Consider the following 51,770-nt stretch of genomic DNA (forward strand, 5'->3'; position numbering starts at 1 on the left):
TTAGCGTCCTTACTTAGGTTAACGCTATCGGTACGCATATAGGTTATAAGTCCTGCTTCGTAAAGCCGTTGCGCAATGGTCATTGTTTTTCCTACCGAAAAATATAATTTTCGCGCGGCTTCCTGTTGTAAGGTTGAAGTGGTAAACGGTGCCGCCGGACTTTTGCTTGCTGGTTTTTTTGTTAAATCTGAAATTTTATAATCGGCGCCCAAATTCTTCCGAAGAAACTCGCGGGCTTCTTCTTCTGTTTCAAAATTCTTTGGAAGTTTAGCCTTAAACTTACTGCCATCTAGCGTAGTAAACTCCGCATCAATCCTATAAGACCCTACCGGTGAAAAAGCCTCAATTTCGCGCTCGCGCTCCACAATTAATCGCACGGCAACAGATTGCACACGACCTGCAGAAAGACCTCCTTTTACCTTTTTCCAAAGTACGGGCGAAAGTTGGTATCCTACCAAACGGTCCAAAACCCGTCGTGCTTGCTGTGCGTTTACCAAATTATAATCTATTTGACGCGGATTTTCGATAGCCCTTAAAATAGCCGACTTTGTAATTTCGTGAAAAACAATCCGTTTTGTTTTGGCATCATCCAACTTTAACTCCTCTGCCAAATGCCACGCAATTGCCTCACCCTCGCGATCCTCATCACTTGCTAGCCAAACCATATCGGCTTTTTTGGAAAGTGCCTTTAATTCTGCGACCAACTTTTTCTTATCGCTGCTCACTATATATTTAGGTGTGAAATCTCCTTCTACATCTACCCCCAATTCCTTGGACGGAAGGTCTGCAATGTGCCCAAAACTCGAAGAAACTTTAAAATCTTTCCCAAGAAATTTTTCAATGGTTTTTGCTTTTGCAGGGGACTCAACTATCACTAAATTCTTTGCCATATCCTTTATTATTGTGAGTGCAAAAGTATATGAATTTTTTAATACCAAAGGTTTCGGGTGTGAAATTTGAAAACTACCGCCCCGATATTCAATTCAAAAACGCCAATTTTTCTATATTTTTAATAGCACATTCGTGTAATTTTTAAAATTAAAATAATTTTTATTAAAAGCAATCTGCCACTTTGTCACCGCTCGCAATTAATTGTATCTTTGCAAATTCAAGAACTAAGATTTCAAATTTTAGAAGGTAGATTGATTTTTATGAAAAAAGTAATAGACGAAAGCACGCAAGGCAACACGCTAACACTTGAGGCGCGCACAGATAATTCTCAAAAATTATATATTGAAAGCTACGGCTGCGCCATGAATTTTAGTGACAGCGAAATAGTGGCTTCCATACTTTCAGACCAAGGTTACAACACAACAAATATACTTGAGGAAGCCGATTTGGTTTTGGTGAATACGTGCTCCATTCGCGATAAAGCTGAACAAACCATTCGCAAACGTTTAGAAAAATACAACGCTGTAAAGAGAAGGACCAATCCAAAAATGAAAGTTGGCGTTCTGGGTTGTATGGCTGAGCGTTTAAAGGAAAAATTTCTTGAGGAAGAAAAAATAGTAGATTTAGTTGTTGGCCCAGATGCTTACAAAGATATCCCTAATTTGCTGAAAGAAGTGGAGGAAGGTCGCGACGCCGTAAACGTAATTCTTTCAAAAGAAGAAACGTATGGCGATATTTCGCCCGTGCGTTTAGGCGGAAACGGAATTACCGCCTTTGTTAGCATTACCCGCGGTTGCGATAATATGTGCACCTTTTGCGTAGTGCCTTTTACAAGAGGCCGCGAACGCAGTAGAGACCCACAGAGCATTCTGGAAGAGGTGAGAGATTTGGATGAAAAAGGCTATAAAGAAATTACGCTGCTAGGCCAAAATGTAGATAGCTACCTTTGGTATGGTGGCGGACTGAAAAAAGATTTCAAAAATGCTTCGGAAATGCAACAAGCAACTGCGACTGATTTTGCACAATTGCTCGATATGGTTGCGACGGCACATCCAAAAATGCGCATTCGGTTTTCAACCAGCAATCCGCAGGATATGCACGAAGAAGTTTTGCACGTTGTTGCAAAACACAAAAATATCTGCAACCATATTCACCTTCCGGTTCAAAGTGGAAGCACCCGAATTCTAAAAGAAATGAACCGTCAGCATACGCGGGAAGAATATATAAAATTGATAGACAGGATTTGGGAAATTATTCCCGGCTGCGCCATTTCGCAGGATATGATTATTGGTTTTCCAACAGAAACTGAGGAAGATCACGAAGACACAAAAAGCCTTATGGAATATGTAAAATACAGTTTTGGTTATATGTATAAATATTCTGAGCGACCTGGAACAGCTGCTGCCCGCAAACTGGAAGACGATGTGCCGGAAGACACAAAGAGCCGAAGATTGACAGAGATTGTAGATCTTCAACAAAGTCATAGCGCTATTCGCACGGCTTCTTTTTTAGGCAAAACAGTAACCGTTTTAATTGAAAAAGAATCGAAGAAAAACAAAGACGAATGGAGCGGAAGAACCGAGCATAATAATGTTGCGGTTTTTCCGAAGAAAAATTATAAAGCGGGAGATTTTGTAAACGTAAAAATAACCGATTGTACTACGGCAACGCTTATTGGCGAAGCAGTTGGATACTCATAAAACCAATATATATGAAACGCATTCTATTTCTTTTTACAGCAAGTTTATTGTTTTTGGCGTGCTCCAATGACGATAATAACGGTTCAGAAAACCCACAAGAACTAAAAATCAAAAAATTTTCAAAGGTCTCGGTGGATCTCAACGGAAATCCAACAGGAAACAGCACTGTATATTTTTTTGATGAAAACGGCAGATTATCACAAAAAAAAGAGGATGAAGCAAATTCAGATTACACCCGAATTATTAATTATAACTACAATCAACTTGGACGATTAACGGAAAGTGTGATGATTTTTGAAGGAGTTAACGGAAATAGATCCCTTGAGTACACCTATGATTCAGAAAATAAATTAGACTTTATATCCGAATCTTTTGATGGGGGAACTCCCGATATATATTTTCAATTGACACATCAGCCCAATAAAATTTCAATAGAACACAGATCCCCTGGTTTTTATACCACATTAAATTATAACAGTAATATACTTACCTCTATACACAACGAAATTGACATGGGCGGATTTTCAACTGAAAGTTTATACTATGATGCGGTAAATAATATAATGAAAAGACCTAGTATAAGTAACACCGGAATTTACGGCGAACCCGATATTTTATCGGAATACACCTACCAATACGATACTAAAATAAATCCGCTCCATACATCCTTTAATGAAAATCATTTGGATTTATTAGGGCAATATTGGTTCAACTTAAATTATTGGAAACCATTTTTATCACCTAATAATTTTACGGGCGAGGTTTACACAAATTCACAATTCCCAGAGGATAATTATACGCTTTTAAAAATATTTCAATATAACACAGATGGCTACCCAACCAGTGCGGTTGTTAAAAAAGACGGAACTCTAATTGAAGAATTAACCTACGAATATTATTAATCTTAATATCAAAAGTTATGAAACGTATTTTATTTTTATTTGCAACAACATTGTTGTTTTTAGCTTGCTCTAATAACGATGACAACACACCTGAAGAAATTCAGGAATTTAAAATCAAGAAGTTTAGTCAAAATTTCTTTTTTGATCAAAGTACAGACAATTACACCTTAGAAAGACTGTTTGATGAATCTGGACAAACTACGCACGAAAGCACGATTCATTCAGATATGACTTTGTATTGGTTATACAACTACAATAATTCTGGACAAATTAGCGAGAAAAGCTTTATTTACGGGGATGATGTTTTAGGCAGACAAGATGTTTTTGCGTATGATCAAGACAACAACATTGACAAAATCACTTTTCTGAGTGGCACCGGCGATGTTGTGGGAATTCGTGATTATTCTATGGAACCAACAAAACTTACATTTCAGCAATCTTCTATGTATGGCGAAATTTATTACAATGCCGAGGGAAAGATTGTAAAAAACTACGTTAGTACAGATACGGGAATAGCTACCCAAATTATTGAATATAGCGGCGATAACATTCAATCTATCAATGAAACTCTAAATAATGGATTTGAAAAAACTTATGTTTTTGAATATGATGAAGGCATAAACCCACTCTACGAATGTGTTGAAAATAATTATTTTAACGCCACCATTGGCGATCATCTTAGTTTGTTCAACAGACATAATTATTTTTCAAAAAACAATTACACACGTGTTACTGTAAATAGCTCAGTGCCAGATTCAAACTATGTAAAGACCAAAACCACAATTTATAATTCTGAGGGTTATCCTACAAGTGCAGAAATTAAGAAGAACGATGTAATTATTAAAGAGTTAACCTACGAGTATTATTAAAACTAAAATTATGAGATCCCCGCGGTTGCGGGGATAACAATATGGAAAGCATACAAGCAACAAAACAACGATTTGGAATAATAGGCAACGATCCAAAATTAAACCGTGCCGTAGAAAAAGCAATTCAGGTTGCGCCAACAGATATTTCGGTATTGGTTACAGGCGAAAGCGGTGTGGGGAAAGAAAGTATTCCAAAAATAATACATTCGCTTTCCCACAGAAAACACGGTAAATATATTGCCGTTAACTGCGGTGCCATTCCAGAAGGAACCATTGACAGCGAACTTTTCGGTCACGAAAAAGGTGCTTTTACCGGCGCAACCGCTACCCGTAGCGGGTATTTTGAAGTAGCCGATGGGGGTACAATTTTTTTAGATGAAGTTGGCGAATTACCATTGCCAACGCAAGTACGACTACTTCGGGTTTTGGAAAATGGCGAGTTTATGAAAGTTGGTTCTTCCGCAGTGCAAAAAACCGATGTTCGCATCGTGGCCGCCACAAATGTAAAAATGGTGGAAGCTATTGAAAAAGGAAAGTTTCGCGAAGATCTTTATTACAGATTGAGTACCGTAGAAATTAATTTGCCACCTTTACGGGAACGGCAAGAAGACATACATTTGCTCTTCCGAAAATTTGCGGCAGATTTTGCACAGAAATATAAAATGCCAACCATTCGCTTAGACGAACGCGCTACGGCATTACTGCTGCAATATAGATGGAGCGGTAACATACGCCAGTTGCGAAATGTGGCCGAACAAATTTCAGTTTTAGAGCAAAATCGCGAAATTAATTACAATACTTTAAAGCATTATTTGCCAGACATGGGCAGTAATTTGCCGGCAGTTATAAATGCGAAAAAGGCTGAAAGCGATTTCAGCAGCGAACGCGAAATACTTTACAAAGTGCTTTTTGATATGAAACGAGATGTAAATGATCTTAAAAAGCTTACTTTAGAATTAATGAAAACTGGCAATACGGCAAAGGTTAAAGAAGAGCAATCGTCGCTCATTAATAAAATTTATGCCGAAGACAATGATGCCGAAGAGGAACTGGCTTCAATAATTGAAGAGGAAAACAACAATTCACAAAACGACGTAGAAGTTTTTAGCATTCCGGAACACGCATCGGAACAACGAAATGACAAGTACGAATACGCCGAAGATATTGAAGAAGAAGAAAATCTATCGCTTCAGCAAAAAGAATTGGAACTCATTAAAAAATCGCTCGAAAAGTACAACGGAAAACGAAAAGATGCCGCAGACGAGTTGGGTATTAGCGAACGAACGTTATACCGAAAGATTAAACAGTACGATCTATAGCGCCCAGCAATAGCAAAAAATAAATTAATATAAATGCCAAAAATATTTTCAGCTTTAGTAGTAATCTTGCTTACTGTTACGTTACAAGCTTGTGGACCGTATTCGTTTACCGGTGCCGATATTAATTACAGCACCACAAAAACCGTTCAGGTTAATTATTTTCAGAATAACGCTCCCATTGTCGAACCCGGAATTGCACGCGATTTTACGCAAAAACTGCAGGACTTGCTTTTAAACCAAACCAGTTTAGATTTGGTAAACAGCAACGGCGATCTGGTTTACGAAGGAGAAATCACCCAATTTTATATAGCGCCAATTACCGCCACTTCTACCAGCACCGCAGCGCAAAACAGATTAACAATTGCCGTAAACGTACGCTTTTACAATACAAAAGAACCATTAAAAGATTTTGAGCAACCCTTTAGCTTTTATTATGATTACGACGGCCAGACACAATTAACTGGCTCAAAACTAGACGCCGCGGTAGATATTATCTTTGAACGTTTAACGCAAGACATTTTTAATAAATCGCTTGCAAATTGGTAACTATTTAACTGTTCAAATAAAAAGTACGTCTTAAAAACATAAAAGACCCTGATATAATTTGAAAATTGAAAATTACACATATCTCCTAGCCAATCCACAGAAAGTTACTTCTGAGGATTTAAATGCTTTGAGTGTACTGATAAAAAAATACCCATATTTTCAAAGTGCACGGGCTTTACAGCTAAAAGGTTTAAAAAATCAAGATAGCTTTCTATACAACGATGCTTTAAAACTTACTGCCGCCCACACAACCGATCGCGATATTTTGTTTGAATATATTACTTCGGAAAAATTTATTCAAAATGAAATTTCGCAAACCATTTTGCAGCACGATCCTTCGGTAGCCGAAATAAAAGTTGAAGCCGAAAATGTTTCAGAACAAATTAGTCTCGAAATAGACAAACAACTAAAGGCCGAAATGCAAAAGGCCGAAGATATTTTAAACCCCGAACTTTTTCAAAGAAAAGTAACTTCTGTTTCAAAATTAGTTGAAAAGAAAGACGAACAAAACAGCGAAAATGCCGAAGAAACTTTGCATACTAATAAACCATTAGCGTTTACAAAAAACGACACACATTCGTTTGCCGAATGGTTAAAACTTACAAAGGCAAAACCCATTAATCGTGCTGAAAATGATTCCGAAAAGGAAAAAACGTTTACTTCTGAAAACATCACCGATCAAGATGAACGCGAAAGAAAATTTGAATTAATAGATAAATTTATTCAAGAAAAACCTAAAATTATTCCTTCAGAAATAGAAAAAAAGGCACCAAAACAGGAAAATGTTACCTTAGAAAACACCCAACCACAACCTTCTGATTCACTGATGACGGAGACTTTGGCGAAAGTTTATTTGCAACAAAAAAATTATAAAAAAGCAATTCAAGCATATAAAATATTAATTTTGAAAAATCCCGAAAAAAGTGGTTTCTTTGCAGACCAAATTCGGGCAATAGAAAAATTGATTAATACAGAACAATCATGAGTACGTTTACAATATTTTTAGTTTTAATAATGATAGTGGCCTTTTTATTGGTCGTAGTTATAATGGTACAAAACCCAAAAGGCGGAGGACTTTCCTCATCATTTGGCGGTGGCGGTGGTGCACAAATTGGTGGTGTACAAAATACTAGTGATTTTCTAGATAAAAGTACTTGGACCCTCGCTGCTATTATGCTTGCACTTATTTTGGGATCTAACGTTTTTATTATGGGCGGCAATAGTTTACAATCAAAAACTTTTGATGAAAATGCAATCCAAAATACAATTCCAGCAGTACCTACAACTACAGATACGCCAACGGAAAATCCAGAAGGGGCTAACTAATAGTTCTTTAAAATATATGTAAAAATGCCAGCTCAATAAAGCTGGCATTTTTTATTTCTTAATAATAGCTATTTTTAGAATTGAATAGTTTAGCTATTCAATAACCACTTCATCAAGACCTCCATAATCATCCCCCGTTCTATATTCACCTCGTATCCAAAATTTATCTAAATTAGATAGCACCGATTTAATCTGCGCTTCCGTAGCTTCACTTTTATCCTTATAATTTCCATAAAACCAATTTGTATCCGTGCCAATTTTCACCCTATATTGTGTCCAAGTAGTATCTGGAGAATCTTCAACCAAATAAAAAATTTGATTTTCCCCGCTGGCAAGGATAATGTCTGGAGAATCAAATTGTTTGTTCTTTTCTGGTTTTTGATATAGACTGTAATTAAGGGTGCGTCCGTAGTAACTTTCTTTATTTCCTAAAAACTTTTTTGGCGCTGAAAAATACCAAACACCACCTGCTGCATCGTCCTTGGCTTGTATATAACCATCTACAGCCCCACCCTGTGATGTGTAAGTGGGTTGAACCATATCGCCTTGGGCATCACCCATAATAGTCCAATCTTCGGCATTTTCTTTAAAATGCGAAGAAACCATTTCATTTTTGCAACCCCATAGTAAAATCATTACAGTTAGTGCCATTATATAAAATTGAATATGTGTTCTCATAAATTTACTTTAATTTGATTTCGCTATCAAAGTTATAAAATTAAATTACATTCAATTTATTGCTGAAGTATGGAAATAACTATTGCATTAAACTAATTGTATTACTCTAAATGTGTTACTATTATATAAAGCTATAAATAGCACTTTACAAAGTAAAATCTCCTTCCTTTTATAATAGAGATGGTAGCAATATTGAAAGATAAACCTATTAATTTTTCGGCTATTTATTCCGGACTTCTGACAAGCTGACATTTTTGTTTTGTAAACTGTCAGTTTATGGGCAGTGGCACAATTTCTGCCAATTAGCAAACAAAACATTTAAACATAAGTTTAACGAGATTCCCGTCTTCACGGGAATTATAAAATTAAAATTTTAATATGGCATTAAAAATTCAACCATTAGCAGATCGCGTATTGGTTCAGCCTCAAGAGGCAGAAACAAAAACAGCTTCGGGATTGTACATTCCAGATTCGGCAAAAGAAAAACCACAACAAGGTAAAGTAGTAGCCGTGGGAAAAGGAAAAGAAAACCACAAAATGACCGTAAAAGTTGGTGATACTGTTCTTTATGGAAAATATTCCGGAAGCGAATTGAAATTTGACGGTACAGACTACCTAATTATGCGCGAGGACGACATTCTGGCAATAATTTAACAATTATTGCAAAATCCAAATCCCAAAGAAATAAATCCCAATACGAAACTTTTTTTAAAATTGATTTCTGAATTTTATTTGGAATTTGGTGCTTGTAATTTGGAATTTCTTTAAAAGCAAAAATTTAAAATTTATAAATATTAATAACGAGATTTCCGCTTTCGCGGAAATAATAAAATTCAAAAGTTTATGGCAAAAGATATAAAATTTGATGTAGAAGCCCGCGACAGTATTAAGCGTGGTGTTGATGCATTGGCAAACGCAGTAAAAGTAACCTTGGGCCCAAAGGGTCGTAACGTAATTATTAGCAAATCTTTCGGTGCGCCACAAGTAACCAAAGATGGTGTAACCGTTGCAAAAGAAATTGAATTGGAAGATGCGCTGGAAAATATGGGCGCACAAATGGTGAAGGAAGTAGCTTCAAAAACCAACGATCTTGCTGGTGACGGAACAACAACTGCAACCGTTCTTGCTCAGGCAATTGTAAAAGAAGGTTTAAAAAATGTTGCTGCTGGCGCAAATCCGATGGATTTGAAACGCGGTATCGATAAAGCCGTTGAAGCCATTGTTGCAAATCTTGAAAAGCAAACTACGAAAGTTGGCAATTCTTCTGAAATGATAAAGCAAGTAGCTTCAATTTCAGCAAACAACGACGATGTAATTGGCGATTTAATTGCTAAAGCATTCGGAAAAGTTGGAAAAGAAGGCGTTATCACTGTTGAAGAAGCAAAAGGAACCGAAACTTACGTTGATGTTGTGGAAGGTATGCAGTTTGATCGCGGCTACCTTTCTCCGTATTTCGTAACCGACACAGAAAAAATGCAAACTGAATTGGAAAATCCAATGATTTTGCTTTACGATAAGAAAATTTCATCAATGAAAGATTTACTCCCTGTTCTTGAGCCAGTGGCGCAACAAGGAAAATCTCTTTTAATAATTGCTGAAGACGTAGATGGCGAAGCCTTGGCTACTTTAGTAGTAAACAAACTTCGCGGTTCGTTAAAAATTGCAGCTGTTAAAGCACCAGGTTTTGGCGATAGAAGAAAAGCAATGCTTGAAGATATCGCAATTTTAACAGGTGGTACAGTTATTTCGGAGGAGCGCGGTTTCACTTTGGAAAACACTACTATCGAAATGTTGGGCTCTGCGGAAACCGTAACAATTGATAAAGACAATACTACAATTGTAAATGGTGCCGGTGACAAAAAAGATATTAAAGGCCGTGTAAATCAAATAAAATCGCAAATAGAATCTACAACGAGCGATTACGACAAAGAAAAATTACAGGAGCGCTTGGCTAAATTGGCTGGCGGTGTAGCGGTTCTTTATGTAGGTGCTGCTTCCGAAGTAGAAATGAAGGAGAAAAAAGATCGTGTGGACGATGCGCTTCACGCAACCCGAGCAGCTGTTGAGGAAGGCATTGTAGCCGGTGGTGGTGTAGCTTTAGTTCGCGCAATTGAAGTGCTTAAAAAGCTTACTACTGAAACCTTGGACGAAGCAACAGGTATAAATATTGTTAGTAAAGCAATTGAATCTCCACTCCGCACAATTGTTGAAAATGCTGGTGGTGAAGGCTCCGTTGTAATAAACAAGGTTTTGGAAGGCAAGAAAAACTTTGGTTACGATGCTAAAAGCGAATCGTATGTAGATATGCTAAAAGCAGGAATTATAGATCCTAAAAAAGTAACCCGTATAGCACTTGAAAATGCTGCCTCGGTTGCAGGGATGATTCTTACTACCGAATGTGCTCTGGTTGATATTAAAGAAGAGAATGCAGGCGGTGGCGGAATGCCTCCAATGGGTGGCGGAATGCCCGGTATGATGTAGGATATCGTTGAGACAAGGCATGCCTTGTCTCAACCCAGAATAAGGCATGCCTTGTCTCAACCCAGAATAAGGCATGCCTTGTCTCAACCCAGAATAAGGCATGCCTTGTCTCAACCCAGAATAAGGCATGCCTTGTCTGTACTCAGTACTTAATTAAACCTAACAGGTCCCCGAGACTGGAGACCTGTTAGGTTTTTTTATTTCTTAAAACGTAACCTCAACCTCTACTAACTCTCCCTTTCTATCAATGGTTACGGTAGCCGTTTGCCCCTTATCGAATTTGGAAAGGCTTTTCATATAGCTCATCATATCGGTTACGTCGTGCTCGCCCATTTTTACTACCACGTCGCCTTTTTGCAGACCGGCTTTTTGGGCAGGCTTGTCTTGGCTTACGCCATCAATTCGCATGCCTTTGCCGCTGAAAAGATAATCGGGTACTACTCCTAAAGTTACTTTAAAATCCGGTACCACTTCGCTTTCATTTTTAGTTTTTCTAAATGCAAGTTTTGGTTGGCTGTCCAAATCTTTAATAATGCTGAAAATGTAATTTGAAACTAATTTCATTCCTTCAAAATTTACCTTTTCGGTATCGTCGCTCGGTTTGTGGTAATCTTCGTGCTGCCCAGTAAAAAAATGAAGCACCGGAATATCGGCCAAATAAAACGAGGTATGATCGCTGGGGCCAACCCCACTTTCATTTTCGGCAATATTTAAATCGCCAGCATTTGCATTCACTATTTGCTTTAGAACAGGAGAAGTGCCAATGCCATAAACTGCCAAAGTTTTTTCAGAATTTAATCTCCCCACCATATCCATATTAATCATATACGTCACCTTTTTTGTATTGATTGTTGGATTTTTCACAAAATAATTTGAGCCCAACAAACCTTCCTCTTCTCCTGAAAAAGCAATAAAAAGATAATTATTTTTTTTTGGAGAATCCCTTTTTTGAAGCGAATCGGCTAAATGCAGCATCATCGCCACACCACTGGCATTATCGTCAGCTCCATTGTGGATCGCCTCGCCCTCGCGGTACAGCGAACCCTCACCGCCCATTCCTAAATGGTCGTAGTGCGCGCCAATAACAACCGTGTTTTCAGCATTGTTGTCTAAATATGCTATTACGTTTTTACCCGTTTGGGTACTATCGTTATTTTCGGTAGTGAATTCCGCTTCTTGATGTGGGTTTTTGCTTGCCTTATACGTAAATTTTTGATAAAACCTTTCAGTTCCTTTCGGTTGTAATCCCAAAGTTTCAAACCTGTTTGCAATATATTTTGCGGCTTTCATTTCGCCTTCAGATCCTGTTTTTCTTCCGTTTAAACTATCGTTGGCTAAAATGGCAACGTCTTCCTGCATGCTAACTTTTTTTACAGATGTGTTTTGTTTGCACGAAAAAACCAGAAGTGCCAGAAATACTATCAATATTGTTCGCATATCGTTATTTTTGCACAAAAATACATTAAATTGAAACATTTGGTGTAACCCGCGCTTTGCGATGGCATATTAATAGTAACGATTCTTATTTCAATTTCTAATAAAATTAAATACAAATGAAATTCATTTATCTACTCTTTCTCTTTTGCCTGTTAACAGCTTGCAAGAATAGCGACAAAAATACTTCAGAAACCCCGAAATCCACGGCCCAATACGAAGCGGTGCTGGATGAAAAAACGGGAGACACCTTAATTTATTCTGAAGAAAAGCATTTTAAAAATATCCGGCAAGTAACTTTTGGTGGCGATAATGCCGAAGCCTACTGGAGTTTTGATGACAGCAAATTAATTTTTCAAAGTAATTTTAAAAATTGGGGCGTAAACTGCGACCAAATGTTTTTAATGAATGCCGATGAAACTTTTAAAGACAAGCAACCACCTATGATAAGCACCGGAAAAGGCCGAACTACCTGCAGCTATTTTCTGCCAGACGGAAAACATATTGTTTACGGAAGCACCCACTTAAAAGATGAAAACTGTCCGGAAGTACCGGTGAAAAAAGACGGTAAATACGTCTGGCCGGTATATGATAGCTTCGACATTTTTGTAGCAGATTTAGAAGGAAATGTTACCGCTCAACTTACCGATGAACCAGGTTACGACGCCGAAGCAACCGTTTCGCCCAAAGGAGATAAAATTGTTTTCACCTCTATGCGAAGTGGCGATTTGGAGCTTTACACCATGGATATTGATGGAAAAAATGTAAAACAAATAACCAATGAGTTGGGATACGATGGAGGGGCATTTTTCTCTCCAGACGGGTCAAAATTAATTTTCCGAGCATCGCGACCAAAAACTGAAAATGAAATTAAAGAGTACACAGATTTGCTTGCGCAAGGTTTGGTACAACCTACCGAAATGGAATTGTTTATCTGTAATGCCGACGGTAGCGAATTGCGTCAATTAACACATTTAGGAAATGCAAACTGGGCGCCATTTTTCCATCCATCGGGCGAAAAGATTTTGTTCTCCAGTAATTTTGAAGCCGAAAGAGGATTTCCATTTAATTTGTATTTAATTGATATTGATGGTAAAAACTTAGAGCGCGTTACGCACGGCAGAACCTTTGATGCTTTTCCCGTTTTTTCCAATGATGGAAAAAAATTGGCTTTCTCGAGCAATAGAAATAATGGCGGCGGCCGTGACACCAATCTATTTATTGCGGAATGGCAGGATTAAGAGATTGACGATTGTTGATTAACGATTGATGATTGATGATTGGTGATTGACGATTTTGGATTTCATGAATTTCTATTTAACGATTAATTATTACGGTTTGTGAGTTTCATTGAACGCTATAAAATTCCTTTACTTTTTTCGATAGCCGCTATCGTATTCTACATCAGTTTTGGATACCATCTAGAGCGCAGTGATTTTCTAAAATTGATTTCGCTATACGTTACCCTATTTTTTATAGCCTATATTTTTATTGAAAGATTAAAACTTAATTTTTGGTTTTTAGCTTGTTTAGGAATAATTTTTCGATTGGTTTTTATGGCCACAATCCCAAATCTTTCGCAGGATTTTTATCGCTTTCTGTGGGATGGCCGCTTGTTGGCGCAAGGCATAAGCCCGTATCTTTTTACACCAGCCTCCTCGATTGCGCTCGGAGTGACAATAGAACAATCAACCGAATTGATTAACGGGATGGGCTCGCTTAATGCAAGTCATTTCAGTAATTACCCACCAATAAACCAATTCTTATATACAGTTGCAGCGTTAATTTCAGGCAAGAGTATTTTGGGCTCTGTTATTGTTTTTCGAGTAATTATGATTCTAGCAGATATTGGTATACTTTACTTCGGAAAAAGATTGTTAGAGAAAATAAATCTTCCGGTAAAGAACATTTTTTGGTATTTTCTCAATCCATTTATAATTATTGAACTAACAGGAAATCTGCATTTTGAAGGGGTAATGCTTTTCTTTTTTATCTGGGCACTTTATTTACTTTTTAAAGGAAAATGGTTTTGGGCCGCAGTTTTAATAGCGGTTTCAGTTTCGGTTAAGTTGATTCCATTGTTGTTCTTACCTTTGTTTTTTAAGTGGTTTTCAAAAAAAGAGGTTTCAACTGCGCTCAACCTAACATCTCTCCTAAGTTTTTATGCTGTAATAGGTTTAACAATTTCAATAACTTTTCTTCCCTTTCTTTCTTGGGAATTCATTCAAAACTTCTCTACAACCATTTCTCTTTGGTTTCAGAATTTTGAGTTTAATGCGAGTGTGTATTACATAATCCGTTGGATTGGTTTCCAAATTGTGGGTTGGAATATTATTGGAACTGCGGGGAAAATTCTTCCAGTTTTGGTTTTACTATATATTTTGGCGGTTGCTCTATTCAGAAAAAATAAAACACCGCAACAATTAATTACCGCAATGCTTTTTGCAATTTCAGTGTACTTTTTACTGTCAACCACCGTTCATCCTTGGTACATTGCCACGCCGCTTTTGCTTTCGGTTTTTACCAAATATAAATTCCCGATTGTATGGAGTTTTTTGATTGTTTTAAGTTACTCTGCTTATGGAAAAAACGGTTTTGATGAAAAGCTTTGGCTGGTGGCTGTTGAATATATTTTGGTATTTGGTTTTGCTATTTTCGAAATAATTAAAAATGATCTTTTCAATTTAAAAAAGCAGTCAAATATTTTGAAACCCAATTTAAAATGATTATTTTTATACTATTATAAGTATAAATTTAAACTATCATGAAAAAACAGTATAATACGCCTACCACCCTTCATTTTGCCGAAGAGGCGCCAACCCATTTTTATGATGGTAATTTAGCAGTTCCATTGGTAGAAATGACTTCCATTCAAAAAATGCGAATTGTGCGTGGCGGTATTACCAAAGCCTATTTAAAAAAACTAAAGGAAGAAACCGCACTAGATTATGAGGCTTTGGCGCAGGCACTTTCCGTTACGCGAGCTACGCTTATTAATAAAAGGGGCGAACAAAAATTTAATGATCATATTAGTGAAGGAATAATTGCGGTAGCAGAAATTTATTCCTTTGGATATGGAGTCTTTGAAGATAAGGAAAAGTTTAACCGTTGGATGTTCGCTCCCAACCAAGCACTTGCTGGGGCCAAGCCTTTTGATCTTATGGACAATCAATTTGGCCGTGAGGAAATAAGAAATTTAATCGGCCGCATTGCTTATGGCGTTTACTCTTAAAGATGAAAGTTTTTCGAATTGGTAAAACCCAATATGCCCAAGATTTAAACGGAATAGGCTCCAAACTTTTTGGCGGCCGCTGGAACCATGTTGATACGCCATGTATATATACTTCAGAGAGCCGGGCTCTCTCTGTGTTGGAATATGCTGTTAATATAGATTTAGATTATATTCCACGAGCTTTAAGCCTTTGCATTTTCGAAATTGACGAAACACAAATTCATACCCTTCAAATAAAAGATTTACCAGGAAATTGGAGCGAAACTCCAGCACCGAAATCTACTAAAGATTTTGGGACAAAATTGTTAGAGGATAAACACCCAATCATAAAAATTCCTTCCATTATTATTCCGCAGGAATTTAACTATCTTATAAATCCATTGGCCGAAATTAGCTGTTTTAAAATACTGGAGATTAAAGATTTTGTTTTTGACCTAAGGATTAAAACAAATTGAACAGAACAATAAGCAGCATATATTTTACGACAGTGATAATTTAAAAATATTACTTTTTTACCCGTTCTAATCTATAAAAATCCTTTCTTCTATCTTTTAAATTTCGAACCGCACCAAAAGTATGCAATTCACGAAGTAAATCTATATCCACATCGGCCACTAAAATCATTTCAGTATTTGGGGTTGCTTCTGCTTTAATTCCGTTGTTTGGAAAGGAGAAATCACATGGAGTGAACACAGCACTTTGAGCATACTGAATATCCATATTATGTACTTTCGGTAGGTTTCCAACGCTTCCTGCAATAGCAACATAACACTCATTTTCAACGGCCCGAGCCTGTGCACAAAGACGCACTCGGGAATAACCATTTTGAGTATCGGTAAGAAAGGGGATAAAAAGTATATCCATTCCTTCATCAGAAAGCAACCGGGAAAGCTCGGGAAATTCAGAATCGTAGCAAATTAATACGCCAATCTTTCCGCAATCTGTATCGAATGTTTTTAGGGAATTTCCGTTTACCATTCCCCAAACGCGCTCTTCATCCGGGGTTACATGTATTTTTTCGTAACGCTCCACGCTTCCATCGCGACGACAAAGATAACCTACGTTATAAAGTTTGCCACGAACCATTTCGGGCATACTACCCGTGATGATATTTATATTATATGAAATAGATAGCTGTGACAATCTTTCGGTTATTTCTTTAGTGTATTTAGCTAATTCGCGAATGGCATCTGGCTCGCTCATGTGGTTGTATTTTGCCATAAGTGGTGCGTTAAAAAATTCAGGGAACATTGCGAAATCGCAACGATATCCTGCAACGCTATCTATAAAATATTCGGCTTGGTGCATTAATTCTTCCATTCCGGAATAGCTCCGCATTTGCCATTGAATAAGTCCAAGCCGCACTATACTTTTAATAGCAGAAGGCTTTGGTTTTTTTTCGGGTTTTGTATAATAAATATTGTCCCATTCCATTAAAACCGCGAACTCGCCAGAGGCTTTGTCGCCTTCCAAATAACCTTTCAACACACGCACCGGGTGAAAATCGTTCGAAATTTGAAAATTCAGTACAGGATCGTCAATTTGTTTGCGCTTTACTTTTTCGATGTATTGTTTAGGTGAAAGCTTATCTGAGTGTAAGTGATAATTCGGCATTCTACCCCCAAAAACAATGCTTTTTAAATTTAAGTTTTCGCAAAGTTCCTTTCTATAATCGTACAATCTTCTACCCAGACGCAAACCACGAAAATCTGGACGAATAAAAACGTCTATTCCATAAAGCACATCGCCTTCGGGGTCGTGAATTTTAAAAGTTGGATCGTCTGTAATATCTTGATATGTGTGCTTTTCACCCAATTCATCAAAATCTACAATAATGGAAAGGGCACAGCCAGCTATTTCGCCATCGGCCATAATAACCACCTGCCCCTCGGGAAAAATATCTATCAGATTACCAATCTCATTGATCTTCCAATAACTATTTGGCATACCGCCATAGGATTGTATTGTTGCATTCTTTAATGCTTCGTAGTCTTTAAGAGTTAAAAACTTTAGTTCTATATTATCAATCTTCTGTGGATCCATTATTTTGTTTTTTAACTAAGCTTATTGTTTTTTAAATGAAGAATTTTGTGAGTAGTTTTTAAGCAAGTTGCCTTTCTTCCCTAACTTTTGAGAATCAAACGAAAAATCCGCAGCCAATCTCCTAATCATTTGGTAGGGAAATATTAACTGCGGATTGCCGTATTTAATTTTGCTAACTGGATTACATATCTAAAATATAGGCAAAAACCAATGGCGCTACGATAGTTGCATCACTTTCAATTATAAACTTTGGAGTATTAATATCCAGTTTGCCCCAAGTAATTTTTTCGTTAGGTACGGCCCCGGAATAGCTACCAAAACTAGTAGTTGAGTCGCTTATTTGGCAAAAATAACTCCAAAATGGCGTTTCTGGGCGTTCCATATCTTGGTATAACATTGGCACCACACAGATCGGGAAATCGCCAGCTATACCACCGCCAATTTGGAAGAAACCAATTCCGTCTTTTGAGTTTTCGGTATACCAATCTGCCAAAAATGTCATGTATTCAATCCCACTTTTCATGGTTGAAGCCTTCAGTTCACCTTTTAAAACGTAGCTCGCAAAAATATTACCCATTGTACTATCTTCCCATCCTGGGCAGATAATCGGAAGATTTTTCTCGGCAGCGGCATACATCCAAGAATCCTTTAAATCTATTTCGTAATATTCCTCCATAACACCACTTAAAAGTAGCTTGTACATATATTCGTGCGGGAGGTATCGTTCGCCTTTTGCTTCAGCATCTTTCCAGAGTTTAACTATGTGTTTTTGAATTCTTCGAAAAGCTTCTTCTTCCGGTATACAAGTATCGGTTACCCGGTTCATTCCTCTTTCCAATAAATCCCATTCGTCTTGTGGCGTTAAATCGCGGTAATGTGGCACACGTTCATAATGACTATGAGCTACAAGATTCATAATATCTTCTTCGAGATTTGCGCCCGTACAAGAGATTATTTGCACCTTATCTTGGCGAATCATTTCGGCAAAAATCTTCCCTAATTCGGCGGTACTCATTGCACCAGCCAAAGAAACGAGCATTTTTGAACCTTTTGCAAGTTGCGCTTCATAACCCTTCGCAGCATCTACAAGGGCCGCGGCATTAAAGTGAAGGTAATATTTTTCAATAAATTGTGAAATGGATCCTTTGTTAGTACTCATCTTCTTCTGTATTAAATTTTGAATTTCCTTTTTTGCCTGTATCGAGTGGCGCGGAAAGGTTAAAGTTACTTTCGTATTCGTCGCCTTCTTCAGTTCCCGAAAATTTATAGGTCAACATTTTATAATAAAGTTTGGCCGCAACAAAATCGGAAGCTTTTTCTTCCGGGTTCGGACAAAGTTCAACAATATCAAAGCCTACCACGTTTCTATCTTCAAATACTTGTTTTAAAAAATCGAGCGTTTCATACCAAAATAGCCCACCCGGTTCGGGTGTTCCGGTTGAAGGAAGAATTGAAGGGTCCAAAGCGTCAAGATCAAAAGTGATAAATACATTTTCACCTAAAGCTTCAATAACTTTATCCATCCAGTATTCATCCTTAGCCATATCATGAGCGAAGAAAACTTTTTCTTCGTCCATTACACGGGTTTCGGCAACATCCATACTTCTAATACCTACCTGCACCAAATTTGTTGTTTGGCTAGCTTCATACACTGCACAGGCGTGATTGCAAGTGCTTCCGTGAAAATCCTTTCGCAAATCTGCATGTGCATCAATGTGCAGGACAGTAAGATTATCGAAACATTCGTTAAATGCGCGAATAGTTCCTATGGAAATGCTGTGCTCACCACCAAAAATAGTTACAAACTTATTTCGTTTAATATAATCTTTCGTGGTTTTATGCACCTCCGAAACTACAGCTTCGGGCGATGAATTTTCTGTAATGGCATCGGCAAGGTAAACCCCTTGTTTATAAACCTCTGTTTGGGTTTCAATATCATAAAGCTCCATATTTTCCGAAGCATCCAAAAATGCTTCTGGACCTTTGTCGGCCCCTTTTTGCCAAGTGCTGGTTCCATCGTACGGAACTGGGATCAATACAATTTTTGATGTTTCTAGGGCCGCATATTTTTGCGGGATTCCTGCATACGTCTTAGTGCTCATAACCTAAAATGTTTAGCAATTGCTCGCTTGTTTGTTGTTCAGAAAAAAGTTCGGTTGTTATAGTGTTGTTTTTATCTCTATCTATTAAAATATGTTTTGGCTGTGGAATTAAACAGTGCTGTAAGCCCCCGAAACCTCCAATGGTTTCCTGGTATGCCCCAGTGTTAAAAAAGCCAATATACAAAGGTTTTTCCTTTTTAAACTTTGGCAGGTAAATAGCCGCCATGTTTTGTTCGCTGTTATAGTAATCATCACTATCGCAAGTTAACCCTCCCAGCAATACTCTTTCATACTCGTCGTTCCAACGGTTTATGGGCAGCATAATAAATTTTTTACTGATTGCCCAAGTGTCTGGCAAAGTTGTAATAAATGAAGAGTTTATCATATTCCACTTTTCTCTGTCGTTTTGTTGTTTTTGATAGAGAATTTCATAAATAGCGCCACCGCTTTCCCCAACGGTAAAACTACCAAATTCAGTAAAAATATGCGGTACAGGTACATCTGCTTCTTCGCAGGTAATATTAATTTGGTTGAGTATTTCATCTACCATATATTGATAATCGTACTCAAAATGCAGCGAGTTTTTTATAGGAAAACCACCACCGATATTCAAACTATCCAACGATGGACAGATTTTTTTAAGTCGAACATACACTTTTAAGCACTTTACCAATTCGTTCCAATAATAAGCCGTGTCGCGAATACCCGTATTGATAAAGAAATGAAGCATTTTTAAATCTACGTGCTCGTTATTTTTAATTTGCTCTTCGTAAAAAGGAATAATGTTTTTATACCCAATCCCTAATCGGGAAGTATAAAATTCAAATTTAGGTTCTTCCTCCGAAGCAATGCGAATACCTACGCTAAAGTGTTTATCAATACTGTCAGTAAGCAATTCAATCTCCTCGTAATTATCAATAATAGGAATACAGTTTTCGTGACCATCATTAATCAGTCGTGCAATATTAGCTATATACTGCTCGCGCTTAAAGCCATTGCAGATAACATAAGTTTTATCTGTAATCTTCCCGGTTTTCTTTAATCGTTCTACAATATCAATATCAAAAGCCGAAGAAGTTTCTATATGAATATCATTTTTTAGGGCTTCGTTTAAAACGTGCTTAAAATGCGAACTTTTTGTACAGTAGCAGTAGTTATAACTGCCTTTGTAATTGTTTTTTTCAATAGCATTTGCAAACCAATTTTTGGCTAAATTTATGTTTTCCGAAATCTTTGGAAGATAGGTAAACTTTAAGGGCGCCCCATAACGCTCTACCAGCGCCATTAAATCTACATCGTGGAATTCAAGGCCATTGTCGCCCAATTTAAACTCTTCCTGTGGAAAATAATACGTTTGGTCTATTAAATCTATATACTTAGTATTCATTATTTAGTTTTGGTTCTATTGTGTAAATTAAAAAAATCTCCTTACGTATGCTCCAAAAAACTGAAGGTATAACATAATATTAACGTGAAGTTTTATATGTGAATAGGCAAAGTGTGTAAAGTATGTTCTTTACCTTTAACAGGATGGCAAGTAGCAATTAAAAGTGCTAAGGTGTTGTTCATTTATAAATTTGTTTCTGAAATTATTCAAAAACCAACTATTTTAAAGATACTATCTGCTAAATATTTACAGTACAAATGTGCCAAAAAAAGTTTAATAATTTACAAAACCTGAAAAATTTTCACTTTAGCTTATAACATGCTAAACATGTTGAGTTCCTTTTCAGTAAGCGTTCTCCATCGGCCGCGCGGTAAATCTTTTTTTGTTAATGGGCCAAGCGTTACACAATCTACACGAACTACATCGTAGCCCAGATGATCAAAGATCGTTCGGATAACACTGTTTCCAGTATGTCTGATTTTTAAACCTATTTCACTTTTTGGCGAATTGTCAACATAACTTATTTGGTCCACAGCTATTTCTTTACCCCCAATGGTAAGACCGTCCTTAATTTTTTGCAGATGTTCGGCTTTCAAATTTTTATCCAATTCAATATGAAAAAGTCTTGGAATTCCTTTTTTCAAGAATTTTTGTACAAACTCATCGTCGTTTGTAAAGAGCAATAATCCAGTGGCATTTCTTCCCAATCTACCAAAAGGTTTAATTTTAGCGGTAGTTGCATTGGCAACCAAATCCATCACTGTCATTCCTTTGGAGTTACTGTCTGTTGTGGCAAAGCCTTTGGGTTTGTTCAATAAAACAAAAGTATTTGGCTCCGGATTCAAGCGGCGACCGTCAAAACGAACGTCGTCTGATAACTGAACCTTATATCCCATTTCATTTATAATTTTTCCGTTTACGGTAACCAAGCCCGTGGCTATAAATGTATCGGCTTCTCGACGCGAGCAAACCCCACTATTGGCTATGTATTTATTTAAACGAATTCCATCTTCAGGATTGCTCTTTTTTATTTCTTTTACCGGTCTTTCTCTTCGGCCTATTTCTTTTCCAGATTTATCGAACCTCAACTTTGGTTTTGCCGAAGGATCTGCTTGTCTAGCCGTTTTTCTAGGTGAAGAATCTGATTTTAATGGAGCATTTCCTCTTGCACTACTTCTATTACGCTGGTTATTTCCACCTCGCCCCGAAGCTTTTCCACTACTTTTATTATCTTGTCTGCTCATAATTAATTTTTTGCAAAGGTAATGAAATAATGTAGGCATTTGCAGTTTATAAAATGTTGTACACTTTCGACAATTGCAACGGCTAACTGTTTCATTTTTATGAAACTATTTCGGATAGAATCTTTAAATAATCTGCTCGGTTTTTTAGAAAATCCATTTCAGAAATATCAATAATTTTTATGTTTTCGGAATGTTGGTTTTTAATGAATTCCAAATACCCTGCATTTAACTTTTGAAGATATTCTGCCGCAATACTTTGCTCGTATTTTCTACCGCGCTTTTTTATGTTTGCAAGCAATCGCTCGGTATTTTGATATAAATAAATATACATATCTGGCTTTGGCACATCTTTGTGCATTACTTGAAAAAGTTTTTTATACAAGGCATATTCTTCTTCAGGCAACGTTATACTCGCAAAAATCAGGCTTTTGTTTACATCGTAATCGGCAATTATCGATTCTTTAAATAAATCGAATTGCGTTATATCATCAACCAGTTGCTGGTAGCGATCGGCGAGAAAGGACATTTCTAAAGGAAAGGCATAACGCGCAGCATCTTCATAAAATTTAGGAAGAAACGGGTTGTCTTTAAACCGCTCCAATATTAATTTCGCATTAAAATCGTTTGCTATTTTACTTGCCAAACTTGTTTTCCCTGCCCCAATATTACCTTCTATGGCAATATAATTGTATTGCGAAATATTAAACTCGCGCATTGGATTGCTCAACCATTTTGACTGTTTTTGAAGCTCGCTCGTATCTGTTGTATCTTCCAGAATTTCAACAATAGTTTTATTCAAAATTGGGTGCTCCAAATGCAAATTTAAATCTGCCAAGGGCTGTAATACAAAGTTCCGTTTTGTCATTTCAGGATGCGGCACGGTAAGCTTATCTGTTGCAATTATTAAATTGTCAATAAAAACAATGTCTATATCTATGGGGCGAGCGGTGTAGCTTTTTGAAGTGTTTCGCTTTCGGCCCAATTTTTTTTCAATTTCAAGAATTGATTTTAAAATCTGGATAGGTTTTAAATCTATTTGCATCCACACCGCACAGTTTAAAAATGGGTCGCCGTCAAAACCCATTGCGGGCGTTTCGTATATTGAAGAAATCTTTACGATACTTCCCAATTCTTCAAACAATAAATTAACCGCGTTTTGAAGATTCTCAAAACGATTGCCCATGTTGCTGCCAAGGGAAAGATAAACGTTTAGCAAAGGTTTAATTGGTTCCAAATTTTAACATTTAAGACGAAATTAAGGAAAAGAAAAAGACTACCAAGTAAATTTGCGTCCAGATATAAATTTTGCGTGACAGCGGCTTTTTAAGAAGTTGTTTTAAAAGCAATTATCAAAAATAAATTTTCAAAATCTTTTATGAAGAAAGCGTTTAAAATCATAGGAATTATACTCGGTATTTTACTGTTATTGTTAGTTGCGGCACCATTTATTTTTAAAGGCAGTCTTGAAAAAATGTTGAAGCGTACTATTAATGAAAACCTCAACGCTACAGTATCGTGGAGTGATTTAGATTTGAGTCTTTTTAGCAGTTTTCCCGATGCTTCGTTGCAAGTAAATAATTTCAGCATTATTAATAACGCACCATTTAAAGGCGATACCTTGGCGAGTGGCAAATCGCTTTCCCTGAATATGGGCATTATGCAACTCTTTAAAAACAGCACTGAAACCATTAAAGTGGACGCCCTATTTCTTGATGAAGCTTTTGTAAACATTAAAATTGATTCACTCGGAAATACCAATTACGATATCGCCATTAAAAAAGATGCACCGGCAACTACGCGCGAAGAAGAAACAAATGGTGGATTTACATTCGATTTAAAAAAATACGAAATAAAAAACTCACGTGTTCATTATGCCGATGTGGGGAACAAAACTTTTTTAACTCTCACCAACGTACAACACACGGGCCGCGGCGATCTTTCGCAGGAAATTAGCAATCTAGATACCCAGACTGAAGCTTTTGCCTCGTTCCGGATGGACAATACCGAATATTTAACTAAAAACCGACTTTCACTCGACGCCATCTTTAAAATAGATTTAAAAAACCTGAAATACACTTTTCTTGAAAACGAAGCCAAAATCAATGAGCTGCCATTAACTTTTAACGGTTTTGTAAAAGTGAACGAGGCTAACAACCAAATAGATCTCACTTTTAAAACGCCGTCTTCCGACTTTAAAAATTTCCTGGCCGTTATTCCAGAAACGTATGTGAAGCAAATAAGCAATGTAAAAACTACAGGGAATTTCACCGTAAATGGTATGTTAAAAGGAATTGTTGATAGCACACACATCCCGACAATGGATATAAAAATAGCGAGCAACAACGCTTCCTTTAAATATCCAGAGCTGCCAAAAACTGTTGAAAACATAACCATAGACGTACAATTAAAAAACGAAACTGGATTACTAAAAGATACTTTTTTAGATATTTCAACCTTCAACTTTATGATAGATGGCGAACCTTTTAGACTGAAGGGAAGTATAAAAAATATGGTCGAAAATCCACTAGTTAATTTAGAAATGCAGGGCACACTTAATTTAGCGAATATTGAAAAGGTCCTGCCTGTTGAAATGGAACAAAAACTCAGCGGCATTTTTAAAGCAGATATTATCGCGAATTTTGATATGGAATCGGTTGAAAAGGAGCATTATGATAAGATAGATGCCCGCGGAACCGCGAGCCTGAATAATTTTAAATACGATGCAGGTTTTAAAAACAACTTAAATGTGGCCAACGCAAATTTGTCGCTACAACCAGGTGTTTTTACATTAAAAGAATTAAACGCATCAACCGGCCAAACTGACATTAAAGCTTCGGGAAATATTAAAAACCTCATTCCATTTTTAATGAGCAAACAAGATTTAAAAGGTCAGTTTAACGTGCAATCAAACATTTTTAATGTGAATGATTTTATGGCTTCAGATTCCTCTTCATCTAAAAATAATTTGGAAGAAAGCGGCGATAATTCTCAAAAAACTGCAAGGTCGGACGGTGTAAAAATTCCAGATTTTTTGAATGCTTCAATAAATTTTAAGGCCAATAACTTAATTTATGACAACTTGGAATTAAAAGATGCAAAAGGCACTGCCACAATTGCAAATGAAGCCATAACCATCGGCAATTTTACCTCAAATATTTTTGGTGGAAACATTGCGCTTTCAGGAAATGTTTCTACCAAAAGTGAAACTCCATCTTTCGCAATGGTTTTGGATTTAAGCAAAATTGACATTGAACAATCTTTCGAAAAGTTGGAAATGTTTAAGTATTTAGTGCCAATTGCAAAAGCATTGCAAGGCAGTTTAAACACAAAATTTGAATTAAACGGCCAACTTACAAACGATCTTTCACCAAAATTAACTACACTGGCGGGGACTGCTCTGGCCCAAATCATCACTGCCGAAGTAGATCCGCAACAAACACCCTTACTTTCAGCCCTAGGCAAAAAAGTTTCATTTTTAAATTTAGACAGGTTGAGCTTAAGGGACGTGAGCACAAATTTCACCTTCAATAATGGTAAAATAGAAGTAAAACCATTTGATTTTGATATTAAAGGAATTAACGTTGCGGTGGCCGGAACCCATGGGCTGGACAAATCTATAGATTACAACCTAACGATGGATGTACCCGCAAAATATTTGGGAAGTGATGTTACAAAACTGCTTCAAAATTTGAATCCGCAGGAAGCCGATGCCATGAGCGTTGCGCTACCCATTGGTTTAAAAGGAACCTTTACAAATCCGCAAGTTTCACTTGATCCTGAAAACGCAATAAATACACTAACCAAGCAAATTTTAGCAAAGCAAAAAGACAAATTGATAGATAAGGGAACTGGACTATTAGAAGAAGTATTTTCTGGCGGAACGAAGACTGATTCTACAAAAAACAATACGAACACTAACAATCAGCAACAAACTACCCAGCAGCAAAACACACAAATAATTAAAGATGTACTGGGCGGAATTTTGGGCGGAAGAAAAAAGAGAGCAGATTCTACCAAAGCATCCCAAACCCCTAAAGTTGGGAATTAGAATTTAGTTTACTGTAATACGCACCACCGCACCTTCATTACCGCGAACGTTAAATACCGTATTGTCTTCAAAAAGTAAGTATTGTCCTTTTATTCCTTTAAGAGTGCCTTCGAAAAAAGGATTTTTTTCGAGGTTTAATGATTTTGGCTTTTCGGGATAGGTTAAAACCGGAAATTCAAGATTTGTTTCGGTATTGTTTTCCAAATAATATTCGGCAGCTTCCACGGGAATGTACTGCTTTAACTTGTTGCGCCACGCAACTAGATCTTCGTCCTTTATATCGTTTTTTAACATAGCCCGCCAGTTGGTTTTATCGCTAACAAAACTTTTAAGGGCAACCTCTGTAATTCCGGCGAGGTATCTATTGGGCACTTCTACTATTTCAATTGCTTCGTGCGCTCCTTGATCAATCCAACGTGTGGGGATTTGCGATCTGCGCGTTACCCCAACTTTTACACTACTACTATTGGCAAGATACACAACGTGGGGTTGTAATTGTACCTTTTCTTCGTATGCCAAATCGCGCTCTTCGATGCCCAAATGCGCCTTGCTTTTTTCGGGACTAATAATCCAATCTGCCGCTTGTGGAATTTTAAAAAAGCAATCGTAACAAAACCCTTGGCGATAGATTTTCTTTTGAAGGCCACAATTTAAACATTGATAATTCAGAAAATTAATAGTTACCAACTTATTCAATAATTGGTTTACATTTAAAAAATCATTGTTAAAAACGAGGTAGTATTGAATGGGAGATCCATTTTCAGTTTGCATTTTTGTAAGTAGGCCTTCGTAATTCATTTATTTAAAAAAAGTTAAGTCGAAATCATTTCCAAAGAAATCTTGTAAAATATCACTTCAAAAAAAGAGGAAATCGTAATTATAAAATGGTTATTTTTATAGCATAAAGATAGCAGAAAAATATGCCAATCCCCATTGTTAATTCTATTGCTTCGTGGTTTCTAAAAAAAAGATTTCATCAAATAGACCTTTTTTTGAAGTATCCTATTGAAGTGCAGGAAGAACTACTATTTAATTTATTGCAAAAAGCAAAATATACCGAAATTGGCAAAGCATACGATTTTGGATCTATAAAAACCTATCGCGAATTTTCGGCGCGAGTCCCTATTACTACGTACGAAGACTTCGAACCACAAATAGAACGTGCGCGCAAAGGAGAATCTAATATATTCTGGCCCACACCCATTAAGTGGTTTGCGAAATCTAGCGGCACTACAAATGCCAAAAGTAAATTTATACCCGTTACCAACGATTCTTTAGAAAACTGTCATTATGCCGCCAGCAAAGACCTGCTGTGTATGTATTTAAACAATAATCCCGATGCCAATTTGTTTTTGGGCAAAAGTTTAAGGCTTGGTGGAAGCAAACAATTGTACGAGGAAAATGGCACCGTGTTTGGCGATCTTTCAGCAATTTTAATAGATAATATGCCGTTTTGGGCCGAATACAGCAGTACACCTAGCAACGAAGTTTCGCTCATGGGCGACTGGGAAACAAAAATGCAAGCCATTGTAAATGAAACTATAAAAGAAAATGTAACCAGTCTTGCCGGAGTGCCTTCGTGGATGCTAGTTTTATTAAACCAAGTTATTGAAACTACCGGAAGAAATAATCTTTTTGAAGTTTGGCCCAATTTGGAAGTTTATTTTCACGGCGGAGTAAATTTTGACCCCTATATAGAGCAGTACAATAACTTACTGCCAAAAAGCGATTTTCGATATTACGAAATTTACAATGCCTCCGAAGGATTCTTTGCTATACAAGATCGCAACGAGAATAAGGAATTGCTATTAATGCTGGACTATGGAATATTTTATGAATTTATACCAATGGATGGTTACGGAAGCTCCGATGAAACGGTAATCCCTTTGAGTGCGGTGGAACAGGGTAAAAATTATGCCATTGTTATTACTACTAATGCAGGTCTTTGGCGATATAAAATTGGTGATACCGTTCGCTTTACCTCTACAAATCCCTACCGAATAAGAGTTACCGGAAGAACAAAACACCATATAAATGTATTTGGTGAAGAATTAATTATTGAAAACGCCGAAACTGCCCTCCGCAAAGTTTCGCATCTAACCAATGCCGAAATTGTAGATTATACAGCAGCGCCCATTTTTATGAATGGTAGAGACAAAGGGGCTCACGAATGGATTATTGAATTTAAAAATCCTCCGCAAGACTTAAATACTTTTACGGAACTTTTAGATTCTGCGCTTCAAGATTTAAATAGCGATTATGAAGCAAAACGCTTTAACAATACAACCTTAAATGCGCCAAAAGTGCATCATGCTAGAGAAAATCTTTTCTATGATTGGCTAAAGCATAAAAACAAATTAGGTGGGCAACACAAGGTGCCGAGACTTTCAAATACACGCGATCTACTGGAAGAACTTTTACAATTAAATAACATAACCTAATCCACCTGCCTTTCTATAAAGAATTTCAATCAAATTTAAATAGTTGATTTAATGCGTTTTACCGAAATTTTATCGGTTTAAATGTAGTTCATCGATTATCCTCGACGTTCGGCTAAAAATTTTTTTTACGTCGCGCTTTGCCCGTATTTTTGTGTCAATCAAATAAATTGGTTTAAAATGAAAAATAATTTTTGCATAGTTATCCTTTTAATTTTTAGTGTGGCGCTTTCATCTTGCGCGACCACAACCGCAGTTAATAACGAAGGTGAAGTAGCTGGATACAATCTGAAATGTAAAAAGGAACAAATGCAAAATAAGATTCTACATATTAAGAATAATTCGATTATTGCATCTCCATAGAAGACTAACTAACCCGCATAAAAAAAACCTCGAGAATAATACTCTCGAGGTTTTTACTTTTTAGGAAGGTATAACTTAAGAAACCGCTTTCAACTTTTTAAGGGATGATTTATTAAGTTTTTCTTCGGCATATTGTTTGGTGACGCGAACGGTTTTTTCGTCTGTGCCAGGCATTTCATACATAGCATCGGTTAAAACGGCTTCGCACAACGATCGAAGTCCACGTGCGCCAAGTTTATAATTTATAGCTTGCTCTACTACAAAATCTAGCGCTTCATCAGTTATCACAAAATCTATCCCGTCCATTTCAAACAGTTTTTTGTACTGCTTAATAATTGCGTTTTTAGGCTCTGTAAGTATAGCTCGAAGCGTTTCCTTGTCTAGCGGATTCATATAGGTTAATACCGGAAGACGACCGATTATTTCAGGAATTAGACCAAAATCCTTTAAATCTTTCGGGATAATATAGCGAAGCATGTTTTCGCGCTCCACTTGATTTTCATTTAAAGATGCTGTAAATCCAACGGCTTGCATATTCAATCGTTTTGAAATATGCCGCTCAATACCATCAAAAGCACCCCCAGCAATAAAGAGAATGTTTTCGGTATTTACTTCAATAAATTTTTGATCGGGATGTTTTCTACCCCCTTTTGGCGGTACGTTTACCGTAGTTCCCTCCAAAAGTTTTAAAAGGGCTTGCTGTACACCTTCACCACTAACATCTCGTGTGATAGATGGGTTGTCGCTTTTACGGGCTATTTTATCTATTTCGTCAATAAATACAATTCCGTTTTCTGCCTTTTCAAGGTTATAATCTGCAGCTTGCAACAAGCGTGTTAAAATACTTTCAACGTCTTCGCCTACATATCCAGCTTCGGTTAAAACAGTGGCATCTACAATGGCTAAAGGTACGTTTAGCATTTTTGCAATTGTTTTTGCAATTAATGTTTTTCCCGTTCCTGTTTGCCCTACAATAATTATATTACTTTTTTGTATTTCAATATCGTCATCGCTTTTTGGCTGAAGCAATCGTTTGTAGTGATTGTAAACCGCCACGGACATTACTTTTTTGGTAAATTCTTGTCCAATAACGTATTCGTCCAAAAAGGCTTTTATCAATTTTGGTTTCTTCAGCATTAAATCTTTGGACAGTTCCGTATTGCCTGAGTGCAAGGCTTCTTCTACCACAATGCCGTGGGCTTGCTCAATGCATCGATCGCATATATGAGCGTCCAATCCTGCAATGAGCAAATTGGTTTCAGCCTTTTTACGACCGCAGAAGGAACATTCTAAATCTTCTTTCGACATATTATTTTTTTTCAAAAAATCTGTTTTTTTTAGCTTCGGGTCAATATTTCATCAATCATTCCGTACTCCAAAGCTTTATCGGCTTTCATCCAATAATCGCGGTCGCTATCGTCATAAACCTTTTCATAGGTTTGACCGGAATGCTTGGCAATTATTTTATAAAGCTCTTCTTTTAAGGTAATTATTTCGCGGGCCGTAATTTCAATATCGCTCGCTTGGCCCTGTGCTCCACCCAAAGGTTGATGAATCATAACGCGTGAGTGCGTTAAGCCACTGCGTTTTCCTTTTTCGCCAGCACATAATAGTACTGCGGCCATGGAGGCTGCCATACCAGTACAAATAGTTGCAACGTCCGGTTTTATAAATTGCATTGTATCGTAAATTCCTAAACCTGCATAAACACTACCACCTGGCGAATTAATATAAATTTGTATATCGCGTGATGCGTCGGTACTGGCCAAGAACAGTAATTGCGCCTGCACTATGTTTGCAACTTGATCGTTAATTCCGGTGCCGAGAAAAATTATGCGGTCCATCATTAAACGCGAAAAAACGTCCATCGCTACTGCGTTCATTTGGCGTTCCTCAATAATATTTGGTGTCAAGTTTGTGGGATACATACTACTGATAATTTTATCGTAGTACATATTGTTTATTCCTTGATCTTTTATGGCGAAGTTTCTAAATTCGTTACTGTAGTTCATAAATGTATTTAAATTTCAATTTAATAGTTTTTGAAAATTCGTTACGAAAATTCACTTGTGGTTCTACTATTTAAGCAGAATTAAAAAGGCGTTAAATTATAATAATTCAACGCCTAAAGATAACTATTTCTTTGCTGAATTATGCGTAGGCTTCTTTAATGAATTTATCGTACGCAATCTCTTTAGTCTTCAACTTTGCGTTTTCCTTAAAGTAGTTAAGCAATTTGGCCGAGTTAAGTTGTTCGCTTAAACGCTCTACTTCTTCCTTATTAGAAAGAATACGGGCGGTGATAGACTCTAATTCCTCTTCTGTTGGGTTTGTTTGCCCAAACTGCGCCATTTGTGCTTTTATCATATTTTTTGAATGGTCTTTTAACTCATCAAAAGTAACTTGCAAATTATTTTCAGTACGAAGTTTGCCTTCAATTAACTGATAGCGAAGCCCTTTTTCACTTCTTTCAAATTCGGCTTTTGCCTCTTCTTCGGAAAGTCTCTTTTCGCCGGTCATTGCAATCCAACGTTGTAGAAACTCTTTTGGAAGATCAAATTTTGTATTTTCAATTAACGAATCAACTACATCATTCAACAATTTTTGGTCGCTTTGTTGTGCAAATTGTCCTTCGGCATCCTCCTTAATTTTAGCCTTTAATTCGGCTTCGGAAGTAACAACGCCTTCACCAAATAATTTATCGAAAAGTTCTTGGTTCAATTCGGCCATTTCGCGCTTATTTACCTCTTCTATTTTTAGAGAAACTTCAATATCCAACCCGTGGGCCTCATCGTGCGCAACACCCAAAAATTTCTGATTGTCGTGATCATCGGCAAACATTCCTTTTGTTTTCAAGGTTACCGTGTCGCCAACCTTGGCGCCAAGTAGGCTTTCCAATTGTTTTTTACCAGCGATATCTTCAGTGGTAATGGTTGTTTTCTTTTCAATTTCCTTTTCTTCGGAAGTAAAAGTCCCGGTGATTTCATCGCCTTTTTCAACTTCGTTTTTTGAAATTAATTTACCGTACTGCTTGCGGATTGTCTTTACTTGATTGTTTAGCAATTCGTCGTCTGCTACAATTTTATAGTGAACAATTTCCTTATTGTTTACATCTACGGTGAATTCGGGTGCAAGGCCCAATTCAAATTCAAAGGAATAGTTATCTGCATTCCAATCAATTTCTGCTTCGTTCTTTGGAAGTGGATTTCCGAGAACGTCTAATTTTTCTTCGTTAAGATATTTGTGAAGCGCATCTTGAAGTAATTTGTTTACTTCTTCTACCAAAACCGCCTTTCCGTATTGTTTTTTCACCATTCCCATTGGGATGTGGCCTTTTCTAAAACCAGGGATATTCGCGGTTTTTCTGTAATTATTGAGTACTTTTTCTACGTTGGCAGAATAGTCTTCCTTTGCAACTTCAACTGTAAGAACAGCATTTAGTTTATCAATGTCTTTTTTTGTAATGTTCATTTTTCTCCTGAATTTCGGGATGCAAAAGTACGGCTTTTTGCACAACCCAACAAACATTTATAAACTGTTGTTCTACAAATTGCTAGTCCTCCTTTATGAGCGAAAACAACACAGCTTGAAAAAGTGAAAGCAACAGGCTAAAAAGTAGTGCCCACCAAATAGATGCAACTGCAAAACTATCTATAAAATAAGCCGCCATTAGAATAATAACCGCATTTATAATAAGCAAAAACAGTCCGAAAGTTACAATTGTTATTGGCAGCGTTAATACTACTAAAATTGGTTTAACCAGCAATCGCAATAAAGCTATAACAATAGCAACGATTATTGCCGATCCGTAGCCAGCTACCGCAACACCCGGAAGAATTTTTGCCAGAACAACAACTGCTAGCGCGGTAAGAAGTAATTTAATGATGAGTTTCATTTTTGAAGAAATTAAATTAGTTTACGTAAATATACTAAAAAACCGCCCTCAGGCGAGAGCGGTTTACAAACTAACTAAATTTAAAAAATACTAATTATTCGTAGCGGTTATGGTGCCGTAATCACCAATGTGTACTGTTGGGATTGTTGCATCGTACGTATTGTTAATTGCTCTAATAATAAGGTTGGCTGTGTAGGCATAACCTCTAGGCGTTGGGTGAACTCCATCTAAAGAGAACGCGCCACCTGTTACAAATTGTGATGTAAGAACTCCACCATCATAAGCAATTCCGCCATTGGCAAGACTAGCCAATGCCGATTTGGCATCTACAAAAGCCAAGCCTTTTGCCCCAGCCAACGCTTGGATAGTTGCGTTATATGCTGTACTTGCCGCAGTAATGCGAGCCTGTTCTGAAACGGCCAAAACATATTGGTCGCTTAACGGAATGGAAACCCCAATTACTCCTTGTGGATTGTTTGGATCTGGCGTAGTCCCTAATATTGAAGAAGCGGTTAGCACGATTAGGTCGTCAGATTTAACTTGACGTAATTGCCCTAATAAAATAGCCAATTCCTGCGGTAAACTAAAGGGAGCTCCTTGTAAAATAACCGTTAGATCTGTAAGATCATCATCGGTCATAATTGGGAAGTTTTGACCTGCAGAAAAGTTTATCATTCGCATGGCAGCTTCTTCGGGCGTTATTACGCCCATAGCTGCTAAGCCAGGCAAAATCTGCGTATTATAACCGGCAAACTGCGCGTTTAGTGCACCGGCAGTAGCTGCATCTAAAGGAATTGCGTTTGTAGGCACAGTTGTAAAGTATGGAATAGATGTAACCTCAGGAATATTCACCAAAACACCTTTAGCGCCATTTGCGGTTAAGGCATCAACTTGTTGGCTGTAAACAGATGCAAACACATTAGGATCTGTAATATCGTTACCTCCGTAGGTAGCTGGATCAAAATTACCTGTTTGATCAACCCCAGAACCACCAGAAGTTGCATAACTTAAAATATCGTTATTACCAATCCACAAACTGAAAAAAGTTGCATTTTGAGTAGCAGCATCGCTAATAACCGTAGCACTCTCACTACTTGCAAAACGCGCATAATAAGGGTTTGCCGCACCTGTTGGTACTCCCGCAGCATTTCCGTAACCTGGTGCTACCAAATGAAAACTTTTTGCACCGGGAACCCCCATGTTATTAAACGGACCAGTTAATTTGTTTGTTATTTCGGTTGTTGGCGTTCCGGCCAAACGCACGGGTCCTGGATTTCCATTGGCATCTACGGCAAGCACTAATCTATTTTCAGTAATCTGAGTTCCGCCTAATAGCAATCCGCCCAAATTATCATTCATTAATGGTTGATTAAATTCACCTCCACCGGCAAAAGAAAACTGCTGAGCCATAATATTTGGGTAGCTATTTTCCTGCCCGGTAATATAAAGTGCACCGTCCGCATAACCCGCAGTTAACGAGTTTCCGACAGAAACATATTTTGAAAGATCTGCCATTCCGCTCGTGTAAAAACCTTCGTCTGTTACAGGCGTATCAAATTCTGGTTCGCAGCTCACGAAGCCTACGGCCAAAACTGCGAATGTATATTTAAGTATATTTTTCATCTTTAAGATTTTTTTCGATTATAATTTATATGTAAGCCCTAATCCCGGAACAAAAGCATTGGTTTTGTACGTTCCTTTAAATGGAACCGCCTGACCATTTTCGAAATAATAGTTATAAGAAGCATCTATTTCCTTAAAGTGTGAATATAGGAATGAGGCATCTATCTGTAAGTGCTCGCCAAGATTTACGGTAAGACCGGCAGTAAAGTTGTTGCTATCGTTTCGAGGTGTTTCAGGAGCGAAATAACCTTCGCGAACTGGAGATTCATCAAAGTAGTACCCTGCTCTTAGCGTGAACATTTTAGTAGCTTCGTACTGCATACCGAAACGATATACTGAAGCGTTTTTATAATTACGTGCATTCTTGGAATCTGGAATAGCCGGATTTTCAAAATTGATATCTAATGATTCATAGGCATCCCAAAAAGTTCGATTAAAATCAAAAGCAAAGAGCCATTTCTCACAGAAATTGTATGACATACCCACAGTCATTTCAGCAGGTAATGGCATAGCAGCATCGATAGCTGTATTTTGAAAAGGAGTTAAGGGCGAATTAGGAATATTTTCAAATTCTGCGGTACCTTCTTCGGCTTCTAAAATAATTTCTGAGCGGTAAGTTGCACCAATTCTAAGGTTGTCTGTAAATTTAAACATTGAGCTTGCAACCCATCCCCAGCTTGTTACTCCGCTGGCATCAATAGTTACATTCGCACGATTTCCGTCTATATCTGTAAGAGTGCGGTTAAGGTTTCTATTAAAATTTACAGAACCCGTAACATAAATAGGACCACCTCCAAAACTCAATTTATCGTTTATTTTAAACGATACGGTTGGCTGAATATAGATTGCCTGCAAATCAATTGTATTAACTAAATGCGAACCTTCCCAATCTTTTTCATACTCCACCGAACTTCCGTACGGCGTGTAAACTCCAAGACCAAAGGCCAACCAATCTGTAGCTTGGTACGAAGCGTATAAATAAAGCGGCGTTCCTACTGGACTATCGGTGCGAGCATTGGCCCCAGTTTGGGTATCCTGATAGGCAATGTTTGAAAATACACCATGTACCCCAACAGAGATATTAAATTTATCTTCCAAATACACCATAGCGGCAGGATTAAAAAATACCGATTCGCTGCTATTTATTACCGCGACCCCGGTGTGGCCCATCGCTAAGGCTTTATTGCCCTGCAAGCTTACACGGTAACCGCCTGCATAAGTCACCGCACTTGCAAGTGCAAAAACGGCGAGTACTAATACTTTCTTCATAGTTTACTTCTTTAGAGTTAATTTCAGATATTAAGGATATTTATGTCTTTTACACAAAATTTATTATGCGCGCATAAGATACTTTCCTACAATATTATAAAAAAATCATAACATTATCATAAAATTCTTCGGGATTTTCGGCGTGTAGCCAATGGCCGGCTCCGGAAATAATTTCAATTTTTGCTTTCGGAAAATGTTTTTCAATTAAAATAGCGTCCATTGGCTCGATATAGCCACTTTTTTCGCCACTTAAAAACAACGTATCGCCTTTATACATGGTGTCTTCAGGAAGCGGGACACCAATTTCTTCAATTTTTTTGGAAAGTACAGGAAGGTTTATACGAAGGGCAAATTCATTTTTATTTTTTCGATATAAATTTTTTAAAAGAAATAGCCGCGTACCTTTATCTTTAATAAATTCTGAAAGAACAGCCTCCGCATCACCGCGCGAATCTATTTTTTTAAAATCTAAAGAGGATAGTGCTTTTAAAATATCTTGGTGGTGCGACGGATATGCTTTTGGGCCAATATCTGCAACAATCAACTTCGAAACCATTTCGGGATAAGTAACCGCAAACTGCATCGCCACTTTTCCGCCCATGGAATGGCCTAGCAGTATTATTTCTGTAAGGTTGTATTCTTCGCAATAATTCACTAAATCCTGAGCCATGATATTATACGAGAATTCTTCGCTATGAAAACTGCGCCCGTGGTTGCGTTGGTCTATTAGATGAACTTCATATCCCGATTCCGCCCATTGATTTCCGAGGGTTTTCCAGTTATCGCTCATACCTAGAAAACCGTGAAGAATCACGAAGGGTTTGCCGGAGCCGAGTATTTGTGAGTGTAAAATCATGAACTAAGTTTTTTTAAATAGCCTGCAATTACCTTTTCCAATCCGTAATATAACGATTCGCTAATAAGCGCGTGCCCTATACTAACTTCCAAAAGATTTGGAATGTTTTCTTTAAAAAACTCAATATTATCCAGCGAAAGATCGTGACCCGCATTAATGCCGAGGCCAAGTTTATTTGCAAGGATGGCGCATTCGGTATATGGCTTAATGGCTTCTTTATTTCCTAAGGAATATTGATCGGCAAATTCTTCGGTGTAAAGCTCAATTCTATCTGTTCCCGTTTCGGCGGCGCCTTCAATCATTCTTAAACTTGGATCTACAAATATTGAAGTGCGGATATCGTTTCGTTTAAATTCGGCAATAATTTCCTTTAAATAATCTTTGTGTTTCACGGTATCCCACCCAGCGTTTGAAGTAATTGCATCAACAGCATCGGGCACAAGCGTAACTTGCGTAGGTTTAATCTCCAAAACCATTTTAGTGAAATTATCCATTGGGTTACCTTCAATATTATATTCGGTAGTAACAATAGCTTTTAAATCGTATGCATCTTGGTAACGAATGTGGCGCTCATCTGGCCTTGGATGAATTGTGATTCCTTGCGCCCCAAAATTTTGAATATCCTTCGCCATCTTTAAAAGATCCGGCACATTGCCACCACGTGCATTGCGCAAAGTGGCTATTTTATTAATGTTTACACTTAGTTTTGTCATTATTTTTTGTTTATTCGGAAATCGCAACAGTACGATAAATCCATTCGTTACTACGGCAATAAATGTAATCCGATTGCGGTTATGGAAGCAAGAGCGGCTATATTTTTAACAAAAATACAAACCTTCATGATGCAAATGAACCTTTATTTTAAGTAATTTGCGATAAAAATAATTTGCTATGCAAACTCTTAATTACATCATAAACGATATTGAACCCTTTGATATTTCGGCTAAAGTAAAGGATGTGCAAACCGTTTTCAACCAGCTTACCTACTCGCATGTACCCGTTAAAAAAGAAGGCCATTATATAGGCTGTGTTTCCGAAAACGATTCGTATTGTTTTGACAACACAAAATTGTTGGTAGATTTTCAATATGCCTTGGAGCCATTTCACGTTCTCGAAGACACCAATTGGCTGGATATTTTGGAAGCCTTTGCCCTAAACAACAGTAATATTATGCCGGTATTAGGTGCCGAAAACAAGTATTTAGGGTATTATGAATTGGGCGATATTATGAGCCTTTTCAACAATACACCTTTTTTAAATGAAGCGGGTGGTATAATAGTAGTTGAAAAAGACATTCAAGATTATTCTTTTAGTGAAGTATGCCAAATAGTAGAATCTAACGGTTCGCGAATTTTCGGGGTTTTTATTTCAAAAATTGAAAAGGAAATCGTGCAAATAACCTTAAAAATTGGGCATAGTGCTTTAAATAGTATTGTTCAAACTTTTAGAAGGTATAATTATAATGTGATAAGCCACCACGAGGAAGATAAATTTATGGAAGATTTAAAAGACCGATCGGAATATTTAGATAAGTACCTTAATATTTAAAAAATAGCTCCCTGCCGCTCGCTTTCATTTTAACTATTCAACATTAGAGAAACAACAACTATGAAAATAGGAATATACGGACAGTTTTATCACGAAAATGCAGAAATCTATATTCAGATGTTGTTGGACGCGCTTCAAAAACGCGAGGCCGAAGTTTTAATAGAAAAAAATTTTCTGGAAATTATTAACAGAAATCAAGACATCACAAAAAACTTTTCTGGCTGTTCTACCTTTACCACATTAGATAAAAGCTTTGATCTATTTTTCAGCATAGGAGGCGATGGAACCATTTTAAAGTCTGTAACATTTGTAGGAAACTTGGGCATTCCTATTGTTGGCATTAATACGGGGCGACTCGGTTTTCTGGCAACAATTCAAAAAGAAGAAATTACCGAAAGCCTAAATCAAATTTTAGAAGGTGCATACACTATTTCTGAAAGAAGCTTGCTTACCGTAGAAACAACTCCGCACAGCGAAGAAATTCAACCTTTAAATTTTGCATTGAATGAAGTTGCCGTAAACCGTCGGAATACTACTTCTATGATAAAAGTAGAAACACACGTAAACGATAAATACCTTACCTCCTACTGGTCCGACGGCCTTATTGTTGCAACACCTACGGGTTCTACCGGGTATTCCTTAAGTTGTGGCGGACCTGTGATAGATCCAGCAACCAACAGCATTTTACTCACCCCGATTGCACCGCACAACCTAAATGCACGCCCTTTGGTAATACCAGATTCCAGTACTGTAACACTAAAAGTTTCGGGTAGGGAAAATACGTTTTTAGTGTCTATGGATTCGCGTATTGCCACTTTAGAAAACGAAACCGAAATAATTATAAAGAAAGCTCCTTTCACCATAAAACTACTTCAGCTGCACGATGACAGCTTTATTAAAACGCTTCGCAAAAAACTATTGTGGGGTGAAGACAAGCGGAACTAAACAATAAATCTACTTAAATTTTGTTAATCAACTGAGACAAATTACCATCTCACAATGTCAAGCCAAGTTTATTGTTATATTTGCAAACTTTAAAATTATATGAAGTATTTCGCGACCGTATTTCTTATACTCTCCACAGCGTACTACGCGCATTCACAAACCTATGAAATAGGCGGAATGCTTGGGGGAACTAATTATATTGGCGATATCGGAAAAACCAATTATATTAACCCAAATAGCCTTGCACTAGGCGGCGTTATAAAGTGGAACCGAAGCACGCGCCACGCCTTTAGAGGCTCCGTGATGATTGCTAGGATAAAAGGAGACGACGCAAAAAGCAACAACAGCCGCAGACAGCAACGCGGTTATTCTTTTGAGAATACTATTAAAGAAATCTCACTCGGAATAGAATACACCTTTTGGGAGTTTAATGTTCATAGCCAAAGATCTATTTCTACGCCTTATTTATATACCGGTCTTACTTACTTTTGGTACGATGCACTCTATAAAAGAGGTGATAGAATTACCGATTACGATGGCGCCGGCTCTGTGGCAATACCAATGGTAGTAGGGTATAAGGCAAATTTGGGCGTAAACGCAATGGTAGGTTTTGAAATTGGCGCACGCTATACGTTTACAGATAATCTAGACGGTAGCAACCCAGTAAAAGATCTAGCCGACGACCAAAGCCTTAAGTTTGGCAACACAAATAGCGACGATTGGTATGTATTCACTGGCATAACTGTTACTTTTGCATTTGGAAGAAAGCCATGCTACTGCAATTTTTAAATTACAAATGGATTACAAAAACCAAATAGACCCAAACAAACTGCCGCAACATTTGGCCATTATTATGGATGGCAATGGACGCTGGGCAAAACAAAAAGGTCTATTTAGGTACAAGGGTCATGAAAATGGATCGAAATCGGTTCGTGAAATAATTGAAGGCTGTGCCGAGATTGGCATTCCATTTTTAACTCTTTATGCTTTTTCAACCGAAAACTGGAACAGACCAAAATTAGAGGTAGACCTATTAATGAAGCTTTTAGTTTCGGCATTAAAACAAGAAATAAAAACGTTGCAGGACAACGATATAAAACTCAACGCCATTGGCAACATAGAAGCTTTACCCAAAAAAGCGCAAAAAGAATTGCACCATGTTATAGACGCTTCAAAAAACAACAAGCGCATGACCGTTACCCTTGCACTTAGTTATGGTTCAAGGGAAGAAATCATAAAAACAATAAAAGAGATTAGTCTTAAAGTTAAAAATAACCTAATTTCGCCGCACGATATTGATGAAACGGTAATAAATAATCATCTTTACACGCAAAATTTACCAGATGTAGATTTATTGATCCGCACCAGTGGCGAGCAGCGCATTAGTAATTTTCTACTTTGGCAAATAGCTTACGCCGAATTGTATTTTACTGAAACACTTTGGCCGGATTATACTAAAAACCATCTTTTTGAAGCAATAATAAATTATCAAAACAGAGAAAGAAGATTTGGAAAAACCAGTGAACAACTTAAACAATAGTTTCCTATTGCAACTTTACAGAAAATCTTGTTGTATTTTTTTAATTACAATACTTTCCGTCTTTACAATACAAGCGCAGCAAAAAGAACTTGATAGCGGTAAAAAATACACCATAAACCAAATAACCGTTACCGGAGCTCAAAACTTTAATGAGCAAACGGTTATTGCTTTTACCGGCTTAAAAAAAGGAGACCGAATCTATATTCCCGGCGAAAAACTCAGCCAAGTAACAAAGAAACTTTGGGAACAAAACCTATTTAGCGATATCGCTTTCTATGTTACAAATATAGAGGGAGACAATGTAGATTTAGAGCTTTATATAGTTGAATTGCCCAAACTTAACGAAGTTACCTTAAAAGGCGATAAGATTAGAAAATCTAAAAGAAAAGAAATAATTAAGGACAACGACCTTAAAACTGGTGCCAAAATTACCAAGAACCTCATTGCAACCACTAAAAATTACATTAAAAATAAGTATAAAAAAGATGGATTTTTTAATACAGATGTAATTATAAGCACCACACCCGTTACCGATTCGCTGGGAACTGAGATATCCAGAGATATGACCATTACCATCAATAAAGGGAATAGAGTAAAGGTGAAGGAAATAAATTTTACTGGAAACGAACATTTTGCCGATAGCAAATTGCGCCGCGCCATGAAAAAAACCAAACGAAAAAACTTCATTCGCTTCTGGAAACGCTCTAAATACACTGAAGAAGGAATAGAAGAAGACAGAGAGTCTATTTTAACGAAATACAAAGCTAATGGCTTTAGAGATGCGCGCATCATTGAAGATACCCTCCGTGTTTTAGACGATCAAAATGTGGCGCTTAATATAACACTTGAAGAAGGCGATAAATATTACTTTGGCGATATTAAATTTATTGGAAATAGTGTATTTACCGATAGTCAATTACGTCAAATTCTCGGTATTAAAAGTGGGGAAGTTTACAACGGCATCTTACTTGAGGAACGTATTGCAGACGAAACCGACCCCGAAGCGAACGATCTTACAAACTTGTACCAAAATAACGGATACCTTGCTGCACGTATAAACCCCGTAGAAGTAGCTGTTCGCAACGACACCATAGATTTTGAAATACGAATCATGGAGCGCAACCTTTTCTATTTTGATCATGTTACCGTAGTAGGAAACGACCGTACGAACGACCACGTTATATATCGCGAATTACGAACACGTCCCGGACAAAAGTACAGCAAAAGAGATGTGGTAAGAACCATCCGCGAATTAGGACAACTGGGCTTCTTTGACCCAGAACAACTATCGCCAAATTTTAAAACCGTAGACGAAAATAACGGCTTGGTAGATTTGGAATACTCCGTTGTGGAAAAAGGTTCCAGCCAGATTGAGCTACAAGGAGGTTATGGCGGCGGTGGCTTCGTGGGAACATTGGGTCTTTCCTTCAATAATTTTTCACTTCGAAATATTTTTAATTTAGATTCTTACAAACCATTACCTATGGGCGATGGCCAAAAACTATCTATTCGTGCCCAAGCAAGTAGCTATTATCAAACGTATAGCTTATCGCTTACTGAACCTTGGTTGGGAGGTAAAAAGCCTGTTCAATTTTCAACTTCTTTTTCGCATACAATTCAAAATTTCTACGATTATAGAAATAGACGGGCAGATAAATCAAGAAGTTTTACAATTACGGGAGGATCTATAGGTCTTGCCAAAAAAGTTAAGTGGCCCGACGATTATTTTATATGGTCTAATGCCATTAGTTTTCAACATTACAACTTAAATAATTATAACACGGGCCTGTTTACTTTCGGAGATGGCTATTCCAACAACTTGGCATACACTATTGGCATTAGCAGAAACAATACAGCAACTAACCCAATCTATCCAACCCAAGGTTCAGAATTTAGCCTTACCGCAAAAATGACACTGCCCTACTCTGCTTTTAATAGTGTAAACTACAAAGGATTAGCTGAGGAAAGAGCAGAATTAATGCAAACACTTCCCGACGATCCCGAATATATAGATAACAACAAGCGAATTTCAGCAATAGATCAAGAACGTTTTGGATGGTTAGAATACTACAAAGTAAAATTCAAAGGCACCTGGTACACCAGACTTATTGGAAAAATGGTACTTCGCACCAATACCGAATTCGGATTTCTTGGAGCATACAACCAAGACCGTGGCGTACCGCCGTTTGAGAGGTTTTTTGTTGGAGGTGATGGTCTTGGCGCGTATAGTTTAGATGGCCGTGAAGTAATCCAAATGCGTGGGTACCCCAATCAATCGCTTTCAGATCAAGACGGAAATACGATTTACAATAAATTTTCGTTAGAGGTAAGATATCCCGTAACTTTGGCACAAATGGCATCTATTTATGTACTGGGCTTTGCAGAAGGTGGAGCATCTTATGATGGATTTAGAAACTATAATCCTTTTGAATTAAAACGTTCGGCTGGCGCAGGATTACGTATATTTATGCCAGCATTCGGACTTCTAGGTATAGACTTTGGATATGGCTTTGATCCTGTTTTGGGTGGAACTACTAAGAACGGATGGGAAACTCATTTTATAATTGGACAACAATTTTAAAGATTGGCACGATATTTTCTTAAACAACAACCAACTAATATGAAGACAAAAAAAATACTATTTTTTACCCTTTCCCTTTTTTGCTTCACCTTTATGGCTGAAGCGCAAAGAGGCGTTCGAATTGGATATATAGACATGGAATATATCCTGGAAAGTGTACCTGAATACAAAGAAGCTTCCATACAATTGGAAGGCAAAGTACAACGTTGGAAGCAGGACATCGAAAAAAAGCAGAAGGAGATAGATCAGATGAAATTAAACCTCGCTAACGAAAGAGTACTTCTTACAAAAGAACTTATAGATGAAAGGGAAGAGGAAATAAAAATTAAAGAAGACGAAATGCTTCAATACCAACAAGACCGTTTTGGTCCCAATGGCGATTTAATAATTCAAAGAAGACAGTTGGTGCAGCCTATTCAAGATCAAGTTTTCAATATTGTACAAGAAGTTGCAGAAAACAAAAAATACGATTTCATTTTTGATAAATCTGCAGACGTGGTTATGCTTTTCGCCGCAAAAAGAAACGACATCAGCGATATTGTTCTAAGAAGTATTGAGCGCGCCGGCAGAAGAGTGCAAGCCGCAGATAAGAAAGAAAAACGCGAAATTGAAAAACGCGAAAGCCTTTCAATGGAAGAAGAAGGAGCTATTACAGAAAGAGAAAAAGCAATAGAGGAAAAGAAGGAAGAGCGCGAAAAAATAGTAGAAGCCAAAAAAACGGAACGAGAAGAAATGATGGCACAACGTCAAAAAGAACGCGACTCCATCCGTGCAGTTAAAAAAGCTGAATTCGAAGCTCGCAGACAACGTTTAATAGAAGAAAGAGAGCGCAGAAGAGATTCGATAATGAACGCACGCCAAAACAGAAATAACCAACCTGAAGGCGAAGAAGGCAACGGACAATAATACCATACTTTAATAAATAATAATGCTTAAAAGAATAACACTTAAATTAAATACACTTACAATGAAAAAAATGAAAATAGTTTTAGTTGCAATGGCGCTTTTCGTAGGAGCTACAAGTTTCGTAAACGCACAGTCTAAAATTGCACATATTAACGCACAAGAATTAATTGAAGCAATGCCAGAATACAAAGCGGCACAAAGCCAATTAGAAAAAGTGCAGAAAACGTATGACACTGAAATTAAGGCAATGGCAAAAGAGCTAGAAACCAAAATGAAATTATACGACAGTGAAGCTCCAAGTAAAACAAACGAAGAAAACCAAAAGAGATTTACTGAAGTTGAAGGAATGCAGAACAACATTCAGGCATACAGACAACAAGCGCTTCAGGATTTAGACAAGAAAAGAACAGATATCTTTAAACCTATTCTTGAAAAAGCACAAAATACAATCCAGAGAGTGGCCAAAGCCCAAGGTTACCAATATGTTTTAGATTCTACTATGGGTAGCGGTGTAATCCTTGCCGACGGTAAAGATCTAATGGCAGATGTAAAAAAAGAATTAGGAATGTAATTCTTTAAAAACAAATTATCTAAAAACTGCTCGTTAACACGAGCAGTTTTTTTTTACCCTAATTTCAAGTATTTGGCTACATTTACGTGATGAAAAAAAACAATCCCATAGGTATTTTTGACTCTGGTGTTGGCGGTTCTTCCATTTGGCAAGAAATCCACAAACATTTACCCCACGAACACACTATCTATTTAGCCGATAGCAAAAACGCTCCCTATGGCAATAAATCTGCCGAAGAAATTACCGCGCTCAGTATAAAAAACACTCAAAAACTTTTAGATTTTGGAGCCAAATTAATTGTAGTAGCTTGCAATACCGCTACTACAAATGCCATAGCTACCCTACGGCAAAACTACAATATTCCCATTATAGGTATCGAGCCCGCTATTAAACCTGCAGCCTTAAAAACCATCTCCAAAAGCATCGGTATTTTAGCGACAAAAGGAACGTTGAGCAGCGCACTTTTTAGCGCTACAGCAAGAGAATTTACTAAAGATATAAGTGTGGTAGAAATTATTGGTGAAGGACTCGTTCCTTTAATTGAAGAAGGAAATTTGGATGGTCCCGAAATTATTTCACTTTTAAAAAAACACACCAAACCCATGCTCGAAGCGAATATAGATTACCTGGTTTTGGGCTGTAGCCATTACCCGTACATAATTCCGCAATTGCGAAAAATACTCCCGGAAAATGTAACAATTATAGATTCTGGCGAAGCAGTTGCCCGACAAACTAGAACGGTACTACAAAGTTTAGATTTATTGCGTGAAGAAAACACTCAACCTAAACTTCAGTTTTATACAAATTCAAAAACCGATACATTAAAATTTCTTTTGAAAAAATACAGTGCAAATATCGTAGTTGAATATTGTGATTTTTGAAGTATTTACCAAAATTCAAACATGTAAAACCCCTATAATCTGTTTTAAATTTATTTAAACCAAGAAGAATACATTACGTAGTTATTCGCAATGCGTTCAATTTCGCCCTTTGTGAGTTCGGGACTGATGTCTTTTATTTTTTTAGCCGGAATGCCCGCATATATACTTCCACTTTCAACACGGGTGTTTTTTGCAACTACGGCGCCCGCGGCAATAATTGAATTGCTTTCCACAACACAGTCGTCCATAACAATGCTTCCCATACCTATTAAAACGCTGTCTTGTATTGTACAGCCGTGCACAATTGCATTATGACCAATAGACACATTATTGCCAATAGTGGTAGGAGAAGTTTTATAAGTTGCGTGAATTACAGCTCCATCCTGCACATTTACCCTATTGCCCATTTTTATAAAATGAACGTCGCCTCTAATTACCGCATTGTACCAAACACTACATTCGTTGCCCATTACCACATCGCCTACGATGGTAGCATTTTCGGCAACAAAGCAATTTTCGGGAATCTGCGGATGTTTTCCATTTACAGCTTTTATAATCATAGTTTGTTTTTTCAGGTTTCTTGTTTCAAGGTTTAGAATTAAAATTTAGTAAGGGCTCATATCTAAAATTTCACGTCTAATGTCTCATATTTTATAATCACCCAAAATAAGCCAATAATTCCTTTTTTCGCGAGGGGCTAACCATTATTTCCTTTCCGCTGGAAAGCACGATACTACCTCCCTTTCCCTTTTTGTATTCGGTAATTTCGTTCACATTTACCAAATACGATTTATGCACGCGCGCAAAGCCGTATTCCGAAAGGGAATCTTCAAAATATTTTAAGGTTTTACTCACCAAACGCTTTCCTTTTTTTAAGTAAATCTGCGTATAATTATCATCTGCTTGACAATACAGGATAGCGTCCATTTCAAGCACCTCAAATCCATTTTGAAGCGGAATGGTAATTTTTCCAGCTACTTGAGTCTGCAAGGGTTTTAAAATTGAATTTTGAAGCGAATTTTCCTTTTCCTTTATTTCGGTAACATAGGCTACAGCCTCAATAAGTTTATCTATTGAAATTGGTTTTAATAAATAATACGAAGCATGGGCATTTAGCGCATCGATCGCATAATGGTTATATGCCGTTACAAAAATAGTTTCAAATTGTCTGTCGCCCACTTTATCAAGCAAATCGAAGGCATTGCCATAAGGCATTTCAACATCGAGAAAAACTACGTCTAAATTAGTATTTTGTATTAATAGCAATGCTTCGTCAACATTTGCCGCTTCTCCTTTTAAAAGAATATTCGGACAATATTTGGCCAAATATGTTCGTAGAATTTCTCGGCTTGTTTCTTCATCTTCAACAATTATTGCGTTTAGTTTCATCAGTCTCTTTTCAAAATTAGTTCTACTTTGGTGCCTTCATTATTTTCAAAAACATCCTTCACTGTTACAGTTATTTTGTCGTTATACATAGCATTTAATATACCAATGCGCCGTTGGGTGTTACCCATCCCTTTTGATTTTTGTTTCTTTTGGTTTTCGGTTTTAAACTGTTTTGACTTTTCGCGGCCAATTCCATTATCGATAATTGAAATTTTAATTGTTTTTGAATCTATTTTTTCAAAATTAATCTCAAGCAAACCTTTTTCTTTCTTGTAGCGAAGCCCGTGCCAAACTGCGTTTTCAACATACGGCTGAAGCAACATGGGCGGAATTACAAAATTGTTCAAATTTATATTTTCATCTACTGAAATAGTATAATCAAATTTGTCCTTGAACCGAAAATGTTCAAGATTTGTATAAAGCTCCAGCAACTCTATTTCCTTTTCCAGTGGAATAAAATCTTCTTCGCTATTTTCTAAAACGGAACGCATTAAAAGTGAAAAATCGGTTAAATATTTATTCGCGGCACGTTCGTCATTCACTGCTATAAAGCTGTTTACAGAATTTAAAGCATTAAAAATAAAATGTGGATTCATTTGCGACCGCAGCGATTTTAGCGCCAAAACATTATTGGCAAACTTTTGCTGCTTTACACTTTTGTACTGCGAATAAGCAGCAAAAATTAGCAGTAAAACTATCACGCCCAATGAAATAATTACCCCTTTTTGAATTTGGCTATTTCTTTCTATTAGCTCTTGATTTTCGAAAGCAAGCTTGTATCTGCTCTCGTTTAGTTTTCGATCGTTCTCAAGACTTACAATACGATTTTGTTTTTGGGTAATTTCTTTACTAAAACGGGCCGCCTGACTTATTTCCTGCTCTTTTTTTACATAGAGCTCATCTACTACCTCTACATAGCGTTGATAGCTTTCGGTAGCTTTATCGAACTCACCAATGTCGCGATAAATTTCTGAAAGCTTTCGCACCGCATCTTTTTTTACTACTAAATCTTCGGCTTTATTGGCTTCAGCAATACTTTTTTCAAGATAGGGAATGGCTTGTTTGTATTTTTCCTGCGCTACAAAAGCATTGGCAATTTTATAGTTTTGTCGTTGTGAAGTCAAGGCTTCGTCTTCTACAGTAACCACTTTTCCCATGGCGTTCAACTCTTTCAACGTTTCTTCGCGAAGCTTAATTTCCTTTTCGTATTCGCGATTTTGATTGTAAAAATCTGCAACTTTATTTTTTTCTGAAACAGCGCGTTTTTTATTTTCCTTTTTGGCAAGTTTAAGCGAATTGTCAAAATACACTTCGGCTTCAACTAGCGCCCCACTTTGCGCGTATGCCTCGCCAATTTTCGAATTTAGATTAGTTATTTTTGGCGTGATTTTATTCTCCTTGGCAACATCTAACCCTTTTTGATAATTATACACGCTTTTAACGCCATCGCCAATAGCTTTGTAAGTATCTCCCAAACCTTCATAAACAGCTACTTTTTGATACGGCGACAGCCTGCCCTGCAGCAAATTAAGATAGGCTGCAATACTTTCTTGATAGCTTTTATTTTGCGCAAAAGCCTTAGCCAATTTAATTGAAATATTAGGATTTGATGCATTTTGAAGACTGCGTTTGTAATTGTCTATAGCCAGATCGGGCTGGTTCCAAAATAAATTTATATCGCCCAGCGTTTCAAAAGCCAAACTATTTTCACTTTTAGAAATGTTTTTATTATGTCCTGGCTCCAATGCACGGGTTACAAATTCAATACTTTTTTGGGCGTCCTTTTTCAAAAAGAATTTTGCCGAATCTAAATAAGTTTTGAAGTTATTAGGTTCGCTTTTTTGTGCGTTTTTAGATAGTGGCACTGCAGTTTGTCCAGGTGCTTTTTCAACCCTAACCGTTACAAAATCAGTTTTTAAAACAGTATAATAAACCGTTACAAAATCATCGCTTTTTATAACAAGTTCGTCACCCATTTGGGCGGTAATTGCAAATCTTCCGGACAAGTTTGTAGTGGTGTATTGGCCGCCTAAAATTTCAACATTTACCTTTGGAATAGGCATATTTGTTTCGCCGTCAATTACTTCACCGCGTAACATAAACGTGGTGCTTTCCGACTGCCGTCTTACTTGTGAAAAGCTATTTGCTGAACATAAAAAAGCAACTGCTAAAAATAAAAAGAAAAGGTTTTTCATTTTGTATTTTAAAACCGTAAACATACGCACTTTGAGGCGAAGCTAAAATTACGTTTTTCTGAAATAGGTTTCAAAAAAAGCGCAAAATTAATAGTTGGCTCATCCAAAAGTAACCTTAACTAACTGAAACGTAGCGATTACTTAATCAAGGTTTTATTTAAAAAAAGTTGGTCATAGGTTTACATAAAAATAAAGCCATGAAAACTTTTAAAATATTGTTACTAGCAATTATTCTTACTTCCACCTTCGCTTGTAAAGCAGACAATAAAAAGCACACTAATAAATTTTTGGCGACCGTAGATGCGTCCAATATTAAAGCCGAGTATTTTATAAAAGTAGCGTTACTATTGGACACCAGCAATAGCATGGACGGCTTAATTAATCAAGCAAAGGCGCAGCTTTGGGAAATTGTAAATGAGCTTAGCTACGCCAAATGCCAAAACGAGCGCCCGAAACTGCAAATTGCTCTATATGAATACGGCAATGACAATTTGAGCGCCGGCGATAATTACATTCGGAAAATCCTAGGGTTTACCGAAGATTTAGACGATGTTTCCAAAGAGCTTTTTTCACTTACAACCAATGGGGGAAGCGAATATTGCGGTGCCGTTATTCAGGAATCGCTAAACAAATTAGATTGGGGAAATGAAGACCGCTATTTAAAAATAATATTTATTGCTGGCAACGAACCCTTCAACCAGGGTGCAATTAATTACAAAGATGCTGCCGCAAATGCTCTGGAGAACGGCGTAGTGGTAAATACTATTTTCTGTGGTAATTATAGTCACGGTATAGATAGCTATTGGAAAGACGGCGCCCAACTAACCAAGGGCGATTATATGGCAATAAATCAAAACCAACAAACCTTATATGTTTCTTCGCCGTACGACGACGTTATAATCCAATTAAACAGTAAGCTAAATAAAACCTATGTACCCTACGGAAGCAACGGCGATGCGAAAAGACATATTCAACAAACACAGGACAATAATGCCGCAGAATACAGTAAAGCAAATGCCGTTAGCCGAACCGTTTCAAAAGGAAGCCACCTTTACAATAACAGTACTTGGGATTTGGTAGATGCTGAAGAAGATGCCAATTTTAGTTTTAAGCAGTTGAAAAAAGACGACCTACCCCAAGAGTTAAAAGGCAAAACAACTACGCAGATAAAGAAGTATCTCGAAGCCAAACGCAATGAAAGAGCGGCAATTCAAAGTGAAATTAAAGCATTAAACGAACAACGCCGAAAGTATCTTGCAGAAAACACAAAAGAAGCACCTAATGAATTGGAGAATGCCATGATACAAGCCATAAAAAAACAGGCTGAAAAAAAGAATTATACTTGGCAGTAAATCCAAATTTAAAAAAGAAGACTGTTTAAAAAATTTAGCGCCATTGCTAAACTACACCTTTTAAACAGTCTCTATTTTTATTCTTTGTAACGCATTAATTAATTGCTGGGCAATTACAATCGTACGGTTCTTTTCTACCGCCCAAAAAGTCGTAACCCAAAGTAATTTGGTGAAACCCACCGCTTTCAAATTTTACATTTCCAGCTTGATAGGAGTATGTATAAGCAAACATAAAATTATTGTAATTTATTCCCAAAACCGGAGTAATATATTGCAGTTTTTGCACTTTAATTTCTTGTCCGTTAAGAAATTCGGCTCCATCTAAACTTCTTCTATAGGACAACCCACCCCATAATTTACCGAATTCCATATTCCTATAAGCCTTAAAATTTATATCCACTGCTTGTTCTCCCGTACGCTCGCTCCATTGAAAGAGAAACGATGGTTCATAACTCCAGTCCTGCCCATATTGTCCAATTGCATATGCAGCCGAAAGCAAATACTTCCGTTGGTTATTAGATTCAAACTCTTCACTATAAATAGATCTATTCTGAAATATTACATTTTTAACGGTGAAATGTCCTGAAAAGTCTAAAAAGTTATAAGACAGACCAACATCTACATTAAAATATGAAGTACTTTGAATAATCCCCCCTATTACTGGATCAAAATCCGAAAGATCAAACTGGGTTTCATCTAAACGCGATTGAGTTAAACCAGCGCTTAAACCGAAAGACAGCTGATTTAAATCTGCTTCACTTCTTGAAAACATAATGTGGTGAGCATATGTAAGATAACCACCTGTTTGGGAATGATATCCATTTTTATCATTATATACAATTACCCCAACGCCAGATTGTTCGCCCAGACGAGCATTAAAATTGAGCGTTTGAAGATTTGGTGCTTCATTTTGATCAAACCATTGTTGGCGCGCCGTTAAACGTATTTGATTATGCGTAGCTGCCCCAGCCATTGAAGGGTGCAGCAAATACAAATTATCTGAAAAATAATCTGAATATATAGGTATTCCGTCTTGTGAATATCCATATATGGATGAAAACAAAAGTAGGATGAGGGAGATTTGTTTAATGTTCATAATTTCTATTTATCGTTTTAGGGTAAAATGTCCTTTGAATTCCTTTGGGATCTCGTTCTCGGTGTACTCCACTCGGAACCAGTAATCGCTCGATGGCATGGGCCTGCCCCCGAAGGTACC

At 37.2% G+C, this 51,770-nt stretch carries 47 protein-coding genes (1 of these 47 only partly in view); 24 read left to right on the top strand and 23 right to left on the bottom strand.

Features of this window, described 5'->3' with window-relative positions; genetic code table 11:
• Nucleotides 1-890, bottom strand: partial view of a type I DNA topoisomerase gene (gene topA / locus VZD24_RS12385; protein ID WP_279450001.1) — the start only. It extends 1,645 nt beyond the left edge of the window; only the first 890 of its 2,535 coding nucleotides appear in the window; its start codon is at nucleotides 888-890; its stop codon lies beyond the left edge, outside the window.
• Nucleotides 891-1,151: 261 nt separating this feature from the next.
• Between topA and miaB the strand changes: the two genes are divergently transcribed.
• The 7 genes from miaB to secG are packed head-to-tail and all read left to right on the top strand — an operon-like array spanning nucleotide 1,152 to nucleotide 7,553.
• Nucleotides 1,152-2,591: a tRNA (N6-isopentenyl adenosine(37)-C2)-methylthiotransferase MiaB gene (miaB, locus tag VZD24_RS12390; protein WP_342687799.1), complete on the top strand. Its 1,440-nt coding sequence runs from the start codon at nucleotides 1,152-1,154 to the stop codon at nucleotides 2,589-2,591.
• 11 nt (nucleotides 2,592-2,602) lie between these two features.
• Nucleotides 2,603-3,493: a hypothetical protein gene (locus VZD24_RS12395; RefSeq protein ID WP_279449999.1), complete on the top strand. Its 891-nt coding sequence runs from the start codon at nucleotides 2,603-2,605 to the stop codon at nucleotides 3,491-3,493.
• A 17-nt stretch (nucleotides 3,494-3,510) separates the two neighbouring features.
• Nucleotides 3,511-4,362 (top strand): hypothetical protein, encoded by an 852-nt coding sequence (locus VZD24_RS12400; RefSeq protein WP_279449998.1) that lies wholly within the window; start codon nucleotides 3,511-3,513, stop codon nucleotides 4,360-4,362.
• Nucleotides 4,363-4,403: 41 nt separating this feature from the next.
• The gene (locus VZD24_RS12405; RefSeq protein ID WP_279449997.1) at nucleotides 4,404-5,681 is read left to right on the top strand and encodes a sigma-54 interaction domain-containing protein; all 1,278 of its coding nucleotides are present in this window, start codon (nucleotides 4,404-4,406) and stop codon (nucleotides 5,679-5,681) included.
• Nucleotides 5,682-5,714: 33 nt separating this feature from the next.
• Entirely contained in the window at nucleotides 5,715-6,227 is a 513-nt protein-coding gene (locus VZD24_RS12410; RefSeq protein WP_342687800.1) for an LptE family protein, read from the top strand.
• Between the two features lie 58 nt (nucleotides 6,228-6,285).
• Nucleotides 6,286-7,212 (top strand): DUF8458 domain-containing protein, encoded by a 927-nt coding sequence (locus VZD24_RS12415; protein ID WP_279449995.1) that lies wholly within the window; start codon nucleotides 6,286-6,288, stop codon nucleotides 7,210-7,212.
• Entirely contained in the window at nucleotides 7,209-7,553 is a 345-nt protein-coding gene (gene secG, locus VZD24_RS12420; RefSeq protein WP_342687802.1) for a preprotein translocase subunit SecG, read from the top strand. The genes VZD24_RS12415 and secG overlap by 4 nt, the downstream gene beginning before the upstream one ends.
• A gap of 93 nt (nucleotides 7,554-7,646) precedes the next feature.
• Here secG and VZD24_RS12425 read toward each other — a convergent pair whose 3' ends face one another.
• On the bottom strand, nucleotides 7,647-8,231 hold the full coding sequence (locus VZD24_RS12425; protein WP_279449993.1) for a laminin B domain-containing protein: 585 nt from the start codon (nucleotides 8,229-8,231) through the stop codon (nucleotides 7,647-7,649).
• A gap of 378 nt (nucleotides 8,232-8,609) precedes the next feature.
• Between VZD24_RS12425 and VZD24_RS12430 the strand changes: the two genes are divergently transcribed.
• Together VZD24_RS12430 and groL are read left to right on the top strand one after the other, a co-directional pair.
• Nucleotides 8,610-8,885 carry a co-chaperone GroES gene (locus VZD24_RS12430; protein WP_279449992.1) on the top strand — a complete coding sequence of 92 codons (276 nt, stop codon included), beginning with the start codon at nucleotides 8,610-8,612 and terminating at the stop codon, nucleotides 8,883-8,885.
• 189 nt (nucleotides 8,886-9,074) lie between these two features.
• Complete coding sequence (gene groL / locus VZD24_RS12435; protein WP_279449991.1) at nucleotides 9,075-10,712, top strand: chaperonin GroEL; 1,638 nt, start codon at nucleotides 9,075-9,077, stop codon at nucleotides 10,710-10,712.
• 204 nt (nucleotides 10,713-10,916) lie between these two features.
• Here the strand turns inward: groL and VZD24_RS12440 are convergent, their stop codons facing one another.
• Nucleotides 10,917-12,149, bottom strand: coding sequence for a M20/M25/M40 family metallo-hydrolase (locus VZD24_RS12440; protein ID WP_342687803.1), 1,233 nt, complete (start codon nucleotides 12,147-12,149; stop codon nucleotides 10,917-10,919).
• A gap of 116 nt (nucleotides 12,150-12,265) precedes the next feature.
• Here VZD24_RS12440 and VZD24_RS12445 point away from each other — a divergent pair, with 116 nt between their 5' ends.
• The 4 genes from VZD24_RS12445 to VZD24_RS12460 all read left to right on the top strand — a co-directional run bounded on the left by VZD24_RS12445 (nucleotide 12,266) and on the right by VZD24_RS12460 (nucleotide 15,833).
• Nucleotides 12,266-13,387: a TolB family protein gene (locus tag VZD24_RS12445; RefSeq protein WP_342687804.1), complete on the top strand. Its 1,122-nt coding sequence runs from the start codon at nucleotides 12,266-12,268 to the stop codon at nucleotides 13,385-13,387.
• A 99-nt stretch (nucleotides 13,388-13,486) separates the two neighbouring features.
• The gene (locus VZD24_RS12450; protein ID WP_342687805.1) at nucleotides 13,487-14,872 is read left to right on the top strand and encodes an MptA/MptB family glycosyltransferase; all 1,386 of its coding nucleotides are present in this window, start codon (nucleotides 13,487-13,489) and stop codon (nucleotides 14,870-14,872) included.
• A 38-nt stretch (nucleotides 14,873-14,910) separates the two neighbouring features.
• A complete protein-coding gene (locus VZD24_RS12455) occupies nucleotides 14,911-15,378 on the top strand; it encodes an Xre family toxin-antitoxin system antitoxin (protein ID WP_342687806.1) in 468 nt (155 codons plus the stop codon).
• A gap of 2 nt (nucleotides 15,379-15,380) precedes the next feature.
• On the top strand, nucleotides 15,381-15,833 hold the full coding sequence (locus tag VZD24_RS12460) for an RES family NAD+ phosphorylase (protein ID WP_342687807.1): 453 nt from the start codon (nucleotides 15,381-15,383) through the stop codon (nucleotides 15,831-15,833).
• A gap of 49 nt (nucleotides 15,834-15,882) precedes the next feature.
• On the opposite strand, the gene VZD24_RS12465 is transcribed toward VZD24_RS12460, so the two are convergent.
• The 6 genes from VZD24_RS12465 to folK form a co-directional block, all read right to left on the bottom strand.
• On the bottom strand, nucleotides 15,883-17,421 hold the full coding sequence (locus VZD24_RS12465) for a GNAT family N-acetyltransferase (RefSeq protein ID WP_279449985.1): 1,539 nt from the start codon (nucleotides 17,419-17,421) through the stop codon (nucleotides 15,883-15,885).
• Between the two features lie 181 nt (nucleotides 17,422-17,602).
• Nucleotides 17,603-18,580: a deoxyhypusine synthase family protein gene (locus VZD24_RS12470; RefSeq protein ID WP_279449984.1), complete on the bottom strand. Its 978-nt coding sequence runs from the start codon at nucleotides 18,578-18,580 to the stop codon at nucleotides 17,603-17,605.
• On the bottom strand, nucleotides 18,570-19,523 hold the full coding sequence (gene speB, locus VZD24_RS12475; RefSeq protein WP_279449983.1) for an agmatinase: 954 nt from the start codon (nucleotides 19,521-19,523) through the stop codon (nucleotides 18,570-18,572). Before speB ends, VZD24_RS12470 begins: the two co-directional genes overlap by 11 nt.
• Nucleotides 19,513-20,910 carry an arginine decarboxylase gene (locus tag VZD24_RS12480; protein ID WP_279449982.1) on the bottom strand — a complete coding sequence of 466 codons (1,398 nt, stop codon included), beginning with the start codon at nucleotides 20,908-20,910 and terminating at the stop codon, nucleotides 19,513-19,515. Before VZD24_RS12480 ends, speB begins: the two co-directional genes overlap by 11 nt.
• Before the next feature lie 311 nt (nucleotides 20,911-21,221).
• A complete protein-coding gene (locus VZD24_RS12485) occupies nucleotides 21,222-22,154 on the bottom strand; it encodes a pseudouridine synthase (RefSeq protein ID WP_279449981.1) in 933 nt (310 codons plus the stop codon).
• A 97-nt stretch (nucleotides 22,155-22,251) separates the two neighbouring features.
• Nucleotides 22,252-23,379, bottom strand: a complete 1,128-nt coding sequence (gene folK, locus VZD24_RS12490) for a 2-amino-4-hydroxy-6-hydroxymethyldihydropteridine diphosphokinase (RefSeq protein ID WP_342687823.1) — start codon at nucleotides 23,377-23,379, stop codon at nucleotides 22,252-22,254.
• 150 nt (nucleotides 23,380-23,529) lie between these two features.
• Here folK and VZD24_RS12495 point away from each other — a divergent pair, with 150 nt between their 5' ends.
• Entirely contained in the window at nucleotides 23,530-26,202 is a 2,673-nt protein-coding gene (locus VZD24_RS12495; RefSeq protein WP_342687808.1) for an AsmA family protein, read from the top strand.
• A gap of 3 nt (nucleotides 26,203-26,205) precedes the next feature.
• On the opposite strand, the gene VZD24_RS12500 is transcribed toward VZD24_RS12495, so the two are convergent.
• The gene (locus VZD24_RS12500) at nucleotides 26,206-27,000 is read right to left on the bottom strand and encodes a DUF2797 domain-containing protein (protein WP_342687810.1); all 795 of its coding nucleotides are present in this window, start codon (nucleotides 26,998-27,000) and stop codon (nucleotides 26,206-26,208) included.
• Between the two features lie 122 nt (nucleotides 27,001-27,122).
• On the opposite strand from VZD24_RS12500, the gene VZD24_RS12505 reads away from it, so the two are divergent.
• The gene (locus tag VZD24_RS12505) at nucleotides 27,123-28,643 is read left to right on the top strand and encodes a GH3 auxin-responsive promoter family protein (protein WP_342687811.1); all 1,521 of its coding nucleotides are present in this window, start codon (nucleotides 27,123-27,125) and stop codon (nucleotides 28,641-28,643) included.
• A 435-nt stretch (nucleotides 28,644-29,078) separates the two neighbouring features.
• On the opposite strand, the gene clpX is transcribed toward VZD24_RS12505, so the two are convergent.
• The 8 genes from clpX to VZD24_RS12545 all read right to left on the bottom strand — a co-directional run bounded on the left by clpX (nucleotide 29,079) and on the right by VZD24_RS12545 (nucleotide 37,359).
• Entirely contained in the window at nucleotides 29,079-30,311 is a 1,233-nt protein-coding gene (gene clpX / locus VZD24_RS12510) for an ATP-dependent Clp protease ATP-binding subunit ClpX (RefSeq protein WP_279449977.1), read from the bottom strand.
• Between the two features lie 29 nt (nucleotides 30,312-30,340).
• A complete protein-coding gene (gene clpP / locus VZD24_RS12515) occupies nucleotides 30,341-31,015 on the bottom strand; it encodes an ATP-dependent Clp endopeptidase proteolytic subunit ClpP (RefSeq protein WP_279449976.1) in 675 nt (224 codons plus the stop codon).
• Nucleotides 31,016-31,154: 139 nt separating this feature from the next.
• On the bottom strand, nucleotides 31,155-32,474 hold the full coding sequence (gene tig, locus VZD24_RS12520) for a trigger factor (RefSeq protein ID WP_342687812.1): 1,320 nt from the start codon (nucleotides 32,472-32,474) through the stop codon (nucleotides 31,155-31,157).
• An 82-nt stretch (nucleotides 32,475-32,556) separates the two neighbouring features.
• Entirely contained in the window at nucleotides 32,557-32,898 is a 342-nt protein-coding gene (locus tag VZD24_RS12525; RefSeq protein ID WP_279449974.1) for a phage holin family protein, read from the bottom strand.
• Nucleotides 32,899-32,988: 90 nt separating this feature from the next.
• The gene (locus VZD24_RS12530; protein ID WP_342687813.1) at nucleotides 32,989-34,521 is read right to left on the bottom strand and encodes a G-D-S-L family lipolytic protein; all 1,533 of its coding nucleotides are present in this window, start codon (nucleotides 34,519-34,521) and stop codon (nucleotides 32,989-32,991) included.
• Between the two features lie 18 nt (nucleotides 34,522-34,539).
• Nucleotides 34,540-35,790 carry an OmpP1/FadL family transporter gene (locus VZD24_RS12535; protein ID WP_279449972.1) on the bottom strand — a complete coding sequence of 417 codons (1,251 nt, stop codon included), beginning with the start codon at nucleotides 35,788-35,790 and terminating at the stop codon, nucleotides 34,540-34,542.
• 94 nt (nucleotides 35,791-35,884) lie between these two features.
• Nucleotides 35,885-36,646 carry an alpha/beta fold hydrolase gene (locus VZD24_RS12540; protein WP_279449971.1) on the bottom strand — a complete coding sequence of 254 codons (762 nt, stop codon included), beginning with the start codon at nucleotides 36,644-36,646 and terminating at the stop codon, nucleotides 35,885-35,887.
• Nucleotides 36,643-37,359, bottom strand: a complete 717-nt coding sequence (locus VZD24_RS12545) for a pyridoxine 5'-phosphate synthase (protein WP_342687814.1) — start codon at nucleotides 37,357-37,359, stop codon at nucleotides 36,643-36,645. The genes VZD24_RS12540 and VZD24_RS12545 overlap by 4 nt, the downstream gene beginning before the upstream one ends.
• A 178-nt stretch (nucleotides 37,360-37,537) precedes the next feature.
• On the opposite strand from VZD24_RS12545, the gene VZD24_RS12550 reads away from it, so the two are divergent.
• The 8 genes from VZD24_RS12550 to murI all read left to right on the top strand — a co-directional run bounded on the left by VZD24_RS12550 (nucleotide 37,538) and on the right by murI (nucleotide 45,618).
• A complete protein-coding gene (locus tag VZD24_RS12550; RefSeq protein ID WP_342687815.1) occupies nucleotides 37,538-38,194 on the top strand; it encodes a CBS domain-containing protein in 657 nt (218 codons plus the stop codon).
• Nucleotides 38,195-38,254: 60 nt separating this feature from the next.
• Nucleotides 38,255-39,139, top strand: a complete 885-nt coding sequence (locus VZD24_RS12555) for an NAD kinase (RefSeq protein WP_342687816.1) — start codon at nucleotides 38,255-38,257, stop codon at nucleotides 39,137-39,139.
• Nucleotides 39,140-39,238: 99 nt separating this feature from the next.
• Complete coding sequence (porG, locus tag VZD24_RS12560) at nucleotides 39,239-39,928, top strand: type IX secretion system protein PorG (RefSeq protein ID WP_342687818.1); 690 nt, start codon at nucleotides 39,239-39,241, stop codon at nucleotides 39,926-39,928.
• A gap of 7 nt (nucleotides 39,929-39,935) precedes the next feature.
• Nucleotides 39,936-40,679: an undecaprenyl pyrophosphate synthase gene (gene uppS / locus VZD24_RS12565; protein ID WP_279449966.1), complete on the top strand. Its 744-nt coding sequence runs from the start codon at nucleotides 39,936-39,938 to the stop codon at nucleotides 40,677-40,679.
• Complete coding sequence (locus VZD24_RS12570) at nucleotides 40,648-43,260, top strand: BamA/OMP85 family outer membrane protein (RefSeq protein WP_342687819.1); 2,613 nt, start codon at nucleotides 40,648-40,650, stop codon at nucleotides 43,258-43,260. The genes uppS and VZD24_RS12570 overlap by 32 nt, the downstream gene beginning before the upstream one ends.
• Nucleotides 43,261-43,299: 39 nt before the next feature.
• Nucleotides 43,300-44,166: an OmpH/Skp family outer membrane protein gene (locus VZD24_RS12575; protein ID WP_279449965.1), complete on the top strand. Its 867-nt coding sequence runs from the start codon at nucleotides 43,300-43,302 to the stop codon at nucleotides 44,164-44,166.
• Between the two features lie 61 nt (nucleotides 44,167-44,227).
• Nucleotides 44,228-44,737, top strand: coding sequence for an OmpH/Skp family outer membrane protein (locus tag VZD24_RS12580; protein ID WP_279449964.1), 510 nt, complete (start codon nucleotides 44,228-44,230; stop codon nucleotides 44,735-44,737).
• Nucleotides 44,738-44,826: 89 nt separating this feature from the next.
• Entirely contained in the window at nucleotides 44,827-45,618 is a 792-nt protein-coding gene (gene murI / locus VZD24_RS12585) for a glutamate racemase (RefSeq protein ID WP_342687820.1), read from the top strand.
• Between the two features lie 50 nt (nucleotides 45,619-45,668).
• Here murI and VZD24_RS12590 read toward each other — a convergent pair whose 3' ends face one another.
• The 3 genes from VZD24_RS12590 to VZD24_RS12600 all read right to left on the bottom strand — a co-directional run bounded on the left by VZD24_RS12590 (nucleotide 45,669) and on the right by VZD24_RS12600 (nucleotide 49,202).
• Nucleotides 45,669-46,178, bottom strand: a complete 510-nt coding sequence (locus VZD24_RS12590) for a gamma carbonic anhydrase family protein (RefSeq protein WP_279449962.1) — start codon at nucleotides 46,176-46,178, stop codon at nucleotides 45,669-45,671.
• Between the two features lie 97 nt (nucleotides 46,179-46,275).
• Nucleotides 46,276-47,007 (bottom strand): LytR/AlgR family response regulator transcription factor, encoded by a 732-nt coding sequence (locus VZD24_RS12595; RefSeq protein WP_279449961.1) that lies wholly within the window; start codon nucleotides 47,005-47,007, stop codon nucleotides 46,276-46,278.
• A complete protein-coding gene (locus VZD24_RS12600; RefSeq protein WP_279449960.1) occupies nucleotides 47,007-49,202 on the bottom strand; it encodes a histidine kinase in 2,196 nt (731 codons plus the stop codon). Before VZD24_RS12600 ends, VZD24_RS12595 begins: the two co-directional genes overlap by 1 nt.
• A 197-nt stretch (nucleotides 49,203-49,399) precedes the next feature.
• Here VZD24_RS12600 and VZD24_RS12605 point away from each other — a divergent pair, with 197 nt between their 5' ends.
• Nucleotides 49,400-50,554, top strand: coding sequence for a vWA domain-containing protein (locus VZD24_RS12605; RefSeq protein WP_342687821.1), 1,155 nt, complete (start codon nucleotides 49,400-49,402; stop codon nucleotides 50,552-50,554).
• A gap of 94 nt (nucleotides 50,555-50,648) precedes the next feature.
• On the opposite strand, the gene VZD24_RS12610 is transcribed toward VZD24_RS12605, so the two are convergent.
• Both VZD24_RS12610 and VZD24_RS15255 read right to left on the bottom strand, forming a co-directional pair.
• On the bottom strand, nucleotides 50,649-51,650 hold the full coding sequence (locus tag VZD24_RS12610) for a PorP/SprF family type IX secretion system membrane protein (RefSeq protein WP_342687822.1): 1,002 nt from the start codon (nucleotides 51,648-51,650) through the stop codon (nucleotides 50,649-50,651).
• Between the two features lie 9 nt (nucleotides 51,651-51,659).
• A partial coding sequence (locus VZD24_RS15255) for a T9SS type B sorting domain-containing protein (RefSeq protein WP_373693830.1) occupies nucleotides 51,660-51,770 on the bottom strand: 111 nt, incomplete at its 5' end.

It is taken from the genome of Aequorivita flava, assembly GCF_038742595.1.
Classification (GTDB): domain Bacteria; phylum Bacteroidota; class Bacteroidia; order Flavobacteriales; family Flavobacteriaceae; genus Aequorivita; species Aequorivita marisscotiae.

Bases quoted from the DNA above. Each gene is read 5' to 3' on its own strand.
- VZD24_RS12430 (WP_279449992.1), top strand. From the start codon at position 8,610: ATGGCATTAAAAATTCAACCATTAGCAGATCGCGTATTGGTTCAGCCT.
- VZD24_RS12505 (WP_342687811.1), top strand. From the start codon at position 27,123: ATGCCAATCCCCATTGTTAATTCTATTGCTTCGTGGTTTCTAAAAAAA.
- VZD24_RS12530 (WP_342687813.1), bottom strand. From the start codon at position 34,521: ATGAAAAATATACTTAAATATACATTCGCAGTTTTGGCCGTAGGCTTC.
- VZD24_RS12525 (WP_279449974.1), bottom strand. From the start codon at position 32,898: ATGAAACTCATCATTAAATTACTTCTTACCGCGCTAGCAGTTGTTGTT.
- VZD24_RS12500 (WP_342687810.1), bottom strand. From the start codon at position 27,000: ATGAATTACGAAGGCCTACTTACAAAAATGCAAACTGAAAATGGATCT.
- VZD24_RS12580 (WP_279449964.1), top strand. From the start codon at position 44,228: ATGAAAAAAATGAAAATAGTTTTAGTTGCAATGGCGCTTTTCGTAGGA.
- VZD24_RS12440 (WP_342687803.1), bottom strand. From the start codon at position 12,149: ATGCGAACAATATTGATAGTATTTCTGGCACTTCTGGTTTTTTCGTGC.
- VZD24_RS12605 (WP_342687821.1), top strand. From the start codon at position 49,400: ATGAAAACTTTTAAAATATTGTTACTAGCAATTATTCTTACTTCCACC.
- VZD24_RS12535 (WP_279449972.1), bottom strand. From the start codon at position 35,790: ATGAAGAAAGTATTAGTACTCGCCGTTTTTGCACTTGCAAGTGCGGTG.
- VZD24_RS12495 (WP_342687808.1), top strand. From the start codon at position 23,530: ATGAAGAAAGCGTTTAAAATCATAGGAATTATACTCGGTATTTTACTG.
- VZD24_RS12405 (WP_279449997.1), top strand. From the start codon at position 4,404: ATGGAAAGCATACAAGCAACAAAACAACGATTTGGAATAATAGGCAAC.
- VZD24_RS12545 (WP_342687814.1), bottom strand. From the start codon at position 37,359: ATGACAAAACTAAGTGTAAACATTAATAAAATAGCCACTTTGCGCAAT.
- VZD24_RS12575 (WP_279449965.1), top strand. From the start codon at position 43,300: ATGAAGACAAAAAAAATACTATTTTTTACCCTTTCCCTTTTTTGCTTC.
- VZD24_RS12590 (WP_279449962.1), bottom strand. From the start codon at position 46,178: ATGATTATAAAAGCTGTAAATGGAAAACATCCGCAGATTCCCGAAAAT.
- groL (WP_279449991.1), top strand. From the start codon at position 9,075: ATGGCAAAAGATATAAAATTTGATGTAGAAGCCCGCGACAGTATTAAG.
- VZD24_RS12465 (WP_279449985.1), bottom strand. From the start codon at position 17,421: ATGGATCCACAGAAGATTGATAATATAGAACTAAAGTTTTTAACTCTT.
- VZD24_RS12460 (WP_342687807.1), top strand. From the start codon at position 15,381: ATGAAAGTTTTTCGAATTGGTAAAACCCAATATGCCCAAGATTTAAAC.
- VZD24_RS12455 (WP_342687806.1), top strand. From the start codon at position 14,911: ATGAAAAAACAGTATAATACGCCTACCACCCTTCATTTTGCCGAAGAG.
- VZD24_RS12555 (WP_342687816.1), top strand. From the start codon at position 38,255: ATGAAAATAGGAATATACGGACAGTTTTATCACGAAAATGCAGAAATC.
- VZD24_RS12595 (WP_279449961.1), bottom strand. From the start codon at position 47,007: ATGAAACTAAACGCAATAATTGTTGAAGATGAAGAAACAAGCCGAGAA.
- VZD24_RS12480 (WP_279449982.1), bottom strand. From the start codon at position 20,910: ATGAATACTAAGTATATAGATTTAATAGACCAAACGTATTATTTTCCA.
- speB (WP_279449983.1), bottom strand. From the start codon at position 19,523: ATGAGCACTAAGACGTATGCAGGAATCCCGCAAAAATATGCGGCCCTA.
- clpP (WP_279449976.1), bottom strand. From the start codon at position 31,015: ATGAACTACAGTAACGAATTTAGAAACTTCGCCATAAAAGATCAAGGA.
- VZD24_RS12485 (WP_279449981.1), bottom strand. From the start codon at position 22,154: ATGAGCAGACAAGATAATAAAAGTAGTGGAAAAGCTTCGGGGCGAGGT.
- miaB (WP_342687799.1), top strand. From the start codon at position 1,152: ATGAAAAAAGTAATAGACGAAAGCACGCAAGGCAACACGCTAACACTT.
- clpX (WP_279449977.1), bottom strand. From the start codon at position 30,311: ATGTCGAAAGAAGATTTAGAATGTTCCTTCTGCGGTCGTAAAAAGGCT.
- tig (WP_342687812.1), bottom strand. From the start codon at position 32,474: ATGAACATTACAAAAAAAGACATTGATAAACTAAATGCTGTTCTTACA.
- VZD24_RS12610 (WP_342687822.1), bottom strand. From the start codon at position 51,650: ATGAACATTAAACAAATCTCCCTCATCCTACTTTTGTTTTCATCCATA.
- VZD24_RS12540 (WP_279449971.1), bottom strand. From the start codon at position 36,646: ATGATTTTACACTCACAAATACTCGGCTCCGGCAAACCCTTCGTGATT.
- VZD24_RS12425 (WP_279449993.1), bottom strand. From the start codon at position 8,231: ATGAGAACACATATTCAATTTTATATAATGGCACTAACTGTAATGATT.
- VZD24_RS12470 (WP_279449984.1), bottom strand. From the start codon at position 18,580: ATGAGTACTAACAAAGGATCCATTTCACAATTTATTGAAAAATATTAC.
- VZD24_RS12550 (WP_342687815.1), top strand. From the start codon at position 37,538: ATGCAAACTCTTAATTACATCATAAACGATATTGAACCCTTTGATATT.
- porG (WP_342687818.1), top strand. From the start codon at position 39,239: ATGAAGTATTTCGCGACCGTATTTCTTATACTCTCCACAGCGTACTAC.
- uppS (WP_279449966.1), top strand. From the start codon at position 39,936: ATGGATTACAAAAACCAAATAGACCCAAACAAACTGCCGCAACATTTG.
- secG (WP_342687802.1), top strand. From the start codon at position 7,209: ATGAGTACGTTTACAATATTTTTAGTTTTAATAATGATAGTGGCCTTT.
- VZD24_RS12445 (WP_342687804.1), top strand. From the start codon at position 12,266: ATGAAATTCATTTATCTACTCTTTCTCTTTTGCCTGTTAACAGCTTGC.
- VZD24_RS12400 (WP_279449998.1), top strand. From the start codon at position 3,511: ATGAAACGTATTTTATTTTTATTTGCAACAACATTGTTGTTTTTAGCT.
- murI (WP_342687820.1), top strand. From the start codon at position 44,827: ATGAAAAAAAACAATCCCATAGGTATTTTTGACTCTGGTGTTGGCGGT.
- VZD24_RS12395 (WP_279449999.1), top strand. From the start codon at position 2,603: ATGAAACGCATTCTATTTCTTTTTACAGCAAGTTTATTGTTTTTGGCG.
- VZD24_RS12600 (WP_279449960.1), bottom strand. From the start codon at position 49,202: ATGAAAAACCTTTTCTTTTTATTTTTAGCAGTTGCTTTTTTATGTTCA.
- VZD24_RS12410 (WP_342687800.1), top strand. From the start codon at position 5,715: ATGCCAAAAATATTTTCAGCTTTAGTAGTAATCTTGCTTACTGTTACG.